Source organism: Levilactobacillus sp. LN180102 (assembly GCF_050106635.1).
Taxonomy (GTDB): domain Bacteria; phylum Bacillota; class Bacilli; order Lactobacillales; family Lactobacillaceae; genus Levilactobacillus; species Levilactobacillus brevis.
Genome location: NZ_JBNIIX010000002.1, coordinates 173,014 through 230,684 on the forward strand (window position 1 = coordinate 173,014; position 57,671 = coordinate 230,684).

Sequence of the window (57,671 nt, forward strand, 5' to 3'; positions counted from 1 at the left end):
GGCATCTTCAACGACTAAGTAGTGTGCTTCTTCCGTGTTAGTAAATGGCGCAATATTCGTATGCTTAGGCGTGTGCACAATCTCATGATCTTCAAAGCCAGCAGCGGCTAGTTTGTCTCCAACAGCTTCGGCAGGATTAGGGGTAATCCGGTCAATCATGGATAATGGGAAGCTAATTTGTTGTGGGTCTTGTAAGTAAGCTAAGAAGTCAGCGCCAACAAACCCATTTTCTTGCCAGCCTTTAGCAATAGTTAAAACGCTTTCTTTTAAGCGATCACCATTTTGTGAGAAGTTATCGGTACTCAAGAGAGCCAGTGGTGCCTTACCATTGTTAAAACGCGCCAATAATAAGGAAACTAATCCCGCCATGTTGCCCCTAGGTTTTTCGGGGCCATTAGCGATATCGGCCTTGGTGAGGTCATTTAAATCACCATTAACGGTCCGAAGGTTATAACCCTTTTCAGTAATCGAGAACGTAACCACCTGCAAAGAATCCTTCTTAAAGACATCAAACAAGTTGTTCCAGTCATCTTCGTGGCTTGGATTAAAGAAGTAAGCTTCCGCAACAGATGCAAATAATTCTTTGTCAAAGTTACCATCAGCTTTCGTCACAACCCGTAAGATCCGGTTGTTATAGGCTTGGTAAATATCTTTAACAACATCGTCATCGTAAGTTTCACCAACAATCACGCCAGAATCCAATTCACCTTTTTCAATTAAGGTATTCGCAATGGCCGCGTGGAACGCCCGGAATAAGTTACCACCACCAAAGTGAACCCAGCGAGGATGATCAGCCGTTGCTTGTTTTAGGGCAGCTTGATCGTAAGTGGGAACCTTGATTCCAGCTTGTTCAAACGCTGCTTTATTATTTAAGTAATCGTCAGTTAATTTAACCATGTCAATACGTCCTTTCTGATAAAAACATGCACTCAATAACCTTAATGAACCAAATGACTATCGCTTATAACTTATATATCAGTATTCGTTTGTAACCGATTTCATATTACAATAAAAAAACAAAATGTCAAGGCCCATTTAATCAGCCTTACTGCCCGGCACACCTAACAAAGTGTGCAATAATAAGCTTTATCTAAAGCAACATTTTTTAAAATTTTTACGAAATCTAATACATCAGTTAACCACGTCAATAATTTAAAACAAAATACCCTTTAATTGCCTTTAAACAAGTAATGTTACCGTGAACATTCATCTACAAAAACTAGTATACCACGGAAAATAGATTCTTCAAATCCATTCGTCCTTATATTTTAATCCAATTAATCAGTGACTGACGCTGCCTTGCTACTTAGACATAAAAAGGAGACCCAATCCGAAAATAAACGGGCCTCCAAACCAAACTTACAAGACAGTTATGATATTCAACGACACGAGGCTTTACTTATTTTTTTCCAGCGCCTCCCAAAGACCATTCAGGTAAGAAATTCCTAGAGCCCGGTCGTATAAACCATAACCTGGCACGCCGTCTTCACCCCAGATATTACGCCCATGATCAGGACGAATGTAACCATCAAAGTTTGTATCGTGCAAAGCCTTCATAATTTTATACATATCTAAACTACCGCACTCACTAAAATGCGCCGATTCGTGAAAGTCCCCCTGATTATTCATAAACTTAATATTACGAGCGTGAATGAATGGCGCACGATCCTTCTTAACAAACTCACGAATGATAGCTGGCACATCATTCTTCGGATTTTCTCCTAGAGAACCCGTACAAATCGTAAAACCATTATATTTAGATTCATGCATGGCTTCAATCGCGCGCATATCCTCGGCGTTCTTGTAAATACGAGGTAAACCAAATAATAAACGCGGCGGATCATCTGGATGCATGGCCATCCGAACATCACATTCCTCACAAGTCGGGATGATAGCATCTAAGAAGTACTTCATATTCTCACGTAATTTGGTTTCATCAACATCTTTATAGGCATCGAAAAGGCCTTCAATGGTCGCTAATCGTTTCGGCTCCCAACCTGGAAGAGCATACCCATTAGCGCCGTTACGGGTAGAATCGATGATTTCTTGAGGGTCATCGGCCAACATTCTTGACTCAAACGCCATAACGTTAGAACCATCTTCCAAGATATAGTGCAAGTCTGTCCGTAACCAATCGAAAACTGGCATAAAATTATAACAAATAACTTTGATGCCATACTCGGCTAAATTACGAATCGTCTGTTTGTAATTTTCAATATATTGATCACGAGTTGGCTTCCCGATTTTAATGTCATCGTGGATGTTAACCGACTCGATAACTTCTAATTTCAGGCCGGCATCTTCAACTTCTTTCTTAAGCTTGGCAATTTTTTCTTTTGGCCAAACTTCACCAACCGGTACATCAAACAGCGCGCCAACAACCTGAATCGTTCCAGGAATTTGACGAATGTTTTTTAAGGTAATCGGGTCATCATCTGGCCCATACCAACGAAATCCCATATTCTTCATAGGTCCATTCTCCTACCTCTACATGCAATTTTTTAGTTGCTGTTTTTTAACCTAGCGTGTGCATCGATAATACTCTTCTATGAGTAACAAAACTTAGCTAGCCTTAGCATAGAACTACCAAAATAAACTTTACCATCAACATAAACGCCTGATCACGACTACCACCAAACACGCACATCATAGTAACGTATTTCATTCAAATTCAGTGTATACTTATTATATTAATATATCAGTTTCCATGAAAATATTAACACCTACTGAAATCGATTACAACCCCAAATTAAATTTTGTTTATAACCGGCAAAATTGGTATACTTTAGTTGAAAAATATTCAGGGGGAGTCCCAGATGGTCGAAATAACAAATTATCAAGATGAGGCATACGTTGCCATTCGTAATAAAATTCTACATCTAGAGCTCAGGCCCGGTGATCGTATTAATAAAAAAGATTTACAAGACGAGCTCTCGATTGGTGCAACCCCACTTCGCGAAGCATTTTTGCGGTTAAGTCGTGAAGGTCTGCTCCTAGTTCGCCCACAAAGTGGCACTTATGTGTCTAAGATCAGTGTTGATGAAGTCTATCAAGCGCGCTTTGTGCGTGAAAATATTGAAAAGTTAGTTGTCGCGGAAATAATTAGTCATATCACCGAATCTGACCTAGATGAGCTGCGATATTTGATTCAGTTACAAGAACTCCAACTCCATTCTAAAGATTATGATCGGTTTTTTAATCTTGATGAATCCTTTCACCAAACATTTTATAAAATTGATCACAAAGAATTTGTTTGGAATTGGTTACAAGTTGTTAACCTTCAATTTAACCGATTTCGTTACCTTCGTTTAGAAGTCGCGGATCTCGACTGGCAACAAATCTTCGACGACCATCGTGCTATTGTGGCTGCCATTGCTGATAAAGTCCCCACCCGCGCCGAAACTTGTGTCAGTCGTCATCTACATATGGTCGATGACGATATTAAGGTGGCATTAAAACTCCATCCAGACTTCTTTGAATAATTATTCCCAAAAGTAAATCAAATAAATATTTCACTGTTCACTAAAGGCGCCGCTTCGCACTGAAGCGGCGCTTTTTTATTCCCTTTTTGTGTTGTTTGAATGAACATTCACAAAAAAGCGTTGACTTTATTTGAAAACCGAATAGAATGAAAGCGTATTCAGATATACTAATATTTCAGTTTCCGAAATATTCGAAAGTACTGTTACTTCGAAAGGATGAAATTATTATGGGCAATAGTCGCTGGGTCTACACTCCCAAGGATATCAACGTTAAGCGTGGGGTTGCTTACGGTTTAACTGATCTCATGGGCGGTGGCTGGAACAACATTGTTTCAGGTGTCATCTTCGCTTATTTAACACTTTCTGTCGGTCTGAATCCCGCAATGGCTGGGGCAATCACAGGTATCGCTCGGGTCTTCGATGCTATCTTTTGTTTGATTTTCGGAACCATCACTGACGGTTTCTATAAAACAAATCTTGGTAAAAAGTATGGTCGTCGACATTTTTGGATGTTCATTGGCATGATTGGTTTTGCCATTTCTTTCCTAGCCTTCTGGGTACCAGCCACTTCAATTTTTGGACCGGGTCATGAATTCGTCTATTACCTAGTGGTTTATACACTAACAGAACTCTTTGTTGGAATGATCCTGATCCCTTGGGAAACTTTACCAACAGAAATGACAACCGACTACACGAAGCGAACCGTACTTTCTGGCTCCCGAATGTTTATCTCCGCTACTGGGACTTCACTAGTGTTCTTTATCTTAGCCATTCTGCAATCCTTACCCAGTGCTGAAGCGAAGAAAAATGCTTACCTTTTTGCCGGTATTCTTTGGACTGTTTTATTTGTCGTTGCCATCTATATCTCTTATCGCAGTACTTGGGAACGTCCACTGACTAAGGAATTTATCGCTGAACTCGATGCACGCCCAAAGCTAACTGTTGGCCAATATATTAAAGAAACATTGCACGACTACGGCCAGACTTTCCGAAACTTAGCTTTTAGCAAGCATTTAACCATCTATATTTTCTCGTTCACAGGGAAAGACTTCTACGCGACCTTGTTACCAACATTCATCGTTGTCTGCATGGGCATGGCTTCCAATATCCCTTGGGTTCTCAACGCCTTTGCTGTCTTTGGAATTTTATCAACCTTAGCCGCTGCTAAGTTAATGATTACTCACGGTCCCCGATTCCTTTACAGCCTGTCCTACATAGGCATTATTGTTGCTTTGATTGCTTATGGGATAACTTACTTCATGCACGTTAAGAATCCATTGACCATCTTAATTATTATTACGATCGTTTATCAATTATCTCGGGGGATTCTTGAATTTACACCATGGAACGTTTTCCCATTTATCCCTGATGTCGATCGTATCATGACTCGTGGTGATAAAGCCGGTACCTACGCCGCAGTTATGACCTTCTTCCGCAAATCAACCGGCGCATTGGCTACTTGGATTGCTGGGATTTTATTGGAAGCTCTCGGCTATGTCTCCACCGCTACCACTCAAGCACCTGGCATCACCGACAAGATTGCCTTGCTCTTCGTCATTGCACCATTACTCTTAATTATCATTGCGTTAGTGGTCTCATGGACGTTCAAGTTGAACCGTCAAACTCATGCCGTGTTACAAGGTGAAATTAATCGTTTGGAAGATGGTGGTAACAAACGCGATGTAACCCCTGAAGCCAAACAAGTTGCCGAGGAGCTAACGGGACACCCATATGATGAGCTGTGGCCTGACGAAACATATGAAGAATCACAAACTGACAAATCTAAGGAGTGAGTAACCAATGCCTACAACCGTTATTATTTATAATCAACCCAAACAAAAGCTTTTGACTCAAACATTTAACAGTGACGCGCCCGCTAAAATCAATCTCAGTGACATTGATCTTAATACCAATACTGATCTTGAAAAAATGCTTCACCCAGATACATTCGCCTTAGTTTTCAACGGAACATCCTGGGCTAGTCAAGCCTACATGCAATGGGAGGACCTACGAATTAATGAGGCCTTACAGACGGTTAAAGCCAATTACAGTGAGAAAACCCAAGGAATTCTAACACGTTTTGTTGCCAGTATGGATATCAAGTATCAAGGCAAGATGTCTTGGGTAGCGTTATTAAATGAATTAGGCAAAGAAATCGAGGCGTAACTCTTATGACTTTATTGAATGATGATTTTCTATTAACTACCGGCGTTGCTAAGAAACTATTCCATGAATATGCCCAGAACGAACCGATCATTGATTACCACTGTCATCTAGAACCAAAGGAAATCTATGAAAACAAAAATTACGAAAACATTTCTCAGATTTGGATCAATGAAGGGTTATATGGTGACCATTATAAGTGGCGTTTAGAGCGTGACCATGGCGTTCCTGAAAATTTGATCACTGGCGATGGTGACGACTACGACAAATTCGTAGCATGGGCCCAAACGATCAACGATTCATTAGGGTCCCCGCTGTATGAATGGACTCATCTGGAATTACGTCGCTTCTTTGGAATCAATAGTCGACTTGATCCAAGCACGGCAAAAGAAATTTGGGATGAAGCTAACCAACAACTGGCTACACCATCCTTTACTCCCCGCGCTCTGATTGCCCGCTCCAATGTTCAGGTGGTTGTCACAACTGACGCCCCAGAATCTGACCTAAAGTATCATGAACTGCTGGCTGATGAACATTTGGCATTCAAGGTACTCCCTGGAATGCGTCCTGATGAGGCATTCAATATTACCGCCGATACTTATGCCGACTATTTAAAGCGCTTAGGTGCCGCAGCCGGTATCACCATCTCGAGCTTCAAAACGCTTACTGCCGCTATGGCACAACGTGTCCAGTTCTTTGCCGATCATGGTGGTAAGATCGCCGACCTTGGCTTGAACACTTACCACTATGCTGATGCATCGGCTAATGATCTTGAAATCATTTTTGCTAAAGGCTTGGCTAATAAAGCCCTATCTACTGATGATCTTAATAAGTTCACGACTGCACTGGTTGAAACAATGATGCAACTCGCTCAAAAGCACGACTGGGTTCTACAATACCATGTTAATGTAGCTCGCTCACAGAACAAACCCATGTTCGATAAGATCGGTCCCAACACTGGTTTTGATTCTGTTGGAACCCAAGCTGACCTAACCGAACAAGTTCGCCGTTTATTCTACGATGCCCAAACTAAGGGGATTCTTCCGAAAACTATCTTCTACTCGCTAAATCCTAATGATTGGATGGCTATTGCTACCTTACTGGGTAATTTCCAAGAAGGCTCTGTACAAAAAATGCACCTCGGTGCTGGCTGGTGGTACAACGATACCCGTGACGGCATGGAAGATCAGATGAAACTTTATGCCAATACTGGTATGTTTCCGAACTTCTTGGGAATGTTAACCGATAGCCGTTCCTTCTTATCCTATCCTCGTCACGAATACTTCCGTCGTGTAATGTGTGACGTTATCGGGCAATGGGTCGCCCGCGGTCAAGCACCTAACGATCTCGAGTATCTCGGTAAAATCGTGAAGCGAATTAGTTACGAGAACGCCCGTAATTACTTCGGCTTCTTCAACGATTAAGTTTGCCTAGATAAAAGGGACGCGAATAGCTCGCATCCCTTTTATTTTTACAATCGACATCACCATAGAAAAGAGGAAGATACATGGCTGAATTTTTAACAATTGGCGAGCCCATGGCCGTCTTTGCATCGTCTAATATCGACAAAAACTTAGAAGATGCGACCGACTTTACAAAATTTGTTGCGGGCGCCGAATTAAATGTCGCCATTGGCATATCACGACTAGGGCACCGGACGGAATATATTTCATCAGTTGGTCAAGATCCGTTTGGTAAATTCATTCGTAAATCTATGACCGCGGCTGGCGTTGGCAACACCTATGTCAGTGAAGATGTTGACCATTGGACTGGATTTTATTTAAAGGAACGTGTTAGCCACGGTGATCCCGCAACCTTTTATTTCAGAAGGAACTCAGCCGCCGCTAACTTTGATGCAAACATTCTGGATATCATTGATTTTAGCGATGTTCAAATTGCCCATTTATCCGGGATCTTTGCTGCTCTATCTGATAATGACTTGGCTGTACTCAAGCGGTTGGGTCAACATCTAAAGCAAAACGGTAAGTTCATTACCTTTGATCCCAACCTTCGTCCCGCACTTTGGGAATCCCAAGCGCACATGGTCGCGACAACCAACGAGTTGGCTAAACATGCCGACCTGGTCATGCCTGGCATTCATGAGGGAGAAATCTTGATGGGTTCTTCTAATCCTCAAAAAATTGCTGATTTTTATTTGAATCAGAGCCAAACAACACAAACCGTCATTGTGAAATTAGGACCTAAGGGCGCCTACATCAAACAGAAAAATGGTAATGCACAAACCATCCCCGGTTTTCATGTTAAGAACGTCGTTGATACGGTTGGTGCTGGGGACGGTTTCGCAGTTGGCCTAATTTCCGGATTATTAGATGGACTGCCAATTAACAAGGCCGCTCGCCGTGGTTGCGCAATTGGTGCTTTAGCTGTCATGAGTCCTGGTGATAACGATGGCTACCCAACATCGGATGAACTTAATAGCTACTTGCAGAATCAACAAATTACAGAATAGGAAGGCTAAAATTTATGAAAAGAGCAAACTTATTACAAAGTATGATTGATACTGGTGTGATCGCGGTAATTCGTGCCGAAACCCCAGAGAAGGCCATTAAAGTTGCTGATGCTGTGATTGCCGGTGGTATTACAGGTCTAGAACTGACATACAGCGTCCCGCATGCTGACACTGTCATCAGTGACTTAGTTGGGAAGTATTCCGATTCTGACGTTGTTGTCGGAGCCGGCACCGTTCTAGACGCCACTTCCGCTCGATTAGCCATCATTGCCGGTGCCCAGTTCATTGTTAGTCCGACTTTCGACAAAGAAGTCGCGCTAATGTGTAACCTCTATCAAGTCCCTTACGTTCCTGGAACTTATACCGTTACTGAAGCCCAAGCCGCTTTGAAGTATGGCTCTGAAGTTGTTAAATTATTCCCCGGTGCGATGGCTGGCACTGTGGCCATCAAGGAATATCATGGCCCATTCCCATACCTAAATGTCATGCCATCTGGTGGCGTCAATGTTCAAAATATGAGTGACTGGTTTGCGGCTGGCGCCGTCGTTGTTGGTGCTGGTGGTGGTCTAACAGCTCCGGCAGCCAATGATGATTTTGCTGACGTCACTCAGAACGCTAAGAAATACATGAAAGAGTATAAACAGATTCAAGCAACCTTTGTGAACATTTAGAAATCTCATCAGATACTGCATTGTTTTTAAATTTTCAGAGTCTTTAGTCATTGAAAGTTCCCCACGATTGTGAGATTTGTTGGCCTAATTATCTAACACATCCATTTAAAATCGGGGGAATTCTTTTTATGTTCGTTTTAGTGAACTAGTCTGCTTTTTTCTTTCTCTAAATCCTTAGGAGGTTTTACCGTTGGGAGCAAATCTACTGGCTTTAACCTGGGTGGTTGTTGGTATCACCCTATTAGTTTTCATGATTGTTAAATTAAAAATGCATAACATTGTGGCCTTACTTATCTCTGCTTTATTTATTGCTTTTGCAGAAGGAATGTCTTTAACCAAAATCGTCCCTACCATTGAGACCGGCTTAGGCGGCGTCCTGTCCACACTCGCACTCATCGTTATTTTTGGCGCAATTATTGGTAAATTGATGACCGAATCAGGTGCATCTCAACAAATAGCTGATACGATTGTGGCTAAAATGGGGATTAAACTTTTGCCATTTGCTTTACTAATCATTGGGACCATCTTCGGGATGTCAATGTTCTATGAGGTGGCTTTCTTGATTACCGTTCCGCTAGTAATTAGTATCGCTCAAGAAGCAAAGATCCCTTACATGCGTCTAATCATTCCAACTATTGCGGGCGCTACTATGGGCCATAGTATTTTCCCACCCCAACCTGGGCCCATGGCCTTAGTCACTGCATTCCATGCAGATATTGTGCAGGTTTATATATTTGGTTTCATTGTCATAGTACCAACCATCATCTGCTCCGGTATTTTGATTCGTTACTTTATCCCCGGATTGAATGACATGCCCTTAGGAAATGTGATGAAGCCCGCTCAAAAGCGGCCGGCATCAGATCTTCCGAGCTTTGCAATTAGTATTCTCGTTCCACTTCTACCAGCCTTAATGATGATCATCGCCTCAATCTGTAAGCTCTTTGTCAGTCAAAACTCGCTTATATATAAGCTGGCAACTTTCATTGGTAGCGCTGAAATTAGTATGCTCATCACTGTTTTAGTCGCTATGTGGGTCTTTGGCTACCGTCGTGGACAAAGCGAAACCCAAATTACAAAACATCTGACCGCTGCCATTGAAGGCATTTCAAACGTTCTTTTAGTCATCGCCGCTGGTGGCGTCATGAAACAAGTCATTATCGATACGGGTATTGGCTCGCGGATTGTCAGTTTGGTCGGCCATTTTCCCGTATCACCACTTATTCTTGCATGGTTGATTACCGTCCTAATCCGTATTTTAACTGGTCAGGGAGCCGTCGCCGCAATTACTGCTGCCGGTATTGTGGCACCCATGATTGCGGCCTTTCATGTCAGTCCTGTTCTCATGGTCTTAGCTTGTGCTTGCGGTAGCAATACAACTACTTTAATGTACGATGGTGGTTTTCTCTTGTTCCAACAATCATTCGGCATTTCTCTCAAGGATACATTTAAGACATGGGGCGCCCTAGAATTCGTTAATTCTTTCGTTGGTCTACTCGTTGTACTTGCATTAAGTTTAGTTGTTAAGTAGTTCAACTGTGACATACCGGGTTTCTATATATTAAAAGGCAGCTGGTAAGAATTTTTGACTTCTTACCAGCTGCCTTTATTTATAGCAGTCTATGCCCATCTTGTGTTTCAAGTGACTAACCTATAGTTAATATCTACCCGATTAAAAAATGCACCAATGACCTATTAAACTCAAATTATGAGTCTACACAACTAAATCGAAATTAAATCCTTCACACTAAAGTTAACCTTTACGGCATAACCAGCCACTTCGGGATTAGCATATTTAATTTGAACCTGGCGACTTTCGCCATCAAAGTACCAACCCTCAGCGGCATTCGCGAACTTAGCCGCATTGAGGTACCGTGGCAAGGATTGGTCGGCTAAATCAACACTTAACGGCGCAATCTTCGGACAGCAAACTGCTAGTGCCATGGTTTTAACTTGCGTTTGATACTGGCCAACCCGACTAAAATCAATCACAACGCCGTCAGCTGTTGCCGTCGTTTTGATGGTCGTTTCTAAGGTTTCGCCTTGGCGGTAATTATTTGTTACTCCGTCATCTTCATACACCACAAATTCAGCATCGCGACTTGGTTCAATTAACACATCCAGCTTGTCGATCACGTCATTATGCAGGTTCATCAGTCCCTTACTTTGAGGAACGATGCTCCCGGCTTTCAAGAACATCGGAATGCTCCCTAAATCTACCGGAATCGTGATCGTCTGACCACCCGTATAATACTGGGACGTCTTCAGATCTAACCAATCCACTCCCGCTGGCAGGTAGACTGACTTAGCGGTTTGACCCTTGTCAACAACGTTAGCCACCAATAACGAAGCGCCTAACATAAATTCAAAACTTTCTTCCGCCACCTGCGGATCGTCTTGGAATTCATAAACTAATGGCCGCATGATCGGTGAGCCTTTCGTTGAGGCTTCATACAGCAGTGAGTACAGGTACGGCACCAAAGAATACCGCAACTGAATTGCTGCCCTGATGTACTTGGTGTAAGCCGGATACGTCCAGGGTTCTGTGACCGTATTATCATTGTTGCAAGAGTGAATGGAGAATCTTGGCTGGAAAATACCATTTTGAACCCACCGAACAAAGAGTTCTGGTTCAGGTAGCGGGCCATCGAACCCACCAATGTCACAACCCTGGTTCGCCACTCCTGACAACCCCATGCCTAGAATAGTGGGAATATTATATTTCACATTCGTCCAGCTCGTGTAGTTATCACCAGCCCACGTTTGGGCATACCGTTGAATGCCGGCAAATCCTGCTCGGTTGACTAGATACGGGCGAACCGTTGCGTCATAACGATTAATGGCATCCTTAGCTGCCTTAGCCATCATCGTCGGCATAATCGGCTTTAGCGCACCAATCGTGCTCTTTTGTCCTTCGGCATCCACTACGGCCTGCGTATCATTGATTTCATACTCGTTATTATCATTCCAAATCGAGGTAATGCCAATTGATAGCAAGGCCTCCGTCATTTTTTGCTCCCAAGCATCCCGACCATGGGGATTGGTAAAGTCAACAAAGTGGGCATCGCCACCCCAATACTGGTCGACTTGGCTCCCTTGACCATCGGGCGTCTTGATGTAAGCATCCTTTTCCATAAACTCATCGGCTAATGGGTGAGTCACCAGCATCCCTGGTTTAATATTGGGAGCTAACAGTGCGCCGCGCTTCTTGAGTTCCGCCACAAATTTTTGTGGATCAGGGAAACGTTTCTTATTCCAATTAAAGACGTACCGTTTGCCATCCTTGCCCGAGGTATACCCCGAAGATAGGAAGAAGCCATCACACGGAATCCCGTTTTTCTTACACGTATCGATAAAGTCCAGGATGGCTTGATCGGCATCCTGATCCAGTTCCGTGTAAAACATGGTTGAGCCCATATAGCCCAGCGATGGCAATGGCATCATGGCTGATTTTCCCGTCAAATCCGTATAGTGCTCGACCACTTGCTTAATGGTAGGGCCACCAATGAAGAAGACATCTAGATCGCCACCATCACACTGGAAATAACTGTAACGTAACCAGTAGTTACTGTGTTCACAGTCCATATCAAAGACCGAGTCGTGCGTGTTGTTGTAGTACAAGCCACTCGCGATATTAGTCGTCGTGTTGAAATCAATATAGAAGGGAATCATTTTATACAACGGATCTGACTTAGCGGCATTCCAACCTAAAGAATCCGTGTTGTGCATGCGCATACGCCGTTTAAATTTATTAAGTTTGCCGGACTTCTCACCAAATCCGTAAAACTTATCGTGATCGCCCATGGCACTGTAGTGGAAACGACGACCTAAATCATCCTGGACAAAGGACCGTTTCACGAGATCCTTATGCACCGTCACACCATTTTGATCTTTAATTTCAAAATAGAAAGGCTCTGCATGAATTTCCAACGTGTAGCGACCGTTTGACACCGTATAACCGTCAGCCGTTTCCGTCAATTCAACCGCAATCGGGGTTACCCGTTGCCGCTCGTCAACGATTAGGTCATCGGTTGCATCCGACCACGCCGTCTTAACCAGTGCGTAGGACTCTTCTGGCGCGAAGTCATCATCAAACGTTCCCCGGATGCGAATAATATTCTCATCTAGTAAGTAAATTCTAAACTTTGCGCCGTCTGTAACTAAATCAAGATACTCATGATGGTTGGTGATACTCAGCAATTTTGAGCTAACTTTCATAATGCGCCTCCAAAGCAGGTTAGGTGGTATATCAGAAATGTGTCTCTAGTGATACTTTAAAATCTTTTGGAAGCGCTGTCAACCATCTTTTTAATAATTAAAGGTCACTATCGATTAAAGTATAAACGTTAATATAACGGGATTGGTTAACCATTTTTTTAAATAAAGCCAATTTTATTTCACTTCGTGATTTTTGTCATTTATCCTTGAAAGCGGTTTCTGAACGTGCTATTCTGTGGATAGCTTATATATCAGTTTTGAAGGAGATTTGCCTATGAGTTAAACGTCTAACCGTATTTTGCTTTTATCTAACAACCTGTACCCTCATCATAATTTATATTTTAGGAAGTGTCAGACATTGGAAAAAACACAAAAAACCATCACTGTGGCTGCTGCGCCTTTCAATATTAAAGACCGAATTGGCTACATGTTTGGTGATATTGGGAATAACTTCTCCTTCAACATCATCAATTCCTTCTTAATGATTTTCTACACCAACGTTTTAGGGTTAACGGGGGCCCAAGTAGGGATCCTCTTCTTAACCGCCCGCTTCGTCGATGCCTTTGCCGATATCACGGTTGGCCGGTTAGTCGACAACAGTAAGCTACATAAGAGTGGGCGCTTCAAGCCATGGATTAATCGCATGAAGTATCCCTTACTCATTGCCTTTATTCTAACCTTCGTGCCGATTGTTAAGGACTGGGCTTTGCCAGCACGACTCGTCTACGTCTTCATCACGTACTTGGGTTGGGGAATTTTCTACTCCTCCGTCAATATCCCTTATGGTTCAATGGCCTCTGCCATTAGTGGTGATCCTAACGATAAAACCTCACTGTCAACATTCCGGGCCATTGGTTCCGCTGTTGGTAGTGCCTTAACCAGCTATATTGTCCCAATGTTCATCTATATCGGCGCCTCACAAAAGATTTCTGGCAGCCGCTTCTTCTGGGTTGTGGTTGGCTGTGCCCTGATTGCCTGGGCCTGCTACACGCTGACCACCGCACTGACTACCGAACGGGTACGAACTGAAAAGTCCGAAAATGTACCTTTAGCTAGCGTTGTTAAAGGGATGTTTGAGAACCGGGCACTGGTTGTTTTAGTTGTCGTGGATATTTTAATCGTCATCAACCAAAACCTCTCAGGAACGCTACTGACTTACCTGTTTAATGACTACTTTAAGGATACCAAAGCCTTAGGGATTGCTTTGATCTTCAACTTTGCTACGGTTATTTTACTTGCGCCATTCAGTACCTGGATGACCCGGACTTTTGGCCGGAAAGAATGTTCGATTGTGGCCTTATTTATTGGAGCTGCCATTTATGGAACTTTAATGATCGTCCACACCCAAAGCTCCCTGTTCTACTTGGTTATGTTATTCTTTGGTTCCTTAGGTGCCGGGGTCTTCAACTTAATGGTTTGGGCCTTTATTACCGATGTTATTGATAACCATGAAGTCTTAACGGGTGTCCGTGAAGACGGTATCGTTTACGGGGTTAACTCATTTGCCCGTAAAGTTGCCCAAGCAATCGCCGGTGGTTTCGGTGGTTTCATGTTGACCTTCATCGGTTACAAGTCCTCCACTGGTGGTGGCGCTGATCAAACGACCACCGTTATTAACCATATCTACACGTTAGCAACTGGTGTCCCAACGGTCTGCCTCTTCTTAGCCGGCTTGATCCTATTGGTCTTCTACCCACTGAGCAAGAAGCGCGTTAATGCCAATGCTGCTAAATTAGCTGAAATTCACGCAGAAAATGCCGCTGAAGAAAATAAATAAGCGCCTGACCATCTAACAAATGAAAGCGTTTAATTTATCAAAACCATCTGTCATAGAAAGAGGAATTTTATCATGACATTATTAAACGAAGATTTTCTATTAACCAATGAGCCTGCCAAACGGCTCTACCACGAACACGCCGAAAAAATGCCGATCATTGATTACCACTGTCACCTAGAACCAAAAGACATTTACGAAAACAAGAATTACCCAAACATCACCCGTATCTGGTTAAACGATGGTAGTTTGGGCGACCACTACAAGTGGCGATTGGAACGGGCCAACGGGGTCCCTGAAGACCTCATCACCGGTGATGGCGATGAATATGACAAGTTTCTAGCTTGGGCGGGCACGATTGAAAAAGCCATTGGCAATCCTCTATATGAATGGACCCATTTGGAACTGAAGCGCTTCTTTGGCATCGATGAACCTTTTACCACCAAAAATGCTCCGGCCATTTGGGAAAAAGCCAATGCGTTGTTAAAGACTGACGACTTCAAGCCACGGAATTTAATCAAAAAGTCTAACGTTAAAGTCGTCTGCACGACTGATGATCCTGCTTCTGATTTGCATTATCACCAACTGCTCAAGCAAGAAGAAGCAACTAACGGTTTCAAAGTCTTGCCAGCAATGCGGCCGGATAACGCCCTACGGATTAATCAAGGGGACTACGACGCTTACCTGCGCCAGTTAAGTGACGTCTCTGGTGTCACGATTACTGATTTTGATTCCTTGGTTGCCGCTTTGGCCCAGCGCTTTGACTTCTTCAACTCATTAGGCGGTCACCTCTCCGATCATGGTCTCAACACGTATCACTTCCGGAAGGCTTCCAAGCCTGAATTGAACCAGATCATTGATAAAGCCCGTCAAGACAATCAAAACCTCAGTGCGGCCGACATCGACGGATACCAAACGGCCCTACTAGAAGCCCTAATGCGCTTGAATAAGCAATTTGGCTGGACCATGCAATTCCACGTCAATGTTTTGCGCAATGCAAATGGTCCTATGTTCCGCAAATTAGGTGCCGATGCCGGTTTCGATTCCATGGGTTCACAACCAGGCATTGCCGGTGAACTGATGCAATTAATGAGTGATATGGCTGAGGAAAATAATATTCCTAAAACGATCTTCTTCTCAACCAACCCGAATGATTGGCTCGAATTAGCAACGGGGATGCAAAGCTTCCAAGGTGGCGTCACTCAAAAGATGCAGTTGGGCTGTGCTTGGTGGTTCAACGACACCCGCGAAGGCATGCATGACCAACTACGAATCATGGCGCAACAAAGTCTCTTGCCAAACTTCGTGGGGATGCTAACCGATTCGCGGAGCTTCCTTTCCTATCCACGGCACGAATACTTCCGTCGGGTTCTCTGTGATCTGATCGGTGAATGGGTGGTTCGCGGTCAGGTTCCAGACGATGACGCTTATCTTGGCAAGATTGTCGAAGATATTTCGTATAATAACGCCCACGATTATTTTGGTTTCTTTGACCAAAAGTAAGGCGCAACCGACTAAAATTTTTCAATGAATAATGGGGAACTACCGGTGTATGACGGTGGTTCCCCATTATTACTATCCTGTATTCAAGGAGTGATGGCATGAATCAATTAGATCTAACGACTGGTAGTCCCCTGCGACGCTTACTTTTATTTTCGTTGCCCTTAATTGGCGGGTCACCTCTTCCAACAACTCTATAACTTCATTGATACGCTGATTGTCGGCCGACTGATTGGCATTGATGCGGTGGCCGCAGTGGGGGCCTACTATCCCCTTAGCTTTCTAATTCTAGGATTCGTTCAAGGCAGTTGCATTGGATTTAGCATCCCCCTGTCTCAAAGCGTGGGCGCCAAAACGGCCACCACCACCCGGTCTTATTTTACCAACGGGGTGTGGTTAAGCGGTGGGCTATGCCTCCTGCTGACGCCACTGATGATTTTAGGCACCAACTACTTCCTTCAATGGCTGAACACGCCCAATAACATCCTAGCAATGGCCGAAACCTTTACACTAATTTCCTTCATCGGCATCCCCGCCAATATCTTATTTAATTATTCGGCAGCGGCCCTACGCGCTTTTGGTGACGCAATTCACCCGTTGCACTTCCTCGTATTTTCACTGATTGTGAACGTTGTTTTAGATTTACTGTTCATTTGTCAGTTTCATTTAGGCATCGCTGGCGCTGCTTGGGCAACGGTAATCAGTGAGTTTATCGGCGGGTTACTGAACCTCTCGCGCTTCTTTTGGGGCCAGAATCAATTAAAACTAACGTCGTCTGATTGGCGGATTTCCTGGGCCAAGCTCAAACGCATGTGTGCCATTGGCCTACCAATGGGGTTCGAATATTCAGTATCCGCCATCGGGGCCATTATCATGCAAGATGCCATCAACCAACTAGGCTCAGCTATCATGGCAGCACAATCGGCCGCTGATAAGATTCGTCAATTGTTCACGCTCCCCATGGAAAGTGTGGGCGCAGCGATGGCCACCTATCAAGCCCAAAACTTCGGTGCCCGGAATCGGGATCGGATTAAGCGGGGCATCTTAAATGGTTGTCTCATCCAAATCATCTATTCATTTGGCGCCTTTGGCATCTTATGGTTCAGTCGACGGGCCTTAGTCACTGCTATTTTAGGTAACGGGTCACCTACCACCACCGCAAGTGCCCTACAATATCTCACCATCATTGCCTTCTTCTTCCCAGTGCATGGTTTACTAATGATCTTTCGGAATACCATTCAAGGCTGGGGCCACAGCTTTTATGCTATCGTCTCCGGATTTGGTGAATTGGCCGGCCGGCTGGTCGCTAGTCTATTAGCCCTGACGCCACTTGGCTTCGTCGCTATTTGCTACGCCAATCCATTAGCCTGGTTGATCTCCCTGATTTATTGTGGCTTCATTTGCCGATTTATTAGCAAGCGTGGTCTACTTAAGCCATAAAAAAACAGGGGCCTAAGCCTCTGCGTTCCATTCTGCTTTATACTCTGCCAAGAAATCAAGCATGACTTGTTGGCGGTGTTCAGCCAATTTTTTAGCGGCTGTCGTATTCATCAAGTCCTTTAGCGTCAGCAGTTTTTCATAAAAGTGGTTGATGATAGTTTCATGATTAAGATTGCGATACTCCGCGTGAGTCATGGCTGTCCGCGGTTCTACCGCCGGATCATAAATTTTCTCACCAAAGTGACCGCCAAAGTAAATGGCTCGTGCAATGCCGATTGCCCCAATCGCATCTAAGCGATCTGCATCTTGCACAATTTGGCCTTCTAATGGCAGTGGCTTGGCTGTACCATCCAGTGTCTTATGGTATGACATATTATCCATAATCAAGAAGACCGTGGCTACCTGTTCAGCGGTTAACCCTTGTTGGTTCAAGAACTGCCGCACCTCGTCACTGGCCGCGACAGTATCTGTGACCAATTTTTCGTCAATCACATCGTGTAAATAAGCGGCCGTCAGTGTTAAAACCCGATCGGCTTGCGGGTAGGCCTGTACCAAACGATCCGCCAACCCCACGACCCGTTGAATATGGTCGAATCCGTGGCCCGTCTCATCATCCCCCATTTTGGCTTGTGAAAATTGCCGCACTGCTGCTAAAACTGTCGTTGTCATCCGTTTTCCTCCTTGCCAGGGCTACCGGTTCGCCCTAACGTCTGCCTCTATTTTAGCATACCACTGAGCAAAATTTAGTCACCGTTCCATAAAGGGCGTTCACATTGACTTCCCTTAGCGATAAGCTTACGATGTAATCGATTTCAGACTCGTTAGGGGGAATGACTCATGAGCACCACACCACTCTTGCACCTACAGCATTTGCAAAAAAACTTTGGCCATTTTCGTGCCTTAAAGGACGTCACCTTTGACGTCTATCCCGGTGAAGTCTTTGGTTTTATCGGCCCTAACGGTGCTGGTAAATCCACGACGATTCGCATCTTACTTGGGCTCATTCGGGCCAGTGGTGGTACCGCCACTCTCTTCGGTCGGCCCGTCTGGCAGGATAGTGTTCAGATTCATCAGCGATTGGCTTACGTTCCCGGCGATGTCTATCTCTGGCCTAACCTAACTGGCGGCGAGATCATCGACCTGCTGCTCCGAATGAACGACCAAGCCCACACGACTCAAACGGATACCCTGATTCACCAATTTGGATTAGATCCCACCAAGAAGGCCCGGACCTATTCCAAAGGTAATCGCCAAAAGGTGGCCCTCATTGCCGCGCTCTCCCAGGAGGCTGACTTCTACATCTTTGATGAGCCAACTTCAGGGCTAGACCCACTTAACGAGCGGCTTTTTCAAGCAGCAGTACTGGCGCTTAAAAAACGGGGAAAGGCAGTGCTATTATCCAGTCATATTCTGTCAGAAGTGGAACGCATGTGTGATCGCATTGGGATTATTCGTGAGGGTCAAATCATTGAAACCGGTAGTCTCGCTGCAATGCGTCACCTAACGCGGACCACAGTAGCCGTCACGTTGGGCGATGACTTCGATGTCACCACCCTTCCCGGTTTACATGCCGTTACGCCCGGACACGCCGCACGCGAGTGGCAATTTTCAGTTGATGCCGATAGCTTAGCCGCCACGATGACCACATTAGCTGAACATCACATTGCGGCGCTCCAAAGCACGCCACCAACCCTTGAAGATCTCTTCATGCACTACTACGCAAAGGAGTGATCACAATGTCTCAATACCATAAAACTGGTTTATTACTCCGTTTGAACTGCCGGCGTGATCGCTGGCGAATCGTCATTTGGATTGTGGTACTGGCTGCCCTCATGGCCAGTGTTGCGGCTAAATTTGACGGTATCTACGGCACCCCTCACGAGATTGCGGCGATTCGCCAAACGTTGGCTAGTCCCGGAATTGTCGCGATGTTTGGCGCCTTTCGTTTCACTGGCCGCGTCACCACTGCCGAAATTTTTGCTAACGAAATGTTATTGTTCATGGCCCTAATCCAAGTAATCATGAACCTGACGCTAAGTATCCACGCCACCCGTAGCGATGAAGATCAAGGCATGACCGAACTTATTCGCGCCCATACTGTCGGGGCACTAGCCCCACTAGCTGCGGCAATGGGAGAACTGGTCATTATCAATGGTGGACTCAGCGTTCTATACGGTCTAGGGCTCCAACTGACCCACATGCCCGGAGCGACCACCAGTGGGAACTGGCTGATTGGCTTAGGACTCGGGACAACTGGTCTGCTATTTGGCACTGTGGGGGTGTTAACTGCCCAGTTGACCGACCATGCCGCTAGTGCCACTGGTCTCGCCTATGCCCTGTTTGGAATCAGTTACTTGGCTCGGATGATCACTGACGTTCAGCACCCCCAGTCCACTTGGTGGTCACCACTTGGTTGGATTGAAAAACTCAGTCCTTACCAGCATCCCAATTGGACACCCGTGGGTCTCAGCTTGCTTTTAACGTTCGTGATTTTGGGATGTACGATTTTTGCCAATGCACACCGGGACTTAGGTTCTGGCGCTTTGACCACTCGACCGGGACGTCGAACGGCTTCTCCGTTGTTACGGGGTCCGCTCTCCCTCATCTGGCGCCAACAACGCAATATTTTTATTGGCTGGTTATTGGGAATTACCCTCTTTGGGGTGGCATATGGTACCGTCTTTAACACAATCGGTAACATTTTAAAAACCAATCCCACCATGCAACAAGTCTTCGGCCGAGCAATGGTTCACGATGCCAATCATCAAATTCTACTGAATTTCACTAGTCTGCTAGCTATTGTCATGGCTAGTGTGGCCGTTATACCCGGTCTACAGTTAGTTTTAGAACTGCATACGGACGAAACGCATGGCTGGTTGGAGGCCCTGTATGCACGACCACTCAGTCGTTCGCGCCTGTTGGTCAGTTACGTTAGCAGTGCCTTGGGCTTGAGCACCGTGGCTTACATTGGTGGCCTCGCCGGTGTTATTGTGACTGGAAATGCTAGCCTTGACCATGTTCAAGATGGCATTAGCACCGCCGAATTTTGGCAAACCATCGCTGCTCAACTCCCCATGATCTGGGTATTTTTGGCGCTGGGAGTGGGTTTAGTCGGCTGGGTGCCGCGCATTAAGGCACTCAGTTGGGGCTACCTCGCACTAGGCTTTATCGCGGTCTACATGGGTGGTCTCCTCCAATTACCGACTTGGGTCCAACGCTTGGCGCCTACCGGGTGGATGCCCCGCGTTCCCGTTCATGCGGTCAATTGGACCACATTTAGTTGGATGGTGGCTTTGAGTGTCCTAGTCTTATTCCTGGGCTGGCTGGGCTACCACCGGCGAGATCTCCAGCTCCGTTAACCACGATAAAAAGCGCACCCTTAGACAGTTGTCTCGGGGTGCGCTTTCTAATCTATTGAATGACGACATCGTAATGGTTGCCGGTGATGGCCGTCCCGCGGTCATGCACAACCCCCATTCCTAATGGCGTCATAATTTTTGTGCCAAAGGCAACGCTTGCCGGTGCTGCCACGACCCGGTAGCCATTTGAATCTAACCCATTGGCACTGATATTAGTGCCATCGGCGGTTGTGCTACCTGAATAATAAGTCCATTTATTTCCATTCAAATAAACGACCCCTTGGGATTCAAAGGCGGCTTCCGTAATCGTCGCCCCGGTTGCCTGACTCGTTGTAGTAGTGTTAGTGGTACTGTTAGTTGTCGTCGTTGCGACTGTTTGATTGGTCTTTGTTGTCGGCGCTGTGCCATTGGTGGCTGTTTGAGGTTGATAATGATAGCTTTGTGCCGGTACTTGGACCGTCGCGGCATTGGCAGTTACGTTAGAAAAACCGATACCGGCTGCCAAGACTGCCGCCGCACTCACGGTCGTTAAAATCACTTTTTTTATCATTAAATCGTTCCTCCTTTTGATTGACCCTAGCTTACAACGCCCATATCTCAAATCGATTAGTTTAACGTTACTGCTTGGTTAAGGTAATCCGATTTTCATGACAAACTGGCATGATTTTTACGTAATCGACATTGTCTACAAAAAATAGTTAAAATTAGCCATTAAGCTTTTACTAACCTAGCTCTGTTACTGTAGATTGGGGGATTTTGCCTTTAAGGCTTCGGTTCCCCAATAAACAACCGGGCCAATCACCACTCACTGGCACGATTGGTCCAGTTATCTAGTTTAATGGGTAAGTCGCGCCACATCGCGAACAATCATCAATTCCTCATTGGTCGGAACGACTAAGACCTTAACGGCCGCGCCATCCGGACTAATCACCCGTTCCTCACCCCGGAAATCATTTTTGGCCGGGTCAATCGCAATATTGAGTCCCGCCAACTGGTCCGCAATGTCTTGTCGCATCGCAATGCCGTTCTCACCAGATCCAGCTGTAAAGGCAATCGCGTCCACACCACCCAGTTCAGCCACGTAGCTACCGACGTAACGCACGACCCGGTTAACAAACATGTCTAAAGCCAGCTTAGATTTTGGCCGGTCAGCTTGGGTGTCTTCCAAATCCCGTTGGTCAGGAGACAATTCCGAGATACCCAAGAGTCCTGACTGGTGATTCAAAATATCGATCATTTCTGGCATCGTCTTCTGTAATTTTTCTGCTAGATAGGCGACTAACGACGGATCAACATCCCCCGAACGAGTCCCCATCATCACACCGGCTAATGGGGTAAAGCCCATTGAGGTATCCAATGCTTGACCATGATCGAAGGCAGTAATCGATGACCCCGACCCCAAATGCAGCGTGATTAATTTTAACGCCTCTAACGGCTGGCCCAAGAGTTCAGCCGTCCGCTTCGCCACATAACGATGACTAGTCCCGTGGGCCCCGTACTTTCGGGCCCCAAACTTCTCGTAATAGGCATACGGCAGGCTATACAAGTAGTTCATGGCCGGCATTTGTGTATACAGCGACGTATCAAAGACGGCGACCTGCTGCGCTTCTGGCAGTAATTGCTGGAATACATCAATGTAATAGGCCTGCACTGGGTTATGTAACGGCGCATAGTCCTTCAATTCCTTAATTTGCTTCAGTACGGTGGGCGTGATGACGGCTGAATCCTTGAACACCTCACCCCCGGCGACAACGCGGTGGCCCACTCCCGTAATTTCACTCAAGTGCTGGACAATCCCGTAAGATTTCAGTCGGGTCAATACCATTGCCGCAGCCAGTTTATTCGTAATCTTATCTTGCGTTTCCGTGAACTTTTGCCCGTCCGCTAATTTAACTTTGAAGATGGACCCCGGTAAATTCAAGCGATCGACCATCCCTGAGGCAATGACCGTTTCTTCTGGCATGGCAAATAGTTTCCATTTCAGTGTTGAACTCCCGGCGTTGATAGCTAATGTTTTTCCCATGATACTCCTCCCAATCTATTATCAATTACTTTCCAGTCTAAAGAAAAATGTAACCGTTTTCAATGATAAGTTCAACTTATTAAAAAACCTGCCGGCAACGACAACGTTGCGACAGGCTGATAGTCACGCTTCAAGGTGATGCTCACGATAAAAACGGGTTAACTGGGCCGACGTCGGGTAGCCGTCATTATCGCCCGGCGTCGTAACGGCTAACGCCCCAATAGCACAGGCCCGTTGAACCGCGGCGGTTATCGGTACCCCCGCCAGCAGGCCACTAATCAAGCCCACAGCAAACCCATCACCGGCACCGACGGTATCCACGACTGAATCCACGTGCACCCCGGGAACCCGCTGGGCCGCCTGCCCCCGGACTTTCAACAATGCTCCCGCAGCCCCCAATTTAACAATGACCACCTGCGTCACGGTACTTTGTTGCAGGTAAAAATCCGCAATGGCAACGGGATCTGCTTCTCCGGTCAAAATGGTTCCTTCATTTAATCCCGGTAACACGATCTGCGCGTCACGAGCCAACTGATTGGTGACTCGGCACATCTCGGCACGACTCGGCCACAGCGTTGGTCGGAGATTTGGGTCAAAGACCACGGTCGCCCCGACCGCTAACAAGCGCCGGTTCAGCTCCCGATAAATGGCCTGATCATTAGTTGACAACGCGGCAAAAATTCCAGAAAGATGGCCCAACTTCACGTGAGTCAAATCGAGCGACGCCAGCACCTGCGGATCAAGATTGGCCGCTGCCGAATTTTTACGATAATAATAGGTAGCCGGATCGCCTTGGGTTACCCGTTGTTTTAAGTAAAAACCAGTCCAATAATCGGCACTCACTTGAACATGTTGATGATCAACGTGTGCTGCTTGGAGTTGATCCAAGATAAATTGACCCAATGGATCTTGACCCACGGCCGACACGTAACTCACCGAATGACCCAATCGGGCTAACCCCACGGCCACATTCAATTCTGCTCCGGCAACAAACTTTTGAAAACGTTGGGCCGCTACTAGCGACACATTCGGCTCAGTTGCGGCAAATACGGCTAGTGGTTCACCAATCGTCACCACTTCAGCACCAGACATACTGGTTGTCATCTCTCATCACCTAATTTCTAACGTAAGTCGTGCATATCCACGGCATCCATATCATCGTAAGTCTGGTTCTCACCACACATTGCCCAAATGAAGGCATAGTTGGTCGTCCCAACCCCGCAGTGAATGGAATAACTGGGATTAACAACCGCCTGATCCGGCTCCAACCAGATGTGCTTGGTATTCTCGGGAGTCCCCAAGAAGTGCGCCACCCGCGTATTAGGATCACCAAACTCAGTATATAGGTAGGTTTCCATTCGCCGGGCATGCGTATGGGCCGGCATGGTATTCCAAGAATTCCCCGGCGCCAAGACCGTGTAGCCCATTTGCAACTGACAAGTCGCCATAGTTGAGGCATCAATGTACTTATAAATGGTCCGCTTATTCATATGTGCTTGGTCACCCATCGGCATTGCCAGCGTATCCTTAAAAGCCAACTGCTTGCTAGGATAAGCCCGATGCGTAGGCGTCGACACCACGTAAAACTTGGCGGGGTGTTGGGCATCCGTTGAGGCAAAGAGCACTGATTGGGTCCCCATACTAATATAGTAGCCATCATGCGGTGCCACATCACTGGTCGTACCATCAATCGTCACCGTGCCGGCACCCCCGATATTAATGAATCCCAGTTCACGGCGTTGCAAGAAATAATCCACACCTAGTTGCTGATCAAGCTTGATTTCCAAAGGCGTTGTCGTTGGGGTTACTCCACCAAAAATCATACGGTCGTTGTACGTATATGTCAGGCGGATATCACCTGGTACAAATATTTCTGCCATTAAAAACTGCTGTCGTAATTCATCCGTATTGTAATGATCAATATCTTCCGGACTATGAGCATACTGCGTGACCATCTGAAATGCCATCTTCATTGCCTCCAAATTAATTTAGCGATAAACACCATGTTCATCGCAAAGAAAACGTTAACATGATAAGTTTAGCTTAGAGGAAATGAAAATAAAGTCAAGTTAGGTTCTTAGCTTCTGGCCCAGCCAACCCTAATTCAACAACTGGGCTGGTGATAATTCTCGACTACGGGTGAAAATGGTATATGCCTGCTGTGGCGACTGAACCGGCGTCTGCGTTAACCAGAAGCGAATAAAGTCCAAAACGCCCTGGGCGACCAGCTCACGGGCATAGTCAGCGGGAATCAGCGTTGTCTTGGGTTGACCGATCACCTCAAGAATTAGCGGTTTAATGCGCTTAGTCAGCTGTGACGCGGGACTTTCCAATAGGATTACGGCCAATTGCCACTGGCGATACAGGTAGCGGAATAGCTGACTAAAGGCATCCTTTGCGCCTGCCTGGGTGGCGGTGGGCTTCGGATACTGCTGGAAGATCAAGTGAACTTGATTGACCAAATCATTTTCGTACCGCGTTAGTAAATCGAACTTGTCTAAATAGTGGAGATAAAACGTCCCGCGATTAATCTGCGCTTCCGTTGTCAATTGCCGCACGGTTACCCGCTCAAAGCCTTGCTCCCCAACCAATTTGATAAACGCCCGTTGCAGTTTTATTTCCGTTTGTAGTCGTTGCGCGTCTGCTTCCATAATGCCACCTCCACAATTGCTTCCTTTTACTGCCCACATTAGAAATCTTTTTTCGGCACCTGTCAATCAACAACTAGTCGGTTTGTGTTAAGCTGCTAGTTTCCTAACTGACTCACCCCAAGCGCAGACCGCGCTTGAAACCCGCCATTTCTACCCAACACTTCCACTAAAATTGACGATTGCTCGGCCGCAATTTTGCAGGTACTCTGTAGGCGTTCAATCAACAGGCTGTTCAGCCAAAAGGGGGGCGTATGATGTTAAAAAGTGAATGGCAATTTCTCAAGCAACATAAAATGATGCTAGTCGTTATGTATGATGCCGATCGCACTTATCGACGACCACGCTGGGCTATTGGGGAACGGGGAAGTAAGGCTGCCGTTATCTCGACCAACACCGCTACGCCAGCTGCTTGGCTGGCAATGATTAGTATGACCATTGGGTTCAATCTACTCATCATTTTGAAATTTCACTTAGAGATGAAACGTCAGCCGCTAGGGGTTTAGTGGCAGCCTATTTAATAAGGGGTGGGGCCTCTGTAATGAGTTACCGCCATCAGTAACCCTTCTAATGTATCATCAACAGCCAAAAAAAGGAGCGATTTCCAATTACCTGGAAATCACTCCTTTTTTTATTAAAACCACCCGTAGCCCAACCAATGATGTTTGGCCTGAGTCCAAGTGCCATAACGACTGTGGGCATACCGGTCAGCCGTCTTTTCTTGATTTGCTTTACTGTAGTCACCATGAAGCATCGAGATCGTTAGTTGATACTTACCATAATAGCGACCATTTCGTGCGCGGTAATTACCACCGGATTCTTTCCGGGCAATCCAAGCCTTCGCACGCTTTTCTTTCTTAGATAGGTTGCAAACGTACGTCACACTGGCCTTAGCCGTCGTTGCCGGCGTAACCACAGACGTCACGCTGGGCAGAGCCATCGAAACGACCATGACGATTAACATAAAAATTGTCTTGAGTTTCAAAATCAGGTTCCCTCCCAGCGAATTGTTAAGAATATCATAACCTTTCCAAGTTACAGGTGGATTGTCCGCATGTTACAAACGTGTAACGAACGACCCCATTTTTTGCAGTATGGTGTACAAATCCTATTTTATCAGGGGTTTTCCACGTCAAAACGACGGTTAGCTCATTTGAACTAAACCGTCGTTTCCGTGTATTTTTTTTAGGTGAACGTCTTAACTAGTTTTAGTACCAGCCATTTGCTTGCCAGAAAGACTTGGCAGCGGCCCATGAACCATACCGTGAGCTAACGTAAGAATTAGCAACCTTTTCTTGGTTGGCAGCTGAGTAGTCACCGTTTAGCAGGGACTTCGTCAGTTGGTACTTCCCATAGTAGTTCCCGTTAGACGCGGTGTAAGAACCACCAGATTCCTTGTTAGCAATCCATGACTTAGCGGAAGATGTCGAGCCAGATGTTGACGTTGTTGCTGCCGTGTTAGTGCTCGTTGTTCCCGTAGTAGCCGTTGTATGGCTTGCTGTGCCACTATAGTTTGTTGCTGTGTTGGCGCTGTTGCTAGTCGTAGTTGTCGACTGAGCTGGCGTCGTGCTTTGGCTTTGCGTCGTCGCCGTGGTTGCAGCAGTGGTGCTAGCTGCGGTCGTGCTATTCGGCACTGACAGGCTTTCACCGACGTAGATTAAATTAACATTCTTTAAACTGTTGGCCGTTTCAATGGCAGAAACACTTGAATTATATTGGTTGGCAATCTTGGCCACCGTGTCTCCCGATTTCACCGTTACCCGGACGTCGGCGTTAGCGGAAGTGGTGCTGGCAAATAACCCAGCGCCTAATACTGCGGCGGTACCTAAAGTAGAAACTAAAACTTTTTTGATATTCATAAAAATGAATGTCCTCCTTTTGTTTGGGTGAAACTGTCTTGCAATTACTTAACGAGACCCATCATAACCCGTGAAGGTTACATCGGGATTGTTAGTGAGTTACACGCAGATTAAGAAAATCGGCCGAAAATGACAATCCGTAATGTGGTTAACCAACTTGACACATTAACCCGCTTTAGCCGCGATTAATTGCGGTCATGTGTCAAATAAAGCGGTCTCATCCCATTTAAGGCCTGTGCTATTTTTAAAAAAAGTACTTTTCCCCCATATTTATTGGTGCAATCCAGCAGTTTTACCGTCATAACTCGCTGCCCAACTACTTCGACCATCAAAAAAACAGATCAACTCGTCGCCGAATTGGTCTGCTCATTTTTGATTTTATTCATAAATAACTCGTTCTGTCGCCTGCAAGTTAATGTCGTTTTTCGCGCCGGAACCCTGCTAATCCCAATAGACTACCTAGAAGAACGATCCCCCACCACGGAGAAGTTGCTTGCTCCCCCGTCTGTGGTAAAGTCTTCAACGTTGTCTGGGTTGGGTCTGACATCCCGGCTGGCGTGGTCGTGGCCTTGGCCGAAACTGCTGGTTGCGTTGCACCGTTTTGAACGGTGGCCTGTGGTTTGACTCGCGTACCTACCCGAACCTGATCGGCTTGCCCACCCGTCTTATTCACAGTCGGCTGCTTGGCTGGTTGTGTTGGCTTAGTCGGTTTAACCGGCTTAGTGGGAGTCGTCGTCCCTGGTTGATCAGGGGTTACTTGATCCCCGTCACCACTCTGTTGGACATAGACATAGGTTACCACAATATTTTGATCACCCACTACTCCCGAGGCATTTGCCGGTGTGGCCTGTAGCCGATAATTCTTTACATCGGCGGGACTGGTCGTGTAACGATCGCCGACTTGCTTCCTAAAGACGAAGTCCGATGCTACTGCCTTGCCATCCGGATCTTGGTAATGAACCGTCACGGTAACCTGTTGCGTAGGGGTTGGTGGTGTCACCGCATCTTTGGTGTAGGTGACGGTAAAGGTATTGGCAGCCACGTCGTCACCAAACACTGACGTTGGCAACTTACTTGCCGTGTAGCCCTTAATCACCGGACTTGTTGGGAAGGCGATAGTATCACCATATTTGCCACTAATCGTTTGACTCGGGGCGGCTTCACTGCCATCCGCATAAACGTAATGTACCGTTGCCGTCTTGGTATCAGCGGTATAAGTCACCGTAAAGGTGTTTTCATCACCATACTTCGCTGGCGTTAATTCGCTTGCCGTATAACCCTTAATCACCGGACTTGTTGGGAAGGCGATAGTATCACCATACTTGCCACTGACCGTTTGACTTGGGGCAGCTTCACTGCCATCCGCATAAACGTAGTGCACCGTTGCCGTCTTGGTATCAGCGGTATAAATCAAATTAATCGTCGTATCAGCCGTTAAAGTTCCCGCCAATTGGCCATCTGTTAGCGTTAACGGTTGCCCATCCTGGGTTGCCTGCTTAAACGTGTAGCCTTTCAGCGATGGCACTTGCGTCTGCCAAGCTTGTCCGTAATCTCCCGTCATCGTTTGCGGCACAGCCAGTGTGTGTCCTTGATCATCAATAAAGTTGAACGTTGCCGCAAGCTTCTTCACGCCAAATAGCAACGTAATGTTAGTAGGATCTTCGGCGTATACCCCTGTCACGGCCATATCATCGGCTGTTCCCTGATAAGCGTAACCTTGCGCCATAATTTTCTGAACCGCGTTCATCACCGTGGCGGATTGATTTAAGTCAAAATCATCCCCCAGGTTGCCACTCAAGGTCACTTGCGGCGCCAATGATAGCCCACTAGTCGTCTTGAAATTAACATTAACGTTACCGACCGAATCGCTCAGCGTATATAGCTGAACAATTTCACCGTCAAACGGGTAACCTGGTAAGCCCAGCAACGTATCATGCCAATCTACGAACAGATACCCCGACTGCCCTAGGTCTTTCCAAGCGACCGTCGCATCATCCAAATTAGTTCCTGTTCCGGCGCTAGTCATCCCAAAATAAGGTGAGGTTTGCACTGGTGTAATCGGCACATTACCGCCATCAAGATTGGTAATGATAAAGGATGGCATCGTATAGGAAGTTGTTTTGGCATTCAACACAATGGTGGGCAACTTGATAATCTGATAAGCCATCGTTGCCGACGTTGACATCGTATCCTTGGAATTCTGGAGTGGTGACAGGTCAGAAATCTGGTTGTATGAGAGTGAAACCCCTTTTAGTTTGAGGTTCTTCAATGCTGAAATGTTACTAATTTGATTCATCTGTAAATTTAATTCAGTTAAGTTGGTCAACCCAGCCAGTGCACTAATATCACTAATACTGCCGTATTTCATATAGGCGCCAGTCCAGTTGAGATTAGCATCCAGATTAGGACAGATCCATAAATCCGTTAAATTTTTCGCATACTCCAGTCCTTGCAACGACCGGACTTGCATGGTTGCTAAGTAATAATCTTTATTGTTCTGCTGCGCCGACGTATCCACATATAGTTTTGTCAGATTGCCCATCATCGCCTGCGTAATCTGATCAGCCGAGGTAATGCCAGTCGTCTTCGCCAGTTCATGGAGAACCACTTGTTGTAAGTTCGTATCAGGCATCCATTGATCAATGGTGACGTCTGCTGGCGCCGCTGACTGGACAGTGGCTGCGACAGGCGCAACCGCTGCTGCATTGGCTACATTGCGAGTCGTTGCTGCTTTTACTTGTGCCGTTGCGGCTGATACCGGTGTGGCTACCTTAGTCGCGTCGATGGCAGCCGCAGATGATACTGGCGCTACAGATGAAGGTGCCGCACTAGCCGGCGTGGACGTCGAATTAGTAGCCGTCGAATCAGGCGTCACAGCTGAGGCCGTCTTCGAAATCACCGGTGCAGCAGAACTAGTCGCCGCTTGAGTAGCAGACTGAGCAGCGCTTGTTGCTGCTGAATTTGGCGTGATTGCTGAGCTAGCCGTACTAGCTGGCGTTGCCGCCGCTGAGAACTGTTCAGTGGCTGTGGCTTTAGCTGGCGTCACTGTTTCAGTGGTAGTGGCATCAGATGTCGTTGTCGTCGCCGCTTGGGCCGGTTGGCCGCCCATGAGTCCCATCATAACAGTAGCGGTAAATACCCCCGCGATCATCCAAAGCTTACCTTTTTTATACATCTTATAATGTTCTTTTGAATTCATCGCCTTAAACACGATAATTCCTCCCTTTATGAACATTGCCATCCATACAACAGTGTGACTAATTAAGTGCTTTTTATCATGCATAGTTACATGTTGTTAATCATTACAATTTTATTATAACGTGACATAATGGATAATTCTACGACACCCGATAATGTTTTATACTGTTTTTTAAATTTAATTATGGTCAGAGCGCCGATATATCAACAATAATCGTTCGATAAGTCGCTTTAAATTAATTCGTTACGTTTTTTAATAACTGTTGCCAATTCGTTTATTTTTAATGTCTAACGTGGCAACTAAACTGGCGAAATGTTTAATCTGAGTAGATATCAATCTAAAACCACGCTTTGTGGGTTAACACTCGCCAAATCTAGCGTACGCAAAAAGGCACTATCGGACCTGCATCCGATAGTGCCTACTTGAATTTAAACGTTTTGTTTAGAAGCTAGGTTTAGTACCAGCCATGTGATTGCCAGAACGCCTGAGCGGCTGACCAAGAACCATAGCGGGAGTTTACATAGCTGTTAGCCACCTTTTCCTGGTTAGCAGCGGAGTAATCACCATTTAAGTATGAGGCACTTAATTGGTACTTGCCGACGTATTGACCATTACGAGCTGAGTATGAACCGCTAGATTCCTTGTTAGCAATCCATGCTTTAGCACTAGCTTCTGATCCGGAAACCCCGGTTGAAGCTGATGCTGTGCTGGTAGTCGTATTTGTCGTCACTTGACTCGTCGTGTGGCTGTATGTGTTGTTAGCAACACTAGCAGCTTGCGTTGTCGTAGCTTGTGTGCTGTTAGGTACGTTGAGCGTTTGACCAACGTAAATCAAGTCGTTATTCAAGCTATTAGCCTTTTCAATAGCGTTAATAGATGAGTCGTACTTATTTGCCAATGACCAAACAGAATCCCCCTGCTTGACCGTCACCTTAACGTCGGCGTTAGCCGTATCGTTAGTAGCGAAGATACCGGCGCCGACAACGGCTACCGTTCCAAGAGTCGTAACTAAAGCTTTTTTGATATTCATAAGAAATGAATGTCCTCCTTTGTTTGCTTAACGGCTATTAGAATAACTGATGGTTATGTCATTTAGATTGGGGTTTCGTTACGCCACTGTTAAGAAAAATATTACAGTATGACAATCCGTCATATTTGTTACGCGTTTGTTACATAAACCGCTTTTATTGGCCAATTTTTACCCATTTTGGTGAAAACGAGGGGTATTTTTCCGTGCATTTTGCACTTAAAAAGCGAAAAAACTTGTCATATTTAATGATAATTCGATGATAATTCGCTTTTTATCGTATAATTCCGTCGAAAAAAGTAGAACTTTACCCGAAAAAGGTTGCCTTAAAATAATGTTTTTACTTCACTTTTCATCTGGTTTATCTCTCGCTTTTTCCAGTTTCTACTATATATATGCAAATCCTATCTAAACAAAAAGGAATCACGATATAAACCATCGTGATTCCTTTTTACCTATCCAATTACTTATTTTTCAACGTTCTTACCATCGTATTCATCAAGCATAATTTGCTTTAATTCAGATACGAGTGGTTCGCGTGGATTAGCCGTTGTACATTGATCCTCAAAGGCTAACTCAGCTAGCTTGTCCACTGCTTGGTCAAAGTGAGCTTTGTCAACACCGTTGGCCTTCAGACTTAAGGTCACATCAACGGAATGGGCCAGATCAATGATCTTCTTGACAAGAGCTTCCTTGAGCTCTTCGTTAGTCGTTCCTGGCAGACCCAAGTAACGTGCGATTTGAGCATAGTCTTCATCAGCCTTGAAGTGATCATACTTTGGCCACATGGATAACTTCGTTGGTTCCTTGAAGTTATACCGGATAACGTGTGGCAAGGTAATGGCAATAGCCAATCCATGAGGTAACCCAAATTCGCCACCCAACTTGTGGGCAATCGAGTGATCAATCCCCAAGAAGGCGTTGGCAAACGCCATCCCAGCTAGCGTTGAAGCATTGTGCATCTCTTCGCGCGCTGTAATGTCACCGTTGTAGGAATTAGTCAGGTTATCCATCACTAATTTAATCGCTTGTAATGACCATGGCCGGGTGTAATCAGAAGCCATGTTTGACACGTAAGATTCAATGGCATGGGTTAAAACGTCTAACCCAGAGTAAGCCACCGTCTTCTTAGGGACCGTTTCGATAAATTGGGAATCCACAATCGCAACGTCTGGCGTTAAGGCATAGTCAGCCAGTGGGTACTTCACGTGAGTCTTAGAATCCGTAATCACGGCAAACGGTGTGACTTCTGAACCCGTTCCAGAAGTGGTTGGAATGGCAACAAATTGGGCCTTGTGCGGCTTGTTAAACTTGTAAGCCCGTTTCCGGATATCCAAGAATTTCTGCTTAGCGCCAAAGAAGCTGGCTTCTGGATCTTCGTAGAATAACCACATATTCTTGGCAGCATCCATTGCTGAACCTCCACCTAAAGCCACAATTGTATCTGGCTTGAACATCCGCATTTGAGCAACCCCACGGTTAACCGTATCCGTCGTTGGATCAGGTTCCACGTCAGAGAACAAGGAGTATTCAATGCCGTTTGGTTGACGCTTCAATTCATTCAGCACGGTGTCGATGTAACCGAGTTCAACCATGGCTGGGTCAGTAACTAAGAATACCCGCTTGATGCCTGGCATGTCATCGAGGTAGCGAACTGATGTCTTTTCAAAGTAAACCCGAGGTAATTTAATCCACTGCATATTATTTCGCCGCTTTGCAATCGTTTTGATGTTCAGTAAATCAAAGGAAGAAACGTTATGGGAAACAGAGTTTTTACCCCATGATCCCGTTCCTAAGGTCAATGATGGCACCATTTCATTGTAAAGGTTCCCGATACCACCGATAGCAGATGGGGTATTGATCAATACTCGACTAGCCTTCATCGCAATCCCAAACTTCGTTGCCAAAGCATCATCCATTGTGTGAAGAGATGCCGTGTGACCGAGACCACCGAAGTGGAGCAAGTCATCACAAAGCTTGAAGGCATTTTCCTGACTCGTTGCCTTGTAAACTGAAATCATTGGACATAGTTTTTCTTGAGACAATGGGAACTTTGGTCCGACTCCGGTAATCTCAGCGGCTAACACCTTCGTACCAGCAGGAACCTTGATCCCAGCCAAATCAGCGATCTTTTGTGCTGACATCCCTGGAATTGGGCCTTTAACGCCACCCTCTGGTTTGAACATAGTGTCAGCTAGGGCCTTTTCGTCGCTCTTCTTAATGAAGAAAACGCCACGGTCTTGCATTTCTTTTTTAACGTCATCATAGATTTCATGGTCAATGACCGCACTGTTTTCAGAGGCACAAACCATCCCGTTATCAAAGGTCTTCGATAAGACAATGTCATAAACGGCCCGTTTGATATTCGCCGTCTTTTCAATGTAAGCTGGACCGTTACCAGGACCCACCCCTAAGGCTGGCTTCCCAGTTGAGTAAGCGGCCTTCACCATACCAGGACCACCGGTCGCTAAGACACTGGCAACCATTGGGTGATTCATTAAGGCTGTCGTTGCTTCCAAGCTTGGCGTTTCAATCCATTGAATAACCCCTTCTGGTGCACCAGCAGCGATGGCCGCATCACGAACCACTTTAGCAGCCATAACTGAAGATTGTTGGGCTTGTGGATGGAAAGCAAAGATGATTGGGTTCCGCGTCTTAACCGCAATTAGGGACTTAAAGATAGTGGTTGACGTCGGGTTCGTGACAGGCGTTACCCCGGCCAAAATTCCCAGTGGTTCAGCAACTGTAATCAATTGCCGTTCATGGTCATCCTTAATAATGCCAACTGTTTTGTCATGCTTGATAGAGTGCCAAATTTCTTCACTCGCATACATATTCTTTACGGCCTTATCTTCCATCACTCCACGACCAGTTTCTTTAAAAGCGGCCTTGGCTAAAGCCATATGCTGATCTAAGGCTGCAATCGACATCTGGTGAACGATGTGATCGACTTGTTCTTGGGTAAAGTCATCCATGGCACACAGGGCGTCATGGGCCTTGGCTGTCAACCGGTCGATCATCTGGTCAACGGTTTCAGCGCTTTCTTTTGATTTTGATTTTGAATTCTCTTTCACGTCTTTTAACATCATTATGCCTCCATTTTTTGAAAACACTCTTGTTAACTTCTTCACGAGATATATCATAACATGTTTTTGGGAATCTGCAAGTCTTTTATGTTAAAAAAATCACAATTAATTAATTGGCTTTGTAACACCATTCAGTCAGCGCTTACGGCCGTTTAAGATGTAAGCGCATACAGTTTAACAAACTTTTTTCCTGCCGTTTTCTATACGTGAATTAAATCACGATGCTAACATTTTGCTTTCATAATAACTAGATTTTGTTTTCATAAGGTTTAACGATTCTTTCGGCAAACTTTTCTCCACCGACCATCACTAGAATATGCTAAAGTAGAAGTAGTTCATATTTGTGAGAGGAGTTGAGAACTGTGCAAGCTTGGCGGTTCTGGCGGGAATCAACCCGTCATTTTTTTCAGCACTGGGGGAGTTACGTCACGCTCGTATTCATTACGAACTTGGCCATTAGTTACGTTGCCGTTCCCGCCTTTACTTGGTTAACGGCCGCCCTCATGAAATGGCAACACGTCCCCTACGTGTCATACACCAATATCGGCAGTATTGCTTTGCGGCATCCCTTAGCAATCATTGGCTTGTTGCTCATTTTATTGGCCATTATTACCTTAATTTACTGGCAATTTGCTTACCTATTACTGGGAATCATGAATATTCGCAATGGTCGTCCCCAGACTTCCCGTGCCGTACTGGGTGATGTTTTCCGGAGTCTAGTTGGCGCATCACCCAGTACTTTCTTATTCTTTATTGGTTACTTCGTTGTGATCATTCCGTTTGGTAGTGAGCTTTTTTCAACGCCGCTCCTCAACAAGGCTAAAATACCCGCCTTCATCGTGACCTACCTCATGGCCAACCCACTGTGGGCCGTCTTTTTGGGCATCTTCTACGTGGCAGCCGCCTATATTGGTATTCGACTCATTGCCGTTTTACCGTTAATGATGCTGGATGGCTACCACAGTCATGAGGCCATTCGCCTCAGCTGGCAACGAACCCGTCGACATTTTTGGGCCTATTTCAGTAAAATTCTGGTGACCTTAGCCATCGTGACGGTCATGGTCACTTTAATCTACGGCCTCATCTACTTGGGACAATTAGGATTTGACCGTACTGGTTTTGGCTTAGCCGCTGCCACCTTCAATCTATTCCTCATGGAAATCATTACCGAATTTATCGTTTGTTACTCCACGGTCATCTTCATGATGGTTGTTCTTAGCAGTCACGATAGCCAGCAACAAACCCCACTGAGCCTGTTCTCATTCCGCGAACCCGCCAGAACCAAGCTACGCACGCGACTCTTAATTATTAGTGGTTTAACACTCATCAGTGCCCTCCTCGTTGTGTTTAATCTCGTTTATCTTAACGGCTTAGCCATGACTAAACCGTTGACCATCGCCCACCGTGGCGTCGACAACGGTAACGGGGTTCAAAACACCATTCCCGCAATGGTCAAAACCAGCAAGGAACGGCCAGACTACGTCGAAATGGATATTCGGATGACCAAGGACCACCAGTTTGTCGTAATGCATGATGGCAATCTGAAATCCCTGGCTGGACTCAATCGTTCCGTTGCCAGCATGACTTTACGCCAATTAACCAAGGTAACGGTGACCGAGAACGGCTATCAAGCAAAGATTCCTAGCTTCAATCACTATCTCAACACGGCAATTAAGCATCATCAAAAACTTCTAATTGAGATTAAAACCGGGTCGGCCGACACCCCTGACCTGTCCGAACGCTTCTACCGGCAATTCGGTCAACGCATCTTAACGAACCACGAGCAGGTACACACACTGAGTTATAAGGTGATGGATAAACTAAAAAAAGAGCATCCGCAGTTATTTGTCAGCTACATCATGCCATACAATCTAACTTTTCCACGGACCCGGGCCAACGCCTATACAATGGAATCAACGACACTAAACGATAGCTTCGTCGACCAAGCGAACCGAGAACACAAGAAGGTCTACGCTTGGGACATCGACGACGTAAATAGTCTTGATCAAATGATGTTTATGGGCGCTAACGGCGTCATTACCAATAACTTAGGTCTGATTCAACAAGAAATTAAGGATAACACGGATCATCCCAGCTATGCCAACCTCCTGTTGACGTTCATGAATGATCTTTCTCTGGAAACTCAAACGCAATAAATCAATATCAAAAAGCATCGTTAACCGCTCACTGGCGATTAACGATGCTTTTACTTACTTCTTTTCAATTTTACGTAATGGTCGTTTAATCAGGCGCAGCAGTTTTTCTGATTGCAGACGTGAGACCACTGTATCGACAGCCACCTGCATGAGCTTCTCATTCAAGTTCTGCGCGGCTGGTTGCACCTGGTCCTCACCTAAATGGTGCAGACGGTCTTCCAATTGGCCGATAAAGTTATCGTAAGCCTGTTTAGGATAATCGCCCGCCGTAATCTGGTCGATCCCCGAACGCACCGTATCTGTCTGAAACATGGGTTTGAGTAGGCTGATCATTAAAATATCGGTCAACTGCATGGTCTGATATTTCTTTTTCACGGGGGCCATGATCACATTGTGTTTCACATAATTGTTAATCATCGCCGGCGTAACCGTATCAATTCCTAAAGGTCCTAAAACGTCATTAATTAAGGCGGTTACTTGATCCATGTATAGGTCGAACTTGGGAAGATCATCCCAGCGTGGTAATTTAACACCATGCATCTGATGCTCCCACCGCGTGTATTGATTAAAATCAGCCATAACATTCCCTGCCCTTCCATTTCTTACCTAAATTATAACACACCAACTAGTCTTGATGACTAGCTAATGATTATAAATTTCAAATCATCTAGCGCCAACGAATTCGACTGAGAATTCGCCGACCCAAGATATCTTGCACCAGTAAGAAAATCGGTTCAACGCTCACCATCAACGGCAGATAAATCAACGCTAAACGCCAGTTAAGTAAGTTAACCAGCGAAAAGATTGGTCCAAAGAATAAGAAGATAATGGCAAACAATGCCGCCATTGCGACCACTAACCCAATCTTAAATCGGTTCAGTGGTCGGGCAACCATCAGTAAAGCATTGAGACTAATTAGCCCAGTCATTAAGACACTAAGCGTTGAAGTTGTGGCAAAGCTCAACTGAAACTGGGTTCCCAATGCCATCACAACTAAAATATATCCCACGACACAGACAGCGGCCGGCGCCGCAATTTCCATGACCTGTTTCATAAACCGGTCCGCGATCCGCGCATAATTCGGCTGCAACGCTAGGAAGAACGTAGGAATTCCCACCATTAACGAAGAGATCGGTGTCAACTGGATCGGTTCAAAGGGGTAGCTGCGGCTCATAAAAATAAAAATCAAGGTGAGTACCACAGAATACATCGTTTTAATGAGGAACAAGGACGCTACCCGTTCGACGTTGTTAATTACCCGGCGGCCCTCATTCAAAACGTTAATCATCGCGTCAAAGTTAGAATCCACTAACACAAAATCAGCCAGACTCTTCGTGGCCTCGCTTCCCGAAGCCATTGCAATACTACAATCAGCTTGCCGCAACGCCAATAGGTCATTGACCCCATCTCCAGTCATGGCGACCGTGTGTCCGGCCGCCTGATAGGCTTTGATCAACTGTTCTTTTTGTTGCGGCGTTACGCGTCCGAAGACGGTATAGTCCCGCACTAACTGTCCATAATCCGGGGTCTCACCAACTTGACTCATGTCCACCAACCGCTCGGCACCCGCAATCTCTGCACGCTGAGCAATACTAGCCACCGTCACTGGATTATCACCCGAGATCACCTTTAAAGCGACGTCTTGATTGGCAAAGAAGCTGAAGGTATCTTTAGCCCGGGGACGCAATTCATCCGTAATGAGAATCAAGCCTAATGCGCGTGGTGCCGTTGGTCGCGGCGTGGTTAAGGCCTTAGCCGCTGCTAAGACCAAGACGCGATACCCTTGACCAGCCAGCGTATGAATCCGTGCCTGCAGGCCGGCGGGCACTTGGTCAAAAATAAACTCTGGCGCTCCCATCACATAGGCTTGCTTATCCCAGATTGCTCCGCTCCATTTTCGCCCGGAAGAGAATGGTAAGACCGTCGTCGCAGTGACTGTTGGCGTTCCTAATGCTTGTTGAATTGCCTGTGCCGTTTCGTTATCATCACTGGTAGCCGCCACCAATTGGGCCAAAATGGTCTGGGTGGTTTCAAGGTTAGTTTCCGCCCACGGCTCTACCCGATCAAGCTGTAATTGGCCACTGGTAATTGTTCCCGTTTTATCCAAACACAGCACATCGACTCGGGCCAACGCCTCAATGGCTGGTAATTCTCGTACTAAGACGTGCCGGCGGCCTAAAGTGAATGCCCCAGCTGCTAGTGCGACCGAGGTCAATAACACGAGCCCTTCAGGGATCATCCCCACCATCGATGCGACGGTTCCCAGAATGGCCCGGTTTAGGTCCTGACCGCGCATCATGGATGACACGAACAGGGCCACACCTAATGGAATAATCGCAAACGTTAGCGCTTTAATAATTCGGTTAATAATGGTTAACAGTTGACTAGCTGTTCGCCGTTGTTGCTTCGCCGAATGGGCCAACTGCTTCACAAAGCTACCATGACCCACAGTAGTCGCTTGGACCGCCGCCCGACCAGCTAGGATCACACTCCCAGAAGTTAAATTCTCGCCAGTTACTTTTATGATCGGCGTTGATTCCCCCGTAATTTGGGATTCGTCAACTTCCAATCCCGTAGTTTGTCGGATCAGTGCATCTACCGGTAGCTGATCGCCCCGCCCAATTTCCAAAATATCATCTTGGACAATGTCTTCTTGTGGGTGCACAACGATCTTACCAGCTCGCCGAATCCGGCTTTTACTTTCGGATAACAGAGCTAATTTATCGACCTGCCGTTTTGAGCGAATTTCCTGAAAGATTCCAATCGCCGTATTGACGACCACGACGCCCAAAAACAGCAGATTCTTATAGCTCCCCGTCACTAGCACTAAGGCACCCAAGAGTACGTTAATTAAATTAAATAGTGTGACTAAATTATCCCGAAAAATTTGTTTGATACTACGCGTTAGTGGAGGCAAGGGATCATTTTGTTGACCAGCGGCGACCCGTTGCTGCACTTCCTCCGGCGTTAACCCGGTCTCTAATGGTGGTTCGTATTGTAGCATCACCCTTAACCTCCTTCACCAATTCCTTATTAACTATTGTACTAAATATTTTGGTTAGTCTCTTCTAATCTGTCCGGGATTTTCTCATCTTTTAACGAATCGCAACCACTTTAGAAGCGTTATAATTAAGGTGTGATCTTTGGATCACGATTTAAAAATTTAGTTGGCATTGATGCTGGCGCTAATCTGGACGCGGACTAACGATCTTATCAATACTCGCTAACTGGGGGGCTTTCGATGAATCACAAAGCAACGGCAGTTATTTTATTTGTTTTATATCTTATCCTACTAGGATGCATGCTCAGCAATCAAAATATGTTGGCCATGTGGTTAATGACCATCGGGATGTTATTAGAAGCCAGTGTAAATCTTTACGATCAGTTTCGCCGGCGGTAAGCGTTGTCATTTTTCAGTGATTAGCCTAAGATAGAGATACTATGTCACGTCGAGGAGGATACACCACAATGACACCAACCGAAATCACCGCCACGCGTAAGTTGGCCGATGGTCGCCAAATGCCGGTTATGGGCTTTGGCACCTATCTACTTAACGATCAGCCAACCATGAACACTGCCATCCAAACTGCTTGGGACGCTGGCTACCGTATGTTTGATACGGCCATGCTTTATCGCAACGAGGACATCTTGGGGCCCGCCATTCAGCAACTGGGATTACCCCGTGAAGGATTATTCTTAACCAGTAAGGTCGCTGAGATCGTGCAGGGTTACGACCAAACTATGAAGGCCGTAGAGGGCTCGCTCAAGCGTCTACAAACGGATTATCTTGATTTACTGCTGATTCACTGGCCAGTTCGCGAACACTTCTTTGATACCTGGCGGGCGTTGGAACAGTTGAAAGCAGACGGTCAGGTTAAGTCTATTGGCGTTTCCAACTACACGATCGCTCACTTGGAGCTACTCGCAACTAAGGCCAAGGAAATGCCAGTTGTCAATCAAGTGGAGTACCATCCCTACTTAAATCAACAAGCCCTAGCCGATTACGACCAAGAACACGACATTGTTACGGAGGCTTGGAGCCCATTGGGACGGCGCGTGGTCTTAGATGATCCGATGCTGGCTAAAATGGCAGCACATCACAATAAATCAGTTGCTCAAGTTATCTTGCGCTGGGAACTCCAACATCAATTGGTCACCATTCCCAAGTCAACGCATCCCGAACGTATTCAGGAAAATGCCAATATCTTTGATTTTAGTTTAGACATCGACGAAATGACCATGATCGACTTGCTAAACAAAAATGAGCGAACTGGTAACGAACCGGAAATCGTTTACGAAACGGGCAAACAGTATTAAATCCGACCATACTAAATAGGCGCTTCAAAAATCTTAGATGATTTTTGAAGCGCCTATTGGTGTTTTATCATAAAAATTTGGCGTGCTGTTATGGCGAGACGCTGTAGGCCCGACCAGAGAGGGCAATCACCCGCCATTAACCTCTATTTCCGAGCTCGTCGTTGATACCAAACGATACCCAACAACCCAAACAGCAAAGGCCCCATTAACATCCAAATCGTACTCTGGATATCGCCATTTTCTAGGACTGGTTGAATCAAAGTAAAGACGTTAGCACCCAGGACCACGAGGAAAACCACCCAACTGATCACCGTCGTCAGACGCGGCGATTTGTAAACTTCAAAGGGTTTGACAATATCTCGATTATGTTTGAATTTAGGAAAGGCATAGACCAAGAACAAGTATGGCAAGGTCATCGATACGTTAGCCATCAACGTTAAGATGTTATAAAAGGCTGACGCATCTGTCGAGGCAAACGATGCCAGTAAGATAATCACAATGACGACACCGCATTGTAGCATCATGGCAAAACTCGGCATATCATTTTTGTTAAGCTTGGTCATCTTGGCTGGCCACATCGACTTAGGCGTTCCCAAAATTAACGTCTTGAGTGGTGAATACGTCAGGGTAAAGAACGCCCCCGAGTAAGCTAAGAACATCCCTAACCCGGTGTAGCGCGCAAACCACAACCCAATGGTGTTACTGGTAGCCGCACTGAGCCCTAATGACTGACCCAAAACATCACCTAAATTACGCATCATTACATAACTAATATTCCCCATATTGGTGGTTGATTTCGCCAAGACGGTTTGCCAATTGGTGCTAATCCCCCAACACAAAATTCCAATCGCATACCCCAAGGTGATGACCACCGCTGAGATAATAATGCCCCGCGGAAATGTCTTTTCTGGATTATGGGTTTTATCAACCATGCCCCCCAATACTTCCAGACCACCGTAGGCAAAGATCGCGAAAACTGCAAAGCTCATAACGCCTAAGGGTTGTTGGTAGCTCGGGTTCGGCGATGTTAAAAAGTGGTGGAGCGGCTGCGCCATTTCTCCATGACGCAACGCCAGAGCAATCCCCGAAATGACCAGCAAAATGGCATTGAGACTCATAACCGCTAAGCCCCCCAGACTGGTGACCCGCACAATCCCCTTAACCCCCTTAATGGAGACTACTGTGACCAAAATCATCCACAAACAAGATAAGAGCCCGATCACCTGCGTCGCGTTTAGTCTAGCAAACCCAAAATTTCCCGTCTGATCGCTACCAAAGAACAGCGTGGTAAATGGAATCCACACCTTGGCGGATGTCGAGACCAACCAGATAATATAGGAGGCAAACCACATAAAGGTGCCAATAAAAGCAAAGCGTGGGCTGACACTCACCTCCAGCCATTGATACATCCCACTTCCCTCGTCGGACTTAATTGCCGCACCATATTCCGCCATCATCAGTGCAAACGGAATAAAGAACAACACCGCCGCAACTAAGTAAAATAAGATAGACGAATAGCCCATCAAGTAAAAGGCCACCGTACTATTGGCAAAACCAAAAACGGTGGTAAAAATCATCATGACTAACGCCATCAATGTGATTTTATTATGATTATCAGTCATTATTTTCTCCTCACTCATACCCGGTTTCGGGTTTATACATGTTTATGTATAATTCTAAGCAAGTCAACGGTTAATCTCGTGGTAATTTCCTGATAACCGGCTAAAATTTCCGTGTGATCTTTGTCAATTTTCTCATAATAAAAGAATCCGCAGAAAACACAAAAGTCCAGGGCTTTTGCCCCGGACTCTTCACAGTAGACTGTTTGGTTTTAATTAATCGATGCTAATCTCGTGATTGCCATCAACTTCAGTTTGCTTTGGCAACGTTAAGGTCAGGATACCATCGGCGTAGGTCGCCTTCACGTTCTTCAAATCAATACCTGGTAGGTAGAAGGAACGGGCAACATTTTGACTCCGACGTTCTTGCCGCAAAATCCGACCATCGTCATCCTTAGCCGATTGGTTAACTTCCGTCTTACCAGAAATCCGCAAAGTTTCATCATGGTAATCCACGTGGATATCATCCTTCTTAAACCCAGGAAGTTCCGCGGTGACCACGTAATCCTTATCATGCTCAACTACATCCGTCTTCATGGAGCTATCACCACTAAACATGTCGCGCCCCAAATTGCCGACTTCATTAAAGAAATTCATTGGATCAAAGAAATCATAGTTCCGGTTCATTACATCATTAGCCATAATCAATAACCCCTTTCAACTGATTTATCTTGATTACATTATTTATAATAGTCAGTATTGGTCATAAATGCAAGTAATTAGCACTCATCAATTTAGAGTGCTAATTTTTCCTTTAATTCATTGCAATACCAACGATTACAGCCATTATCATAATAGGCAGTCACCAAATCGTCAATTATTTTGTTATAAAGGTCAATAAATATCAAACTATTTTAAATCAAAAAAACTAGCGATAACAAGTTACGTTATCGCCGGTTCCAAATTTATTTTAGTAAGTGGTTTGATCAACCTCATGGTGCACAATCTTTTCACCCAATGCATCTGCCAAATCATGTAAGGCTTCTTCACGGGTCTTGATAACATCCATATTAAAGATAATGGAATCAATGTCGCCACCGTCAAAATCAAATTGCTCGAAGTAGACGTAAGGATCGTGGTCGTCATCGTCGTTTAAGAAATGCTTCATCACAGCATCAGATAGAGCGGTCGCCCATGCTAAATCTGCCATTTTTGGTAGATCTTTCTTCGTCACATACCCCGGGTCCAAAACCAACTTTGCCGCTTTTTCCACGTCTGCTGCGGGAATTTCAACGGGTGTTGCTTGTTCCTCTGGTGTATCTGCCATAATCAAAATCTCCTTTGAATTACTGTCTTTAGTTTAGTCCTTTTTACCAGAAACGTTAAGTATTCTCCCCTTTTCGTGACTTTTTTTCGTGTTCGGTTGCGGTACTGCTTAAGAAAGGGTAGAATTTGCTTCAATTCACCCCCTATAAACGGGTGGGGAAACGCGGTATAATAGTAGGATAGAACGAAATGAAATGAGGAATGATGTGTGGATAGCGGTCAGATAGTTGTGAATCTAATTATTATTTTAATTACTTTCTTTTTTGCAGCTTTCTTTGTTGCCTGCGAGTTTGCTTTGGTTCAGACGCGCCCTAGTGCTCTAGAGGAAAAAATTGCCGAAAGAGACAAGCCGTCAACTAAGCTCAATCGGGCCATGAAAATGGTCACCAATTTGAATGAATATTTGTCAACAACTCAAGTGGGGGTTTCCCTCGCTGGTATTATCTTAGGGTGGATCGGGGAAACCTTCTTCGTTGACATCCTGTTAGCGGGCATTGCGCCAGCCCACATTAACAGTGCCACGGCGCACACTGTAAGTGTCATCATCGGGGTATTACTCTTGACCTACCTCGAAGTGGTCTTTACCGAAATTGTTCCTAAGAATATTTCGATTGATATGCCCATGAAGGTCTTAATGTTAGTGGTCACACCTCTTCATTATTGCCACGTTATCTTCTACCCATTCGTCTGGTTACTCAACGTGAGTGCCTCAGGAGTAGTTAAGATGATGGGCCTTAAGGTCGCTAACGAAAGTGATGAAGTCTTTTCCCAAGCCGAAATTTTAAACCTGTCACGGAGTGCCGTGGAAGGTGGCGAGTTGGAAAAAAACGATTTGGTTTACATGCAACGGGCCTTTGAATTGAATGACAAGGTTGCCAAAGACATCATGATTGACCGGACGCAGTTGGTCGTTATTGACATTACCTCAACTGTCAAGGAAGCGTTAAACGTTTATTTACAGGAACGATTTAGCCGGCTGCCAGTCGTGGCGGATAATGATAAGGATAAGGTGTTAGGTTACGTTTATAACTATGACTTAACCCGGCAACAACAAGTGGATTCATCTGTGCGCGTTGATAAGCTAATCCGTGATATCTCCACGACACCTGAAACCACGCCAATTACCCAAGTCCTCCAACAAATGATCAAAAAGCGGACCCCAATCGTGGTCGTTGTTGATGAATACGGCGGGACCTCGGGGATCATCACCGATAAGGATATTTACGAAGAACTCTTTGGAACCGTCCGTGATGAAATTGACGATGCCAACGATCAATACATTTTCAAACAACCAAATGGCACGTTCCAAGTCAATGGGAAAATGACCACGTATGACTTCGAACGATACTTCAACACAGATATTAAAGACTTTGAAGCGACGGAACTGGTCACTATGGCTGGTTACATCATTGATAATTATCCCGATGTGAAGGTCAACGACGTCATTCACCTAGAAAACTTTGATTTGAAAGTTCTCGATTATGAGAACTCGTTTATTAACTGGTTTGAGGTTACCGTTAACCCGGTAAGACCGAAGATCACGTCGACTGACGACCAAGACTAATCTAATCAAGCTCACTCCTTTGGGAGTGGGCTTTTTGATGCTAACCGGAGGAGGGTTAACCATGAAAAATACGACCATTGCCGATGTTGCTGCCGCAGCGGATGTTTCCGTTACGACAGTGTCCCGTTACCTTAATGGGAACTACCAAAAAATGAGCGCCGCCACCAAGCAACGCATCAAAGAAACCATTGCCACACTACATTACGCCCCAAAAGCATCTGCCCGCAAAATGCGTCAAGACCACAGTCAGCTCATTGGCGTGGTCGTTGGTGACATTGCCAACGTCTTCTCTTCTTTACTGTTTAAGGGAATTTACGACGTTTTGCAGCCTGCTGGTTATGATGTCTTATTAATGAATGCCAATAACACCGCCACTACAGAACACGGTGAATTAACCCGTCTGGCCGCCCAACAGGTCGATGGCATCATTCTACAACCTAGTGCCGCCACAGCCGCGGCATACGCCGGGCTCACCATCCCAACCATTATTGTCGATCGGCAGTTACCCAACAGTCCATTGGCACAGGTTCTTTCTAGCAATTTTGATGCAAGCTATCAGTTGGGACAGCACTTACGCGAACAAGGCTACCGCCGCCTAATCACCGTCGGTCGTGCCGTGGCTCCCCATACAGCTCAAACCGACCGGTTGGCCGGACTCACTGCCACGGGATTATCAGTTATTCATTTGGATATGACAAGTCATGGGGCGCCTTGGCTCACCCAACAACTTCGTCAATACCAGCAGGCTCCTGACAAACCCGTAATTATTTCTTTAATGGGCCCGCTATTATTTGAAATCCTTGCGAGCCTAAAAGCCGCACACCTGCATTTTCCCGCCGATGTCGGACTGGTTAGTTTTGATGACTGGCAATGGTCCCAATATGTCAACGACGGTATTTATCTACTCCAGCAACAGCCGGCATTGATGGGCCAATTAGCCGCCACAACGTTACTTCATCAGCTATCAACAACGCCAACGACTATGACTCAATACGTTCCCGTCGCCCCCGTTGTTAAACCATCACTTTAGCCAATTAAAAACGGGTCCTTTTAGAACAGTGCGTTCTGAAGGGACCCGTTTGTCGTTTAAACTCATCGCAATAAATAACCGCCATCAACTGGCAACATGACCCCCGTCACATAGTCAGACGCTGCGCTGGCCAAAAAGACCATAGGCCCCATCAATTGATCTGGAACCCCCCATTGACCAGCGGGGATGTGACTCGCAATTTCCGGTCCCCGTACTGGATCTTCTTGGAGTGGCTTGGTCATATCAGTACTGATATACCCTGGCGCAATCCCATTAACTTGAATATTTTCGGGCGCCAGTGCATCGGCATACGCCTTAGTCAAGCCCATAACACCGTGCTTACTGGCGGTATAAGGAAAAATGTACTTACCGGCCCGATAGGATTGCATCGATCCAACATTAATAATTTTACCAGCATGCTGTTTCACCATCTCTTGGGCCGCGGCATGGGATAGGTAGTACAGGGCATTGAGGTTCAAATCAATCACCCGCCGCCAGTCCTCGTCCTTAAACGCCAGAACGTCATTACGCAGTTGCATGCCAGCGTTATTGACCAAGATATCCAGGCGGCCAAACTGAGCAACTACCTGGGCGACAATGTCGGCCGCACAACCGGTTTTTGTAATGTCTTGCTGAAGGAATGCTACCCGCTGACCATTTGCCTCAATCGCTTGTTTGACGTCATCCCAGCCGGTCTTTGACTGACTGACAATGAAGATATCTGCGCCATATAACGATAATGCCAAAGAATAATATTTCCCGAGTCCCCGCGCACCACCGGTAATCAGCGCGACTTTCCCTGTTAACGAAAAACTTTGTCGATCAAATGCTGCCATCCTACCGCACTTCCTTTAATTAGTTTAGGTGTATCGATACACCTAAACTATAAACCGCGGGATGGTAACTGTCAACTTCGTCACTCACACGATTTATTTCGTTCCGGCGGCCCCAATTAATACCTTATGTATATCCACACTTTTATCGGCCAACACGGATGCACGCTATTTTATCCGCACTAACCCCTTAGCGAAGTAGTAAATACCGCCCACAAAAAGTAGCAAGCACACCCACCAAAATAAGCTAGCCACTCGAATTGGCATAATGTTCCAAATCATTAGAACCATAATCAGTAGGCCACTCCAGAAATCCAATGAGTGAATAAATCGACGGTTAAACTGCATAATATCCCCCTAAACTTTGTATCCACTGCGCATTACTGATTAATTGGTAAGCGCTTCTTCCTTTATTCTAGCACGTCACCCCGGCATGCTGGAGAAAAATTTGTCAGCACAGCGCAATACGCCAGCAAAAAAGTGGCTGGACTAGAGAGCCCAACCACTTTTTAACTTCTATTTCATCATTTTAGGTAACCGTAACGCTAATAAGAAACCAACCAAGGCTAATCCAAACGTGAAGTAAAACCCATAGTGGGCCCCGTTAACGAAAGCACCAGCCGCTTGGTGGGCACCAGTAGCCAAGTAAGCGGCTTGCCCAATTCCCAACAGACTCGTCGCAATCGCCGTGGCAATCGCACCGACAATCTGCTGCAACGTATTCATAATCGCACTACCATCAGCCGCAATCGGTCCCGTTAACGCATTAAGACCGTGCGTTTGTGATGGGGACATTGCCAGTGGTGCTCCAATCATCAAGATGATGTGAGCCAAAATCACATACCAGATAGCCGTTTGGGTTGACGTCAACGCCAGCATTAATGCCCCGACCATTGAGATGATAAAACCGAGACGGGCTGGCATCTGAGCTCCGACGTGATCATATAACCGACCAGAAATGGCCGAAACAATCGCGTTCATCAGACCACCAGGAAACATAATCATCCCGGTTAAGGCCACGGGCAATAGCAGACCCTTTTGAATGTACATCGGTAATAAATACATTGCCGACAGAATAATCCCGAAGTTAATCATCACCAGACTCGCCCCAATACGGAAGCCCGGGATCGCAAACGCTCGTAGATTTAAAATTGGCTTATCAACATTCAATTGCCGATGGGTGTACCAAGCCAAGACCAAGATACCAACGACTAACGCGCCGATCACACTAACGGAGCCCCAGCCTTGATCACTGGCGAGACTGACTCCCAGCACCAAGCTACCAAAACCCACGGTCGATAAAATAATTGATAAGAAGTCGACTTTAGGCCGCGTAACCTCCGCAATATTTTTCAATGACGTGACCGCAAAACCAAAAGCAATCACCAAAAATGGCACGAACAGCCAAAAAATCCACCGCCATGAAGCAACACCTAAGACAATTCCGGCCAATGTTGGTCCCACAGCGGGGGCAAACATAATCACCAGGCCAACCATGCCCATAGCCGCTCCTAACTTATACGGTGGGAAAATCTGCATGGCTACCGTAAACATTAACGGTAGAATTAATCCCGTCGCAATCCCTTGGATCATTCGGCCAAATAACAACACGCCAAAACCGGGTGCCGACGCCGAGATAATGGCGCCAACTGCAAAATCAATCAGGGCAAACAAAATCACTTGCCGCGTGGTAAACCATTTCGTAATCAAGCTAGACAGCGGTAAGACCACTCCGACCATTAACATATAACCGGTTACCAGCCACTGAACGGTGGCTGTTGACACATTTAATTGCGCCATCAATTGTGGCAAAGCAATATTTAAAGAGGTTTCGGAAAACATCCCGACAAACCCACCAATCAGCATCCCCATCATCGCTAGCATGGGGTGAGCAACTTGCACCCGCGCTTTTTTAGCCAACTCTGGCTGGCTACTTTGTACTGAATCCATTTGTTTTCACACTCACTTTCAGTTCAACACAATGGATTACTGTACCAGAAAAAATAATTTTTCGTAAGGATTATTTTCAAATAATGCCAAGTTTGTGGTTATAAGGTCGCTTTGAGTGCCGCAATTTTCTGCCGCAATTCCTGTAAGCGCTGCGTGTCTAATTCCGGGTCCAGCATCGCTTGATCGTATTCAAACTGCAACCGGGGCAAATCAGATGCTGGTACGCCTTGTGCTGTCCGCGCTGGATCACGCAATTGCCGATTAGTCAGCACTAGCGTCCGGGTCGCCACGTGGTCCCTAAAAACCTGGTCGTGGGCCACAAACAAAACGGTGCCCGGATAGCCAACTAAATAATCTTCTAGTGCCTGAACTGCTGGTAAATCCAGATAGTTGGTGGGTTCATCCAAAATCAATAAGTTACTTGCACTAACTAGAATCGTTAACAATTGTACCTTGACCCGCTCGCCACCGCTCAGTTCGGCGATTGGCCGGTTGTAGAATCGGGCATTTAATCCAAATGCACCCATGACCTGCCTAGTCCGATTGCTGTCAAAAACTGTCGCTGCACTGATAACCTGCCAGACCGTTTGCGTTAGGGGCAACGCCGCCACCATATCCTGTTGAAAATAACCCACGCGTGCACTTGGGGCTAAGCGCGTCCCCACTTGACCCGTCAAAATGGCCGTAATCAGCGTTGATTTACCACTCCCGTTCGGTCCGGCTAAGGCAATCCGTTCTCCCGGGGTCACGCGAAAATTCACATCACTTAGCAGCTCGTGTTTTCCCCGTTTTAGGTGCAGGTTACGGACCGTAATCAACTGCTTGCCAACCACTGGTGGCAAGTCGCTCGCTAATAATTTCATTGCCGCTGCTTCATGCGGCTTGACCGTCATTGTCTGCCGGTCAGCGCGATCTTGAAAGACCCGGGCGCCCCGTTCCATCTTCGCGGCATTTTGCTCGCGTACAGACTTGGAGTCGGCCCGTTCACCAGCACTCATGCGATTACTGCCCCGCCGAATTTGGGCGGCCTTTTCATGCCGAGCTTGGGCCGCTTGTCTGAGCTTGCGTCGTTCAACCTGCTCCTGCCGATAGGCACTCTGGGCGGTCTGCCGTTGTTGCTCACGGACCGTATTGAAGGCAGCAAAATTGCCATTGAATTGCGTATAAACATGGTCGTCTAGTGACCAGATCGCGGTCGTCACAGCAGTTAGTAACTCCCGATCATGCGAAATTAACAGGAACAAACCTGAATAATGGCGCAGCTGCTCTATCAACCACTGCTGATGATTGTCATCCAGATTGGCTGAGGGTTCATCCAAAATTAAAATAGCTGGCCGTTGTGCCAGTGCCCGCCGCACCCGCGCTAACATACTTTGACCACCAGATTGTCCATCCATGGGGGCCAATTGCGGCACCAAAACGACGTCAGCTGTAACGTGCCGTTGACCACTAAACTCATCGTCTTGCCCCGCAATAATCCGCGCCAGTGTCGTTTTTCCACCACCATTAGCGCCGATAATGCCCACGCAATCACCAGTTTGCGCGGTCAAACGATCGGCTGAGAATAGTCGACCATCCGCTAAATCCTTGATTAAATTCGTTAATTTTACTTGTGTCAAAAAATCGTCCCCTTTTAAAAAGCGGGATTGATTGCACAAAAAAGACGCATTTCCCAATTGGAAATGGCGCCCTCTGCTTACCTATAGCAAACAGTCGGTGCACCATCAATCCCAAATTGCAGGCCCACTCCACCCCTTAAACGGGTGAAGCTGACAAACAGTTGTGGATTGATTAGTTGCGCATCGGCGGAATACCTCGTTCTTTCTTAAAGTAGCCACAGCATACCATAGCTTAAATCACTTTGGCAAGTCGTTAAAACTTAACAGCAATTTTGCTTAAATCCGTGTACACTAGAAGATATCAGTCTAGCAGAAAGTGGAGGGACCCCCATGCAACCCATTCGGATTTTATTTATCTCGATTGAAGGTAACACCCGCAATTTTGTCGAAAATCTCACGGCTTATGCTGCCAAGCAGCACGCCAGCCAACCGGAATTACCGGAAATCACCGCAACAGAAATCAGTGAAACCAGCGATTTAACGGATGAAACACAGCCATTCTTCTGCTTTGTCCCCACCTACCTAGATGGTGGCAATGGCATCGACAACGGCGTCAAGGAATTAATGACCAAAGTCTTGGGTGAGTACATTGCCTATCACCACAATGCTCAGCAACTACTGGGTGTTGTGGGCAGTGGCAACCGTAATTTTAATGAGCAATACTGTCTCACTGCTAAACGCTATGCCACGACTTTTGGGGTGCCCTTTATCGCTGACTATGAGCTTCGTGGGGTTCCCAGAGATGAGACCCGGATCTACGACGCACTGATCAACCGCTTGAAGGAAGTGACCCCAGCCTCATGAATCCAACTTTAACCACCCTATTTAACCATCGTAGTATCCGCCAATTTACGGCCGAAAAGTTGACAACTGATGAGGTGACGACATTAATTGCTGCAGCCCAACATGCTGCTACCAGCACTTTTTCCCAACAATACAGCGTTATTAGCGTCACTGATCCTGCTAAACTAGCAGTCCTCGGTGATATCACCGGCCACCATTGGTTGGAACAAGCCGGCCACTACTTTGTTATGGTCGCTGATCAATATCGTAATCTGCAGTTGGTCCCACCTACGGCCACTACAACCACGAATCTGCATAGCTTAGACAAGCTACTGGCGGGCGTTTTCGATGCCGCAATTGCCACCGAGGCCATCGTCACGGCGGGAGAAAGTCTGAACTTAGGTAGCACCATCATGGGGAGTATTCTTAATGATGCCCCGCGGGTGATTGACCTGTTAGATTTACCGGAACTGACATTTCCGGTATTGGGACTAGCCATCGGCCACCCTACGGAACATCCCGAACAAAAGCCCCGGCTTCCTCAAGACTTGATGCACTTCACCAATGGGTATCAAGCTCTGACAGCTGATGATGCACGACTAGTGGCGTATGACCAGGTCATCCACGATTACTACCAGCAACGGGGGACTCACCAGCGCGATGAAACGTTTAGTCACCATATCATAAGTGAAATGAGTCGTGATCCACAGCAACGGGCAGGGATCTTGCAGGCGTTGCAGCAGCAAGGATTTTTAACCGAATAGTACGTAAAAGCGTCCCGGGCTCTCGCCCGGGACGCTTTGTGTTTCCAAAGATCTAAGCACAACGAATAGCTAATCGCCCGCTGCAATCTTTGCCACATGATGTTCATGAATGGCAATGTAGCACAGTAACAGCAAAGCTAAACCAGCCGCCGTGTAAAGCACCATGTTGCTGGCAATCCAGCCAAATTTTGCTACCAAAATTCCGATTAAAGCCGTTGCCAACGTTTCACCGAAGATATACTGGAAGAAACCCATGAAGCCTGTCGACGACCCCACAGCGAACTTTGGCACAGACTCATTGACCATCAGACCCACCAAAGTTAGCGGCGCGTAAATCAAGCTACCCATGATGAGTAATACAATAATAATCGCTAGATGACTGGTGCTAAAGAAGTACGTCGTGAGACAGATCAGTAACCCGATCACACACCCGATACAAACGATCGCCCGCCGATCTTTCAGTAAATCAGAAATGGCCCCCATCAAGATAACGCCTGGAACTGCGGCCAATTCAAAGATACCAACTAACCATTTAGCCGTTCCCGGATCAAAGCCTTTGAATTGCGTCAGGTAACTCGGAATCCAACTCATAATGCCGTAACGGACTAAATATAAGGACATTGACGTCAACGTGATAGCCCAGACAACCTTGTTGGTCAAAATGTACCGAACGAAAATCTGCCACAAAGAGAGATCAGTTAATTCGGCCCTCGTGGCCTGACCATCATCTAAAACGACTTCGTCACCGGTGTACTCGCCGATGCTAGGTAACCCCACCGTTGCCGGACGATCGGCGCCCGCTAAGACAATGAAGATGGCAATGACAATCGAGACAACCGATGCCGTGTAGAAGACGGCCGCAATTGAGTGCGTAAACATCAACGTGGCGATTTGGACCACGGCCACACAGGCAAAAGCACCGGCGTTATGCGCCGAAGACCAGACGGCATAGACGGTTCCCCGCCACTTTTTACCCCACCATAGCTGTACGGTTCGCTGGCAGGCCGCCGCACCCATGCCTTGGGCCACCGACATGACCAACATGAGGAGCATCATCACGTAGAGGTTACGCGTGGAGCCCAAGCCAAAGTTCAGGATGGCGGAAATAAAGAGACCGGTGGCCAAATACCACTTCGGATTACTCTTATCACTCAGTGCCCCCATGAACAGCTTGGAAATCCCGTAACCAATCCCAAAACAAGACATAACCAACCCAATATCTGCGGTGGTAAACCCATACGCCTTCATGATGTCATTTTGCTCGGTTGTAAAAATCAAACGAATAATATAATAGCCAATATAACCGATACAAATTGACAACAAAACACCTGTCTGCCGTAAACGATAAGTCCCCACAACTTTTTCAGTAGGAACTTTCACTTTAGCATCTGGTGCGGGCTTCAGAAATGAAAACATAAGCTCATCTCCTATGTAACAAATTGGTAAATCCTTGATACACTTTTAATGTACCGCAAGGTTGATTTAACGTCAATGTAAACCCTTACATTTTAAAATAATTTTGTTCGTTAAACTAAAAAATAGACCAACTATTTTCAGGTTGATCCATTTTAATCTACTTTTTAACGCGTGTCAGGTTGTGATGATTACGAAGCATAACTGCCGCTAAAGCCGCCAGCATAAGACCCGTAACGGACCAGAACAGTAACTGATAGCTCCCATACTCAATGATTAGCCCACCGTATAACGGGCCCACCGCCCGACCAAAGGAAATTGCCATGTTATAAATCCCTTGAAACTTCCCCTTGTCGTTGTCTCCCGCAAGGCCATCAATCCAGGCTGGAATTCCGGGAAACCCCGTCATTTCACCAACCGTCAGGATAACCATAGTCACCACAAACATGGTGTAGTCTCTAGCAAAGACCAGGAGTAAGAACGATAGAATAAAAATAAGCGTCCCCACCGCAATCTGTGAACTCATTTTAAAGTACGTCCCAATCCGATTAGCCAAGGGCTGACCGAAGACGATCAGGAGTCCATTTAAGGTCCACAACAGACTGTACTTTTCAAAGGAAATTCCGAGGTTCGTCATGTGGACCGAGATCACACTTTCCCATAAGGAGTAACTCAAGTAAAGGCAAAAGACCATCGCCGCAATCAACCAAATGAGCTGTAATTGAGCCGGCTTGGCCGGGCCCTTGACGTGTTGATGGGTCTTGGTCTGAATATCCATGCGGAAGTCTACAACGAAAATCACTAACAAGGCCGCATAGCTTAGACTAGCTACCATAAAGACCAATTGAACCCCATGATCCATCAGTACCCCAACCATCAGAGTCCCAACAACTACCCCCAGGTTCATACCAATATACAGCCAGTTGAAGACCCGCCGACTACTAATTTCTTTGATATTCGCCGCAAAAGAATTGACGACAGTCATCACAATCCCATCACCAAGACCGATAAACAGGAGCATAATCCCAAAGATCGGCCACCCATGAAAAACAATTAAGGTGAGCATCGGAATAAAAGAACATAACGTCCCGACAAGCGCTGACTTAAACGGTGACCAGTTATCAAAGAGCCAGCCACCAAGCCAGTTCCCAACAATCATACATAACGACATCCCTAATAGCGCCACCCCAGCCAATGCTAACGTCTGGTGAAGCTGATTGTGCATATAAACGGTCGTCAACGGCCACATACACGCTGCCGCAGCATTAAGTAGCAAGGTCGCTGACAGAATCCCCACTAAACTGACCTCTTTTTTGGTTTTCCACATTTACTGTCCCTCACTTATTTTGAACTTCTAGCTTCATTGTCGCATATTTCACTAAAAACCGAAACTCTTAACAGCTACGATCATTGTTAAACTGCCATTTTGAGTGAAGTGACTAGTCGGTTCGTGAAAGTCCAATAGTTGATCAGCCCCCGGCAGTTAACTGATACGTATAAGTGTGACCAAATAAAAACGATCATCCCTTCCTAACCGGTTGGTATGATCGTTTCGCTTTGATTTAGATCATTAATTCTAATTAAGCCTTAGTGAAGGTCCACTTAGCAGCAGGAGCAACGCCGGCCTTGGTTGAGATAACCTGGTTCTTACTGTTGACCACCTTGAACTTCTTAGCAGACGTGAAGCGTAGATACATCGTTTGCTTCGTCTTAGAACCCTTTGGTGTGTAAGTAATCTTCCAGAAGGTTGGCGTCTTAGCAGAGACACTGTACTTCGCGTAAGAAACCAACGTCTTGACCTTCTTACCATTCTTGTACAGGTATTCATTCAGACCGGTCTTTTGGCTGAAGACCCACTTTTGTGAGTACTTGTTGGCCGTGTTAGACGTCCACGTCCCCGTTGGCGTCTTTACAGAAAAGCTGGCCGCACTAGTCTTTGAAGAAGTCGTCGACTTTTCCGTGGTTGTTTTCTTAGTAGTCGTCTTCTTCGTGGACGTACTCTTAGTCGTTGCCGCCTTCGTTGAAGCCGCTTGGACCCGGATAATCCGGTAGAAATAAGCCTTCGTCTTCGAATTGGTAGCGTAGACGTAAACGTTAGCGTTCTTCTTTAACTTCTTGGATAGCTTAATACTGTACTTACCCGTGGTCTTAGAAGCTGTACCACTGGCGAGGTTCGTCTTGGCATTCTTTGTCGCCTTAACGGTAATCTTGGACCCTTTCGTCGCCGTTCCAGCAACCTTCGTGGACGTAGTGTAGATCGCGTTAACCTTTAAGCTTGGGCTGACATACGTTGACTTCGTTGCGGCATGTGCCGTGGTAACTGCAGTAGCTGGGACCGTTGCGCCAACAGTGGCTAACGTGACTAACCCAGTCAAAGCAACCATAAATTTCTTCATTATTCCTGACCCCTTAGTCTACCGGCAGTAACCCACCGGCACTTATTTTTTTAACCGATTGTTAGTATAACAGATTTTTTACAGAATCGTGACATAATCTCGCGGAGTTTAGGCTTTTTTAATCTGGCTTAACTTTAATTTAACGCCAGCGTTTTACTGAGCCAAAATGTTTGCACCACCCGGGTAAAAAGACTAACTTAATGTTAGCATTTTAATTCTTACGAAGGTGGTATTTCAGCATGGAAAAAACATTTACATTTGATTCCGATTTAACGGTCAATCGCCTAGGCTATGGGACGATGCAACTCACTGGTGACGGCGTTTGGGGACCAGTTGCTGACCCAGATAATGCCGTTAAAGTGATTGAAACGGCGATTGATCACGGCGTTAACTTCATTGATACTGCCGATGCTTACGGGCCCTTTTATGCTAACCTCTACTTGCGAGATGCCCTGAAGAATCGCCCGGACAATCACGTGATGGTTGCCACCAAAGTTGGTAACACCCGGCAAGGACCAGATGTCTGGACACCAGTTGGCGTTCCTGCCTACCTTCGACAACAAGTTGAAATGAATTTGTTTACGCTGGGTTTGGACCACATCGATCTCTTACAACTTCATCGGGTTGATCCGAATGTTCCGTTGGCCGACCAGATTGGTGTTCTAAAAGACATGCAAGACGAGGGTAAGATCAAACACATTGGCTTGAGTCAGGTCTCTGTTGACCAGCTCAAAGAAGCTACGGCCATTGCCCCCATTGTTTCAGTTCAAAACATGTATAACCTCAGCAATCGGCAAGACGAGGACGTCTTAGATTACGCAGATGCCCATCACATTGCTTTCATTCCATGGTTCCCACTAGCTACTGGTGAACTGATCAAAGATGCTACGCTGACGAACATTGCGCAGAAATACAATGCTTCGCCCGCACAGATCGCGTTAGCCTGGTTGCTAAAGCGTTCTGACGTTATTCTGCCAATTCCAGGCACTAAGTCTAGTGACCACGAATTGCAAAATATTCAGGCCCAAGACATTGATCTGAGTCA

At 46.1% G+C, this 57,671-nt stretch carries 47 protein-coding genes (2 of these 47 only partly in view); 21 read left to right on the top strand and 26 right to left on the bottom strand.

The genetic code is table 11. From position 1 onward, the window contains the following. Positions 1–897, bottom strand: the 5' portion of a protein-coding gene (locus ACP4IT_RS02120) for a mannitol dehydrogenase family protein (protein WP_011666945.1). 741 nt of this gene lie to the left of the window's left edge; only the first 897 of its 1,638 coding nucleotides appear in the window; the start codon lies at positions 895–897; its stop codon lies beyond the left edge, outside the window. 498 nt (positions 898–1,395) lie between these two features. Further along, on the bottom strand, positions 1,396–2,469 hold the full coding sequence (uxuA, locus tag ACP4IT_RS02125; protein ID WP_082265101.1) for a mannonate dehydratase: 1,074 nt from the start codon (positions 2,467–2,469) through the stop codon (positions 1,396–1,398). A 347-nt stretch (positions 2,470–2,816) separates the two neighbouring features. On the opposite strand from uxuA, the gene ACP4IT_RS02130 reads away from it, so the two are divergent. The 7 genes from ACP4IT_RS02130 (at position 2,817) to ACP4IT_RS02160 (ending at position 10,314) form a co-directional block, all read left to right on the top strand. Continuing rightward, positions 2,817–3,482, top strand: coding sequence for a GntR family transcriptional regulator (locus tag ACP4IT_RS02130; RefSeq protein ID WP_024525930.1), 666 nt, complete (start codon positions 2,817–2,819; stop codon positions 3,480–3,482). Positions 3,483–3,709: 227 nt separating this feature from the next. Further along, on the top strand, positions 3,710–5,275 hold the full coding sequence (locus ACP4IT_RS02135; RefSeq protein ID WP_042521985.1) for an MFS transporter: 1,566 nt from the start codon (positions 3,710–3,712) through the stop codon (positions 5,273–5,275). 7 nt (positions 5,276–5,282) lie between these two features. After that, positions 5,283–5,648: a hypothetical protein gene (locus tag ACP4IT_RS02140; protein ID WP_114684445.1), complete on the top strand. Its 366-nt coding sequence runs from the start codon at positions 5,283–5,285 to the stop codon at positions 5,646–5,648. A gap of 5 nt (positions 5,649–5,653) precedes the next feature. Then, positions 5,654–7,069 carry a glucuronate isomerase gene (gene uxaC / locus ACP4IT_RS02145; protein ID WP_114684444.1) on the top strand — a complete coding sequence of 472 codons (1,416 nt, stop codon included), beginning with the start codon at positions 5,654–5,656 and terminating at the stop codon, positions 7,067–7,069. 83 nt (positions 7,070–7,152) lie between these two features. Further along, positions 7,153–8,115 carry a sugar kinase gene (locus ACP4IT_RS02150; RefSeq protein ID WP_082265098.1) on the top strand — a complete coding sequence of 321 codons (963 nt, stop codon included), beginning with the start codon at positions 7,153–7,155 and terminating at the stop codon, positions 8,113–8,115. A gap of 14 nt (positions 8,116–8,129) precedes the next feature. Continuing rightward, positions 8,130–8,786 (top strand): bifunctional 2-keto-4-hydroxyglutarate aldolase/2-keto-3-deoxy-6-phosphogluconate aldolase, encoded by a 657-nt coding sequence (locus ACP4IT_RS02155; RefSeq protein WP_082265097.1) that lies wholly within the window; start codon positions 8,130–8,132, stop codon positions 8,784–8,786. Between the two features lie 190 nt (positions 8,787–8,976). Beyond that, entirely contained in the window at positions 8,977–10,314 is a 1,338-nt protein-coding gene (locus ACP4IT_RS02160) for a gluconate:H+ symporter (protein WP_082265096.1), read from the top strand. A gap of 191 nt (positions 10,315–10,505) precedes the next feature. On the opposite strand, the gene ACP4IT_RS02165 is transcribed toward ACP4IT_RS02160, so the two are convergent. Continuing rightward, positions 10,506–13,001: a TIM-barrel domain-containing protein gene (locus tag ACP4IT_RS02165; protein WP_226769755.1), complete on the bottom strand. Its 2,496-nt coding sequence runs from the start codon at positions 12,999–13,001 to the stop codon at positions 10,506–10,508. A gap of 358 nt (positions 13,002–13,359) precedes the next feature. On the opposite strand from ACP4IT_RS02165, the gene ACP4IT_RS02170 reads away from it, so the two are divergent. The 3 genes from ACP4IT_RS02170 to ACP4IT_RS02180 all read left to right on the top strand — a co-directional run bounded on the left by ACP4IT_RS02170 (position 13,360) and on the right by ACP4IT_RS02180 (position 17,715). Then, a complete protein-coding gene (locus ACP4IT_RS02170; protein WP_011666942.1) occupies positions 13,360–14,778 on the top strand; it encodes an MFS transporter in 1,419 nt (472 codons plus the stop codon). Between the two features lie 72 nt (positions 14,779–14,850). After that, entirely contained in the window at positions 14,851–16,278 is a 1,428-nt protein-coding gene (gene uxaC, locus ACP4IT_RS02175; protein ID WP_011666941.1) for a glucuronate isomerase, read from the top strand. Between the two features lie 165 nt (positions 16,279–16,443). Then, positions 16,444–17,715: an MATE family efflux transporter gene (locus ACP4IT_RS02180; protein ID WP_225350996.1), complete on the top strand. Its 1,272-nt coding sequence runs from the start codon at positions 16,444–16,446 to the stop codon at positions 17,713–17,715. 12 nt (positions 17,716–17,727) lie between these two features. Here the strand turns inward: ACP4IT_RS02180 and ACP4IT_RS02185 are convergent, their stop codons facing one another. Then, a complete protein-coding gene (locus ACP4IT_RS02185; protein ID WP_024855269.1) occupies positions 17,728–18,384 on the bottom strand; it encodes an HD domain-containing protein in 657 nt (218 codons plus the stop codon). Between the two features lie 168 nt (positions 18,385–18,552). Here ACP4IT_RS02185 and ACP4IT_RS02190 point away from each other — a divergent pair, with 168 nt between their 5' ends. Together ACP4IT_RS02190 and ACP4IT_RS02195 are read left to right on the top strand one after the other, a co-directional pair. Continuing rightward, complete coding sequence (locus ACP4IT_RS02190; protein ID WP_024855270.1) at positions 18,553–19,446, top strand: ABC transporter ATP-binding protein; 894 nt, start codon at positions 18,553–18,555, stop codon at positions 19,444–19,446. A gap of 5 nt (positions 19,447–19,451) precedes the next feature. Next, a complete protein-coding gene (locus ACP4IT_RS02195) occupies positions 19,452–21,074 on the top strand; it encodes an ABC transporter permease (protein WP_426855156.1) in 1,623 nt (540 codons plus the stop codon). A gap of 52 nt (positions 21,075–21,126) precedes the next feature. Here ACP4IT_RS02195 and ACP4IT_RS02200 read toward each other — a convergent pair whose 3' ends face one another. From ACP4IT_RS02200 to ACP4IT_RS02220, 5 genes are all read right to left on the bottom strand, one after another. Next, positions 21,127–21,624 carry a hypothetical protein gene (locus ACP4IT_RS02200; RefSeq protein ID WP_011666936.1) on the bottom strand — a complete coding sequence of 166 codons (498 nt, stop codon included), beginning with the start codon at positions 21,622–21,624 and terminating at the stop codon, positions 21,127–21,129. 285 nt (positions 21,625–21,909) lie between these two features. Then, on the bottom strand, positions 21,910–23,097 hold the full coding sequence (locus ACP4IT_RS02205) for an acetate/propionate family kinase (RefSeq protein WP_011666935.1): 1,188 nt from the start codon (positions 23,095–23,097) through the stop codon (positions 21,910–21,912). Between the two features lie 123 nt (positions 23,098–23,220). Continuing rightward, positions 23,221–24,201, bottom strand: a complete 981-nt coding sequence (locus ACP4IT_RS02210; protein ID WP_128491692.1) for a sugar kinase — start codon at positions 24,199–24,201, stop codon at positions 23,221–23,223. 17 nt (positions 24,202–24,218) lie between these two features. After that, positions 24,219–25,064 carry a 5-dehydro-4-deoxy-D-glucuronate isomerase gene (gene kduI / locus ACP4IT_RS02215; RefSeq protein ID WP_024855274.1) on the bottom strand — a complete coding sequence of 282 codons (846 nt, stop codon included), beginning with the start codon at positions 25,062–25,064 and terminating at the stop codon, positions 24,219–24,221. A 132-nt stretch (positions 25,065–25,196) separates the two neighbouring features. Next, positions 25,197–25,748 carry a TetR/AcrR family transcriptional regulator gene (locus ACP4IT_RS02220; RefSeq protein ID WP_011666932.1) on the bottom strand — a complete coding sequence of 184 codons (552 nt, stop codon included), beginning with the start codon at positions 25,746–25,748 and terminating at the stop codon, positions 25,197–25,199. 254 nt (positions 25,749–26,002) lie between these two features. Here ACP4IT_RS02220 and ACP4IT_RS02225 point away from each other — a divergent pair, with 254 nt between their 5' ends. After that, positions 26,003–26,251, top strand: a complete 249-nt coding sequence (locus ACP4IT_RS02225; RefSeq protein WP_024525945.1) for a hypothetical protein — start codon at positions 26,003–26,005, stop codon at positions 26,249–26,251. Positions 26,252–26,379: 128 nt separating this feature from the next. Here the strand turns inward: ACP4IT_RS02225 and ACP4IT_RS02230 are convergent, their stop codons facing one another. The 5 genes from ACP4IT_RS02230 to adhE all read right to left on the bottom strand — a co-directional run bounded on the left by ACP4IT_RS02230 (position 26,380) and on the right by adhE (position 34,916). Further along, on the bottom strand, positions 26,380–26,730 hold the full coding sequence (locus ACP4IT_RS02230; protein WP_011666931.1) for an aggregation promoting factor surface protein: 351 nt from the start codon (positions 26,728–26,730) through the stop codon (positions 26,380–26,382). A 223-nt stretch (positions 26,731–26,953) separates the two neighbouring features. Next, on the bottom strand, positions 26,954–27,604 hold the full coding sequence (locus ACP4IT_RS02235) for a LysM peptidoglycan-binding domain-containing protein (RefSeq protein WP_011666930.1): 651 nt from the start codon (positions 27,602–27,604) through the stop codon (positions 26,954–26,956). Positions 27,605–28,016: 412 nt separating this feature from the next. Beyond that, entirely contained in the window at positions 28,017–30,815 is a 2,799-nt protein-coding gene (locus ACP4IT_RS02240) for a MucBP domain-containing protein (protein ID WP_226769757.1), read from the bottom strand. Positions 30,816–31,257: 442 nt separating this feature from the next. Continuing rightward, the gene (locus ACP4IT_RS02245; protein WP_011666928.1) at positions 31,258–31,833 is read right to left on the bottom strand and encodes a LysM peptidoglycan-binding domain-containing protein; all 576 of its coding nucleotides are present in this window, start codon (positions 31,831–31,833) and stop codon (positions 31,258–31,260) included. A gap of 464 nt (positions 31,834–32,297) precedes the next feature. Beyond that, the gene (gene adhE / locus ACP4IT_RS02250; RefSeq protein ID WP_080662504.1) at positions 32,298–34,916 is read right to left on the bottom strand and encodes a bifunctional acetaldehyde-CoA/alcohol dehydrogenase; all 2,619 of its coding nucleotides are present in this window, start codon (positions 34,914–34,916) and stop codon (positions 32,298–32,300) included. A gap of 362 nt (positions 34,917–35,278) precedes the next feature. Between adhE and ACP4IT_RS02255 the strand changes: the two genes are divergently transcribed. Continuing rightward, positions 35,279–37,072, top strand: a complete 1,794-nt coding sequence (locus ACP4IT_RS02255; RefSeq protein ID WP_011666926.1) for a glycerophosphodiester phosphodiesterase — start codon at positions 35,279–35,281, stop codon at positions 37,070–37,072. A gap of 54 nt (positions 37,073–37,126) precedes the next feature. Here the strand turns inward: ACP4IT_RS02255 and ACP4IT_RS02260 are convergent, their stop codons facing one another. Both ACP4IT_RS02260 and ACP4IT_RS02265 read right to left on the bottom strand, forming a co-directional pair. Next, on the bottom strand, positions 37,127–37,651 hold the full coding sequence (locus ACP4IT_RS02260; protein WP_011666925.1) for a DUF1836 domain-containing protein: 525 nt from the start codon (positions 37,649–37,651) through the stop codon (positions 37,127–37,129). A gap of 88 nt (positions 37,652–37,739) precedes the next feature. Further along, positions 37,740–40,076, bottom strand: coding sequence for a cation-translocating P-type ATPase (locus ACP4IT_RS02265; RefSeq protein ID WP_011666924.1), 2,337 nt, complete (start codon positions 40,074–40,076; stop codon positions 37,740–37,742). Between the two features lie 237 nt (positions 40,077–40,313). Here ACP4IT_RS02265 and ACP4IT_RS02270 point away from each other — a divergent pair, with 237 nt between their 5' ends. Both ACP4IT_RS02270 and ACP4IT_RS02275 read left to right on the top strand, forming a co-directional pair. Then, positions 40,314–40,472 (top strand): hypothetical protein, encoded by a 159-nt coding sequence (locus ACP4IT_RS02270; protein WP_011666923.1) that lies wholly within the window; start codon positions 40,314–40,316, stop codon positions 40,470–40,472. 68 nt (positions 40,473–40,540) lie between these two features. Beyond that, on the top strand, positions 40,541–41,389 hold the full coding sequence (locus tag ACP4IT_RS02275; RefSeq protein ID WP_011666922.1) for an aldo/keto reductase: 849 nt from the start codon (positions 40,541–40,543) through the stop codon (positions 41,387–41,389). Positions 41,390–41,532: 143 nt separating this feature from the next. Here ACP4IT_RS02275 and yjeM read toward each other — a convergent pair whose 3' ends face one another. The 3 genes from yjeM to ACP4IT_RS02290 all read right to left on the bottom strand — a co-directional run bounded on the left by yjeM (position 41,533) and on the right by ACP4IT_RS02290 (position 44,275). Next, the gene (gene yjeM / locus ACP4IT_RS02280) at positions 41,533–43,011 is read right to left on the bottom strand and encodes a glutamate/gamma-aminobutyrate family transporter YjeM (protein WP_426855157.1); all 1,479 of its coding nucleotides are present in this window, start codon (positions 43,009–43,011) and stop codon (positions 41,533–41,535) included. Positions 43,012–43,224: 213 nt separating this feature from the next. After that, positions 43,225–43,650, bottom strand: a complete 426-nt coding sequence (locus tag ACP4IT_RS02285; RefSeq protein ID WP_024855278.1) for an Hsp20/alpha crystallin family protein — start codon at positions 43,648–43,650, stop codon at positions 43,225–43,227. A 268-nt stretch (positions 43,651–43,918) separates the two neighbouring features. Next, positions 43,919–44,275, bottom strand: coding sequence for a hypothetical protein (locus tag ACP4IT_RS02290; protein WP_011666919.1), 357 nt, complete (start codon positions 44,273–44,275; stop codon positions 43,919–43,921). 207 nt (positions 44,276–44,482) lie between these two features. Here ACP4IT_RS02290 and ACP4IT_RS02295 point away from each other — a divergent pair, with 207 nt between their 5' ends. Together ACP4IT_RS02295 and ACP4IT_RS02300 are read left to right on the top strand one after the other, a co-directional pair. Then, complete coding sequence (locus ACP4IT_RS02295) at positions 44,483–45,838, top strand: hemolysin family protein (RefSeq protein WP_015473054.1); 1,356 nt, start codon at positions 44,483–44,485, stop codon at positions 45,836–45,838. Between the two features lie 61 nt (positions 45,839–45,899). Beyond that, the gene (locus ACP4IT_RS02300; protein ID WP_011666917.1) at positions 45,900–46,868 is read left to right on the top strand and encodes a LacI family DNA-binding transcriptional regulator; all 969 of its coding nucleotides are present in this window, start codon (positions 45,900–45,902) and stop codon (positions 46,866–46,868) included. A gap of 62 nt (positions 46,869–46,930) precedes the next feature. Here the strand turns inward: ACP4IT_RS02300 and ACP4IT_RS02305 are convergent, their stop codons facing one another. The 4 genes from ACP4IT_RS02305 to ACP4IT_RS02320 all read right to left on the bottom strand — a co-directional run bounded on the left by ACP4IT_RS02305 (position 46,931) and on the right by ACP4IT_RS02320 (position 51,270). Beyond that, complete coding sequence (locus ACP4IT_RS02305) at positions 46,931–47,704, bottom strand: SDR family NAD(P)-dependent oxidoreductase (RefSeq protein WP_011666916.1); 774 nt, start codon at positions 47,702–47,704, stop codon at positions 46,931–46,933. A 165-nt stretch (positions 47,705–47,869) separates the two neighbouring features. Beyond that, positions 47,870–48,049, bottom strand: coding sequence for a hypothetical protein (locus ACP4IT_RS02310; protein WP_011666915.1), 180 nt, complete (start codon positions 48,047–48,049; stop codon positions 47,870–47,872). Positions 48,050–48,217: 168 nt separating this feature from the next. Continuing rightward, positions 48,218–49,651, bottom strand: a complete 1,434-nt coding sequence (locus ACP4IT_RS02315; protein WP_015473049.1) for a DHA2 family efflux MFS transporter permease subunit — start codon at positions 49,649–49,651, stop codon at positions 48,218–48,220. A 98-nt stretch (positions 49,652–49,749) separates the two neighbouring features. Further along, the gene (locus ACP4IT_RS02320) at positions 49,750–51,270 is read right to left on the bottom strand and encodes an ABC-F family ATP-binding cassette domain-containing protein (RefSeq protein WP_226769759.1); all 1,521 of its coding nucleotides are present in this window, start codon (positions 51,268–51,270) and stop codon (positions 49,750–49,752) included. A 330-nt stretch (positions 51,271–51,600) separates the two neighbouring features. On the opposite strand from ACP4IT_RS02320, the gene nrdI reads away from it, so the two are divergent. After that, on the top strand, positions 51,601–52,074 hold the full coding sequence (gene nrdI / locus ACP4IT_RS02325; protein WP_011666912.1) for a class Ib ribonucleoside-diphosphate reductase assembly flavoprotein NrdI: 474 nt from the start codon (positions 51,601–51,603) through the stop codon (positions 52,072–52,074). Further along, positions 52,071–52,817 (top strand): nitroreductase family protein, encoded by a 747-nt coding sequence (locus ACP4IT_RS02330; protein ID WP_011666911.1) that lies wholly within the window; start codon positions 52,071–52,073, stop codon positions 52,815–52,817. The genes nrdI and ACP4IT_RS02330 overlap by 4 nt, the downstream gene beginning before the upstream one ends. Before the next feature lie 69 nt (positions 52,818–52,886). Here ACP4IT_RS02330 and ACP4IT_RS02335 read toward each other — a convergent pair whose 3' ends face one another. From ACP4IT_RS02335 to ACP4IT_RS02345, 3 genes are all read right to left on the bottom strand, one after another. Further along, entirely contained in the window at positions 52,887–54,233 is a 1,347-nt protein-coding gene (locus ACP4IT_RS02335) for an MFS transporter (RefSeq protein WP_156646243.1), read from the bottom strand. 157 nt (positions 54,234–54,390) lie between these two features. Next, a complete protein-coding gene (locus tag ACP4IT_RS02340; RefSeq protein WP_039106911.1) occupies positions 54,391–55,557 on the bottom strand; it encodes an MDR family MFS transporter in 1,167 nt (388 codons plus the stop codon). Positions 55,558–55,810: 253 nt separating this feature from the next. Beyond that, on the bottom strand, positions 55,811–56,626 hold the full coding sequence (locus tag ACP4IT_RS02345) for an Ig-like domain-containing protein (RefSeq protein ID WP_011666908.1): 816 nt from the start codon (positions 56,624–56,626) through the stop codon (positions 55,811–55,813). A gap of 239 nt (positions 56,627–56,865) precedes the next feature. On the opposite strand from ACP4IT_RS02345, the gene ACP4IT_RS02350 reads away from it, so the two are divergent. Continuing rightward, positions 56,866–57,671: the 5' portion of an aldo/keto reductase gene (locus ACP4IT_RS02350; protein WP_021741892.1), read on the top strand. 37 nt of this gene lie beyond the right edge of the window; 806 of the gene's 843 nt are visible here — the first part of the coding sequence; its start codon is at positions 56,866–56,868; its stop codon lies beyond the right edge, outside the window.

What these genes read in the sequence shown, in the direction of transcription:
- uxaC (WP_011666941.1), top strand. Translation starts at nt 14,851, where the DNA reads ATGACATTATTAAACGAAGATTTTCTATTAACCAATGAGCCTGCCAAA.
- ACP4IT_RS02300 (WP_011666917.1), top strand. Translation starts at nt 45,900, where the DNA reads ATGAAAAATACGACCATTGCCGATGTTGCTGCCGCAGCGGATGTTTCC.
- ACP4IT_RS02220 (WP_011666932.1), bottom strand. Translation starts at nt 25,748, where the DNA reads ATGGAAGCAGACGCGCAACGACTACAAACGGAAATAAAACTGCAACGG.
- ACP4IT_RS02335 (WP_156646243.1), bottom strand. Translation starts at nt 54,233, where the DNA reads ATGTTTTCATTTCTGAAGCCCGCACCAGATGCTAAAGTGAAAGTTCCT.
- ACP4IT_RS02265 (WP_011666924.1), bottom strand. Translation starts at nt 40,076, where the DNA reads ATGCTACAATACGAACCACCATTAGAGACCGGGTTAACGCCGGAGGAA.
- kduI (WP_024855274.1), bottom strand. Translation starts at nt 25,064, where the DNA reads ATGGCATTTCAGATGGTCACGCAGTATGCTCATAGTCCGGAAGATATT.
- ACP4IT_RS02195 (WP_426855156.1), top strand. Translation starts at nt 19,452, where the DNA reads ATGTCTCAATACCATAAAACTGGTTTATTACTCCGTTTGAACTGCCGG.
- ACP4IT_RS02330 (WP_011666911.1), top strand. Translation starts at nt 52,071, where the DNA reads ATGAATCCAACTTTAACCACCCTATTTAACCATCGTAGTATCCGCCAA.
- ACP4IT_RS02150 (WP_082265098.1), top strand. Translation starts at nt 7,153, where the DNA reads ATGGCTGAATTTTTAACAATTGGCGAGCCCATGGCCGTCTTTGCATCG.
- adhE (WP_080662504.1), bottom strand. Translation starts at nt 34,916, where the DNA reads ATGTTAAAAGACGTGAAAGAGAATTCAAAATCAAAATCAAAAGAAAGC.
- ACP4IT_RS02130 (WP_024525930.1), top strand. Translation starts at nt 2,817, where the DNA reads ATGGTCGAAATAACAAATTATCAAGATGAGGCATACGTTGCCATTCGT.
- ACP4IT_RS02285 (WP_024855278.1), bottom strand. Translation starts at nt 43,650, where the DNA reads ATGGCTAATGATGTAATGAACCGGAACTATGATTTCTTTGATCCAATG.
- ACP4IT_RS02210 (WP_128491692.1), bottom strand. Translation starts at nt 24,201, where the DNA reads ATGACAACCAGTATGTCTGGTGCTGAAGTGGTGACGATTGGTGAACCA.
- ACP4IT_RS02135 (WP_042521985.1), top strand. Translation starts at nt 3,710, where the DNA reads ATGGGCAATAGTCGCTGGGTCTACACTCCCAAGGATATCAACGTTAAG.
- ACP4IT_RS02315 (WP_015473049.1), bottom strand. Translation starts at nt 49,651, where the DNA reads ATGGATTCAGTACAAAGTAGCCAGCCAGAGTTGGCTAAAAAAGCGCGG.
- ACP4IT_RS02305 (WP_011666916.1), bottom strand. Translation starts at nt 47,704, where the DNA reads ATGGCAGCATTTGATCGACAAAGTTTTTCGTTAACAGGGAAAGTCGCG.
- ACP4IT_RS02140 (WP_114684445.1), top strand. Translation starts at nt 5,283, where the DNA reads ATGCCTACAACCGTTATTATTTATAATCAACCCAAACAAAAGCTTTTG.
- ACP4IT_RS02260 (WP_011666925.1), bottom strand. Translation starts at nt 37,651, where the DNA reads ATGGCTGATTTTAATCAATACACGCGGTGGGAGCATCAGATGCATGGT.
- ACP4IT_RS02340 (WP_039106911.1), bottom strand. Translation starts at nt 55,557, where the DNA reads ATGTGGAAAACCAAAAAAGAGGTCAGTTTAGTGGGGATTCTGTCAGCG.
- ACP4IT_RS02165 (WP_226769755.1), bottom strand. Translation starts at nt 13,001, where the DNA reads ATGAAAGTTAGCTCAAAATTGCTGAGTATCACCAACCATCATGAGTAT.
- ACP4IT_RS02275 (WP_011666922.1), top strand. Translation starts at nt 40,541, where the DNA reads ATGACACCAACCGAAATCACCGCCACGCGTAAGTTGGCCGATGGTCGC.
- ACP4IT_RS02200 (WP_011666936.1), bottom strand. Translation starts at nt 21,624, where the DNA reads ATGATAAAAAAAGTGATTTTAACGACCGTGAGTGCGGCGGCAGTCTTG.
- ACP4IT_RS02225 (WP_024525945.1), top strand. Translation starts at nt 26,003, where the DNA reads ATGTTAAAAAGTGAATGGCAATTTCTCAAGCAACATAAAATGATGCTA.
- ACP4IT_RS02155 (WP_082265097.1), top strand. Translation starts at nt 8,130, where the DNA reads ATGAAAAGAGCAAACTTATTACAAAGTATGATTGATACTGGTGTGATC.
- yjeM (WP_426855157.1), bottom strand. Translation starts at nt 43,011, where the DNA reads ATGACTGATAATCATAATAAAATCACATTGATGGCGTTAGTCATGATG.
- uxaC (WP_114684444.1), top strand. Translation starts at nt 5,654, where the DNA reads ATGACTTTATTGAATGATGATTTTCTATTAACTACCGGCGTTGCTAAG.
- ACP4IT_RS02345 (WP_011666908.1), bottom strand. Translation starts at nt 56,626, where the DNA reads ATGAAGAAATTTATGGTTGCTTTGACTGGGTTAGTCACGTTAGCCACT.
- ACP4IT_RS02190 (WP_024855270.1), top strand. Translation starts at nt 18,553, where the DNA reads ATGAGCACCACACCACTCTTGCACCTACAGCATTTGCAAAAAAACTTT.
- ACP4IT_RS02245 (WP_011666928.1), bottom strand. Translation starts at nt 31,833, where the DNA reads ATGAATATCAAAAAAGCTTTAGTTACGACTCTTGGAACGGTAGCCGTT.
- ACP4IT_RS02185 (WP_024855269.1), bottom strand. Translation starts at nt 18,384, where the DNA reads ATGACAACGACAGTTTTAGCAGCAGTGCGGCAATTTTCACAAGCCAAA.
- ACP4IT_RS02270 (WP_011666923.1), top strand. Translation starts at nt 40,314, where the DNA reads ATGAATCACAAAGCAACGGCAGTTATTTTATTTGTTTTATATCTTATC.
- ACP4IT_RS02290 (WP_011666919.1), bottom strand. Translation starts at nt 44,275, where the DNA reads ATGGCAGATACACCAGAGGAACAAGCAACACCCGTTGAAATTCCCGCA.
- uxuA (WP_082265101.1), bottom strand. Translation starts at nt 2,469, where the DNA reads ATGAAGAATATGGGATTTCGTTGGTATGGGCCAGATGATGACCCGATT.
- nrdI (WP_011666912.1), top strand. Translation starts at nt 51,601, where the DNA reads ATGCAACCCATTCGGATTTTATTTATCTCGATTGAAGGTAACACCCGC.
- ACP4IT_RS02205 (WP_011666935.1), bottom strand. Translation starts at nt 23,097, where the DNA reads ATGGGAAAAACATTAGCTATCAACGCCGGGAGTTCAACACTGAAATGG.
- ACP4IT_RS02310 (WP_011666915.1), bottom strand. Translation starts at nt 48,049, where the DNA reads ATGCAGTTTAACCGTCGATTTATTCACTCATTGGATTTCTGGAGTGGC.
- ACP4IT_RS02235 (WP_011666930.1), bottom strand. Translation starts at nt 27,604, where the DNA reads ATGAATATCAAAAAAGTTTTAGTTTCTACTTTAGGTACCGCCGCAGTA.